The organism is Pseudomonas sp. GL-R-26 (assembly GCF_019947365.1).
GTDB lineage: Bacteria > Pseudomonadota > Gammaproteobacteria > Pseudomonadales > Pseudomonadaceae > Aquipseudomonas.
Map to the genome: position 1 here is coordinate 1 of NZ_JAGYGI010000010.1, position 56044 is coordinate 56044.

Genomic DNA, 56044 nt, shown 5'->3' on the forward strand with positions numbered 1-56044 from the left:
GCCACCGCCACCGCCACCGCCGTCTTTCGCGTAGGCGGAACCCATGATCGACAGGCCACTAGGCAGCAAAGGGGCGGCTGCAAGCATCATGGCGCATGACATTACAGCAACGAGACTCTTGTTTTTAAAAAGCATGATTGCTTCCGTAGGAGGTTGATATCGCGTGACGTATGACGCGATATCCCTCCAACAGTTCAAGTACCACGACAGACGGCTGGAGCACCTTGAATCAGCGGGAAGACTACCTTCCACACGTCAATCAAACGCACCGTCGAGAATTTCATAGACAAGCCCGGTGGCCAGCGCAACCAGGATCAGGTCCGTGCCGACTTGCTGCCATTCGTAGCCATCATAGTGGGGCAGCCTGCCGACCAGTCGGCCATCCAGTTTTTTGGCGATGCCGGGTGGAAGCGGCTTGCCTCGGGCAAGGTTCTTTTGAATACCCGGTGGCAAGTCAGGCCCGGGGCTCCAGTAGCCGGTATTCACGCCAATGATCTCGAGCACGCTGCCCCGGTTGATGCTCGGGCCATTGCTCCAGTCCCCGCCACCGCCGGAATTCTTGTTCTTGTTGCCATGACCACCCTGGTTGCCATGGTTGGCCTTCCCGTTGCCCTGGCCGTTACCGGGATCGGCCAGCGCCGTCACCGAGCCACAGACCAGAGTCAAACAGGTAACAGCTGCAATCAATGATCGAGTCCTGAACATGATTCATTCCTTCGTGGTGGGGAATAGTCCCTGAAATTTAGACGTTATAGACGAAGTTGGTTCCATGAAGTCACCCACCGCCAAACCGTCTACGCTCATCCGATCGAAGCCTTGCCGGCGTTTGCCGATGGATGGGGCTTGTCGATTATATGCAACTCACCGCGCCTCCTCATCACACATCCCTGACATCCGAAAAACATGTAGGAATTTACCCCCCGTGGCGAGGGAGCTTGCTCCCGCTGGGCTGCGAAGCAGCCCTCATCCATTGCAACTCATTTCCTCAGACACACCGCAGTGCCCGGTTTTACGGCGGCAGAGCCGCCGAACGGGAGCAAGCTCCCTCGCCACAGGGGGCTTTTGGCGTCCTACAGGCCGGTTGCAGCCGTCGAAATGGATGCCTAATGTGCGCCGGTCGCTGACTTGAGTTGGCGGTTGGGTTTCGCAGCCCAAACAACACACACCCTTACACCGTCAAACAACAATTCTGGCAAACTTCGCCAGCATTACGTTTTATGGCGGTTGTACGTGGGAGATCTTCGGATCTGCCGGGTTTTGGGTTGTGGCTCGGTCTGCGAACCTGCGTATAACTGCCACCTAATTGTTTCGCAGCAAAAAGGTGGCGCTTCATTAATTTTTTGAGTGAGCTTAAAAATGATGAACACCCCACACCGCCGCTTCACCCCAATGAAACAAATCGCCACCAGCTACCCCGTCCTCCTCATCGACAGCGACGCCCCGCTGCGCGAACTCCACAACTGCGCCGCCGAACGCCTCAACGCCGTCCTGCAATACCTCAACCTCATGGCCTGCACCAGCCTCCCCGACTACGCCGAAAACGACATCAACACCGTCACCAACATTTCGCGGATTCTGCTTCAGGATGTGCGGGATGTGTTTGGCGTGATCGAGCAGCGGGGGTTTGAGGGGCCGAAGAAGCAGTGACATTTTTCAAGCACAAAAAACCCGCATTTCTGCGGATTTTCAATGACCACCGTTCAGTTGGCTACAGAAGCCATCAGCAGACTGACGCACCGGAACTGTTTTTGAATACCGTCTAAAAAATTCATCTCCTCCGCCGATGGGTAATTGCACTGACTTGACCAGTTGTTTGCATAGGACCTGACCAGCTGTTTGCATGGGACTTGACCATCACGCTGCGTGGCCATGACCGGCAGAGAACGACCCGTAGCGGTCTTTGGCGGATCTCGAGAGTTAATCTCTGACCATCCGCTTTTTGGCTGCAGATCACGATTGGCTGTTCTCGAAGCCAAATGGTCCGTAACGGCGGCGCGTAAATACTCCGGAACTGAATCTGAGCTGCTCAGCTGCGCAAGGGGATGCTGGCTTATTGTGATCTACACTCCCTGAGCGCGTGAGTAGGCGCTTCGCCACAAGAAGTATTCAAATTATTTCACCGTAGCCATGAAGGCCCACGGGCCAGCTTGCTCAAACTAACGAGGTAGAAATGAACAGGAAGTTTAACCGGGGCTGGACAATGGCTGCGGCAGTCGTCGTAGTGGGTTCAACGCTTTTCGCGGGGTGTGCGGGTAAGAACGATCCGATCACGCAGGCAGATAAGGCGGATGAGGCCAAGGGCGTGCCCGCGCCGAGTCTGGAGCAAACCAAGGCGATCGCCGAGGAAGGCTTTATCTACGGCTTGCCGCTGGTTATGAATTACGCCGTGATGAACGAATTCGCGGTGGACTCCAAGTCTAGCCAGTTCAAGGCCCCCTTCAACCAACTGCACAACGATCATCGGGTCGCGACACCGGCTGACACCGCCATCATTACACCCAACAGCGACACGCCGTACTCGATACTCTGGGCCGACCTGCGTGCAGAGCCGCTCGTGATTACCGTGCCGGCCGTCTCCAAAAAGCGCTACTACTCGGTGCAACTGATCGACGGCAACACCTACAACTACGGCTACATCGGGAGCCGGGCAACTGCCAGCGCGCCCGGGAGCTACATGATTGCAGGCCCCGACTGGAAGGGAGCGACACCTCCAGGCATCGAGAAGGTGTTCAGCTCCACGACTCCCTTCGCACTGACCCTGATCCGGACCCAGCTGTTCAATCCGGCGGACATGCCAAATGTCGAGAAGTTGCAGGCGGGCTATAAGATCCAGTCGCTGTCCGCCTTCCTCCATCAACCTGCGCCGCTCGCTGCGTCGAAGATTGATTTCGTGCCGGCCACCACGGATGGCATCAAGGCCAACTTCTTCGAGTACCTGTCGGCCGCGCTGCAGTATGTGCCAGCATCGGATGACGACAAGGAGATCCGGGCCAGGCTGGCCAGTATCGGCGTAGGTCCTGGACGGAACTTCGAATTCAAGGACCTCTCGCTCGAGCACAAGGCCGTGGTCCTGCTCGGGATGAAGGCCGGCGACGAGAAGGTCGACAAATTCCTCTCGAGCGGAATGAAGAATATCAACGGCTGGAGTGTTGGCGCGTTCTTCGGCGACCAGGCGTTCTACAAAGGCGACTGGCAGATGCGGTCTGGCGCCGCGAAGGCTGGTCTGTACGGTAATGACGCCGCCGAGGCGATGTACCCCATTACTCGTACCGATGGCAATGGCCAGACGTTGAATACCGGCAAGCACAGCTACACGCTCACCTTCCCCGCCGGCAAATTGCCGCCAGTCAATGCCTTCTGGTCAGTGACCATGTACGACGGCAAAAGCCAACTGCTGATCAAGAATCCGATCAACCGCTACCTGATCAATTCGCCGATGCTGTCGGCCATGAAAAAGAACGCGGATGGTTCACTGACGCTGTACATCCAGAAGGATTCGCCGGGCAAGACCAAGGAGTCCAATTGGTTGCCCGCGCCTGACGACACGGCCTATCTGGTGATGCGCCTCTATTGGCCGAAAGCCACGCCACCTTCGATTCTTCCCGCGGGTGAGGGCAGTTGGCAGCCACCGGCGCTGGTGGTATCGAAATAGTGCGACTCTTGCGATCTGCTGGCACTCGCCGTAGGTCGGTGTAGGCCAGTGCTACCTTTTGGCCAATAGCAGCCGATCATGAAGGGCTGCTATTGGCCGTTCTCTGCCGATCATGGTTACAAAGCGTGCTGGTCAAATCCGATGCAATCGGTGGTCAGGTCGAACGCAAGCGGGTGGTCAAGTAGAGTGCAATTTCGCAGCTGATTCATTTAGACTCGACTGTTGGCTCATGGGGCCAGGCCAAGCCCTGTAACGGATATCCAAGACAGCTTTTCATGAAAAAAATAATCAGTTATTTGCGAAATAGTTACTGGAAAAGATGGATTCGCAAACACAAATGCAAAGTGGCGGGCGGTTTATTGTCACTGCACAAAAGAACGACACTGACCATAGAAGAAGGCGTGACGCTTGGGAATGTGGTCATAGAGTCGAAAAAGCTGGAAATCGGTGCCCATACCTATATCCGCAGTGACTGCTTCCTTTCGGCGGTCTCCTCCATTGGCAGGTTTTGTTCCATCAGTAGCAGCTGTTTTATCGGCCAGCAAAAGAGCTCGCATCCGTTGGACTGGCTCAGTTCACATCCCTTCCAATATACCGACACGGCGCTGGTTTACGACCCGGAGGTTGTGGACATCACGATTGGGCATGACGTCTGGATCGGCCATAGCGCGATGATCCTGGAAGGCGTGACCATAGGCACTGGCGCTGTCATTGCAACTCGCGCCCTGGTTGCCCATGACGTGCCACCGTACGCCATTGTTGCCGGCACCCCGGCAAAAGTCGTCAAGTATCGGCACACACCCGAGTTGATTGAGGCGCTGATCGACAGCAAGTGGTGGGATGTTGATGTCGAGGTGCTCAAGACATTACCGCTCAATGATCCGCAAGCCACTTTGGCTCTGTTGGCCACCCTGCAGAAAGAAAACCGCGCCGACTATCAACAGATCGAAGTAACCCGCAAAGGGTGCAGTATTTCGTCTTGAGCAGCGGGAATGACCAGCGCTGCACTTCAAGATGCCTGGCAGGCACCCGATTCGAATGATAAAAAAACCCGCATCAGATGCGGGTTTTTGACGGCTGGTTGTTGATGAACCCTGCCCGAAAAGCGCTTATCAGAAGTTCGCCGGTGTGTTGGCGCTGATGATTTCCGCCTCATCCGCCCCGATATTGCGAAACCGGTGCGGCAAGGTCGTCGGGAAGTAATAGCCATCCCCGGCGTTGAGCACGCTCACCTGGCCATCCACGGTCAATTCCACGGTACCCCGGGTCACCAGCCCACACTCCTCGCCTTCGGAATGCACGATCGGCTCTTCACCGGAGCTGGCGCCCGGTGCGTATTGCTCGCGCAGCAAACGCATCTGCCGGCTTGGCACGGACGCGCCGATCAGCAGCAGGCGCAGGCCATGGCGGCCGAGGTCGGGCTGTTCGTTGGCGCGAAAGACGTACTGGTGCTCGCGGGGTGGCTGATCAAAGGTGAAGAAGTCGGCCAGGGACATGGGGATGCCCTCCAGCAACTTCTTCAGGGAGCTGACGGAAGGACTGACCCGATTCTGTTCGATCAGGGAGATGGTTGCATTGGTGACGCCGCTACGCCGGGCCAGCTCGCGCTGGGACATTTTGTAGCTTTCGCGTACTAATTTGAGTCGTGAGCCCGTGTCCATGACAGCCTTATGTGCGTGCTACTTAAGGGTAATGGGGGTGGAGTGCAGGCGCGGATCACGCCGTTTTCCGGTCCCGGAAACGTGAAAGGCGGCTATTAAATCACGTTTGTTCGTAATGCTCAGCAGGTTCGATAAACGGCAGAAGAAAAGAACCGGTTGATGAAAATTCTCAGCCAAGACACAAGACCTGTGGGAGCGAGCTTGCTCCGGGCGGCGCTCCGACGATGGCGGCGGGTCAGTCAACATCAATGTCGAATGTCAGACCGCTATCGCGAGCAAGCTCGCTCCCACAAAGGGCGGCGGTGTTTCTGGTGTTAAAAAGCCGGCAGCACCCTTTGGGGAGATGCCGCCGGCGAGGTAAAGCTTAGATGCCGAAACGGTCGCGCAGCGAGTAGTACACGGCGCCGAGGGCGGTCAACGGGGCCGAGAAGGTACGCCCGCCGATCATCGGCATGTGCGGCAGCGAGGCAAACGCGTCGAAGCGCTCGGCGTCGCCACGGATCATTTCCGAAATCAGTTTGCCGGCCAAGTGCGAACAGGTGACGCCGTGGCCGCTGTAGCCCTGCATGTAGTAGGCGTTTTTCTCGATACGGCCGAATTGCGGCATGCGTGACATGGTCAGCAGGAAGTTGCCGGTCCAGCGGTAGTCGATCTTCACGTCCTTCAATTGCGGGAAGGTCTTGAGGATTTTCGGGCGGATCAGTTGTTCGATGTCGTCCGGCTCGCGTGCGCCGTAGACCACGCCACCGCCGTACAGCAGGCGGTTGTCGGCGGTCAGGCGGTAGTAGTCGAGCAGGTAGTTGCAGTCTTCGACGCAGTAGTTGTTCTTGATCAGGCTACGCGCTTGCTGCTCCGACAACGGCTCGGTGACGACGATCTGCGAACCGCACGGCATGCTCTTGCTGGTCACGCGGTTGTCCAGGCCCTGCGGCAGGTAGGCGTTACCGGCGATCAGCAGGTACTTGGCCTTGACCACGCCTTTGGCGGTGCGCACGGTGATGGGCTCGCCGTAGGTGATTTCCACCGCCGCCGATTGCTCGTAGATCTTGCCGCCCAGGCCGATGATGGCCGAAGCTTCACCGAGTGCCAGGTTCAGCGGGTGAATGTGGCCGCCCTGCATGTCCAGCAGGCCGCCGACGTAGGCATCGGAACCCACTTCGCGCTTGATGTCAGCCGCGTCGAGCATTTTCAGGTTCTTGTTGCCGTAGCGTTCCCAGCTCTTCTTCTGCTCGGCCAGGCCGTTGAGTTGCTTCTTGTTCATCGCCGCGAAGATACCGCCGGGACGGTAGTCGCACTGGATGTCGTAGTGCTGTATGCGCTGACGGATGATGTCGGCGCCTTCAAAAATCATGCTGCCGAGGATTTCGGCAGTCTTGTCGCCGTAGCGCTCTTCAATGACATCGACGTCGCGGCTATAGGAGTTGACCAGTTGGCCGCCGTTGCGACCGCTGGCGCCGAAGCCGACCTTGGCTGCTTCGAGCACGGTCACGCTGTAGCCCGCTTCGGCGAGGAACAGGGCCGAGGACAGACCGGTGTAGCCGGCGCCGATCACGCAGACGTCGCAGTCCACCGCCCCTTCCAGCACCGGAAAATCGCCGGTGAAGTTGCGGGTGGCGGCGTAGTAGCTGTTTACATGCTGTTGGTTAAAAGAGTCTTGTTTCATACATTTCTCCGAGGGTCGCCGACAGCGTGTCGGCGGCCGTCGCTGTAAAGGTGTTAGAGCTTGATCCAGGTCGCCTTGAGTTCGGTGTACTTGTCGAACGCGTGCAGCGATTTGTCCCGACCGTTACCCGACTGCTTGAACCCGCCGAACGGCGCGGTCATGTCGCCGCCGTCGTACTGGTTGACCCAGACGCTGCCGGCACGCAGGCCACGGGCGAAGGTGTGGGCCTTGCTCAAGTTGCTGGTCCACACGCCGGCGGCCAGGCCGAAGATGCTGTCGTTGGCAATCGCCAGGGCTTCATCGAAGGTGTCGAAGGTGATGACCGACAGCACCGGGCCGAAGATTTCTTCCTGGGCAATGGTCATGGCGTTGGTCACACCGTCGAAAATCGTCGGTTCCACGTACTGGCCACCGGTGTCTTCGAGGGTGCGGCTGCCGCCGGCGATCAGTTGGGCGCCCTGCTCTTTGCCGATGCCGATGTAGCGCAGCACGTTGTCCAGTTGACGCTGGTCGACGACCGCACCGACGGTGGTTGCAGGATCCAGCGCATGACCTGGTTTCCAGGCTTGCAGGGCTTCCACCAGCAATGGAATGAACTGCTCGCGAATCGAACGCTCCACCAACAAACGCGAACCGGCGGTGCAGACTTCGCCCTGGTTGAAGGCGATGCCGCTGGCCGCAGCCTGTGCTGCCGCGCGCAGATCCGGCGCGTCGGCAAACACCACGTTCGGGCTCTTGCCCCCGGCTTCGGCCCAGACGCGTTTCATGTTGCTCTGCCCGGCGTAGATCATCAGCTGCTTGGCAATCGCCGTGGAGCCGGTGAAGGCCAGCACGTCGACGTCCATGTGCAACGCCAGCGCCTTGCCGACGGTATGGCCGTAGCCCGGCAGGACGTTGAACACGCCTTTCGGGATGCCCGCGTCCAGCGCCAATTGCGCGATGCGGATCGCCGTCAGCGGGGACTTTTCCGAAGGCTTGAGGATGAACGAGTTGCCCATCGCCAGGGCCGGGGCGAATTTCCAGCTGGCCATGATCAGCGGGAAGTTCCACGGCACGATGGCCGCGACCACGCCGACCGCTTCGCGCGTCACTAGACCAAGCTGATCGCGGGGCGTGGCGGCGACTTCGTCGTAGATCTTGTCGATGGCTTCGGCGGTCCAGCGGATCGCATTGGCGGTCGCTGGAATATCGATGCTCATGGAGTCGCTGATCGGCTTGCCCATGTCGAGGGTTTCGAGCAGGGCCAGTTCTTCCTGGTTGGCCAGGATCAGGTCGGCGAAACGGATCAGGATGCGCTTGCGCTCGGCCGGGGCCAGGTTGGCCCAGACGCCGGATTCGAAGGTGCGGCGCGCTACGGCGACTGCAGCGTTGGCGTCCGCTTCGTCGGTGCTGGCGACGTTCGCCAGGAAACGACCGTCCACGGGGCTGATGCATTCGAACGTCGCGCCGCTGGCGGCTGCGCAGTACTGGCCGTCAATGAATGCGCGACCTTCGATGGTTAGGGACTGGAAGCGCTGCTCCCAATCGCTGCGAGTGTTTGTCATGGTTGTGACTCGACGCAGGGGAATAGATGAAGGACGAGCGAACGCCCATCCATCAAAACTTGGTAATCCGACCCCTGTAGGAGTGAGCCTGCTCGCGATAGCGGTGGATCAATCAGCATCACTATTGAATGTGATGACGCTATCGCGAGCAGGCTCACTCCTACAGGGATTTGAGTGGTTCTTTAGACCGTGTGCAAGTACCAGTTGTACTCAAGGTCCGAGATGGAGTTCTCGAACTCGGCCAGCTCGCTTTCCTTGCACGCCACAAACACGTCGATGTACAGCGGGTCGATGTACTTGGCCATGACTTCGCTGTCGTCCAGCTCGCGCAGTGCGTCGCGCAGGTTGTTCGGCAAGCTCTGCTCGTTCTGCTCGTAGCTGTTGCCTTCCACCGGGGCGCCCGGTTCGATCTGATTGGTCAGGCCGTGGTGCACGCCGGCCAACACCGAAGCCATCAACAGGTACGGGTTGGCGTCGGCACCGGCCACGCGGTGTTCGATGCGCACGGAGTCCGGCGAACCGGTCGGCACACGTACCGCTACGGTACGGTTGTCGATGCCCCAGCTCGGCGAGTTCGGCACGTAGAACTGCGCGCCGAAACGACGGTACGAGTTGACGTTCGGGCAAAGGAACGCCATCTGCGCCGGCAGGGTCTCGAGCACACCGCCGATCGCGTGTCGCAGCGCGGCGTTCTGCTCGGGATCCTCGCTGGCAAAGATGTTGTTGCCTTCTTTGTCGAGAATCGAGATGTGCACGTGCAGACCGTTGCCCGCCTGGCCCGGATACGGCTTGGCCATGAAGGTGGTGTCCATCTCGTGGTCGTAGGCGATGTTCTTCACCAGACGCTTGAGCAGGACCGCGTAGTCGCACGCCTTGATCGGGTCAGCCACGTGATGCAGGTTGACTTCGAATTGCGCCGGGGCGCTTTCCTTGACGATAGCGTCAGCCGGGATGCCCTGCTCTTTCGCGCCTTCGAGGATGTCCTGCAGGCAATCGACGTATTCGTCGAGGTCGTCGATCAGGTACACCTGGGTCGACATCGGACGCTTGCCGGATACCGGCGAACGTGGCGATTGCGGACGACCGTTCACGTTGTCCTGGTCGATCAGGTAGAACTCCAGCTCGAACGCCGCGCAGATGGTCAGGCCCATGTCGTCGAACTTGCGCACGACATTGGCCAGCACTTCACGCGGGTCGGCGAAGAATGGCTGGCCTTCGAGTTCGTGCATGGTCATCAACAGTTGCGCGGTTGGGCGCTTCTGCCAGGGTTCGATGCTCAGGGTGCCGGGGATCGGGTAGCAGATCCGGTCGGAGTCGCCGATGTCCAGACCCAGGCCGGTGCTTTCCACCGTGGAACCATTGATGTCCAGAGCAAACAGGGACGCCGGCAGGTTAATGCCTTTCTCGTAAACCTTATGAAGACTGGTGCGCTCGATGCGCTTGCCGCGCACCACACCGTTCATATCCGCAATCAGAAGGTCGACGTACAAAACCTCAGGATATTTCTTAAGGAATGCGTTTGCTTCGTTGAGTTGAACGGTACGCAGAGGGACCGACATGTTGCACCTATTTAGCTGTTAATTATTATGTTCACTGCCCTTTCACGAGCCCAGTCAATCCGAAAGGCAAAGTGAAGTCAATAGCGAACACCTGGCCGTTCAGCGTTTATTTTCGGGCCTTTCAGAAGGACGGGAGTGCCAGGTACGCCCTCAAACACGCGTAAACCCTGAAGATCGGACGTTCGGCGTTTAGAATTTTTTACATGAGAGTTGTTAATTAAAATCAACAAGGCTAAGCTCCAGAAAAGCTCGTTCAAGTGTGAAACTTCGAGGTGATAAAAATGGCATTCAAGCCATTGATCGGCGTTACTGCATGCGTCAAACAGATTGGCCTGCACCCCTACCACATCAGCGGTGACAAGTACTTGCGTGCTGTCAGCGTTGCCGCGCTAGGGCTGCCTGTCGTTGTTCCTTCCTTAGGCGACCTGACCGAAATCGATGACCTGCTGCCGCAGCTCGACGGTCTGTTGCTGACCGGCTCGCCGTCGAACGTGGAACCCTTCCACTATCAAGGCCCCGACAGCGCCCCCGGCACGGATCATGATCCGGCACGGGATGCCACCACCCTTCCCCTGATCCGCGCCGCTATTGCAGCGGGCGTTCCAGTGCTCGGCATCTGCCGTGGCTTCCAGGAAATGAACGTGGCGTTCGGTGGCAGCCTGCATCAGAAGGTCCATGAACTGCCGGGCTTCCTCGACCATCGCGAGGCCGACCATCCGGACCTGGCCGTGCAATACGCTCCCGCCCACGGGGTGAACGTGCAGCCTGGTGGTGTGTTCGAAGCGCTGGACCTGCCTGCGGTGTTCCAGGTGAACTCGATTCACAGCCAGGGCATCGAGCGCCTCGCGCCCGGTCTGCGCGCCGAAGCCGTCGCGCCCGATGGCTTGATCGAGGCGATCTCGGTCGAGCACAGCAAGGCCTTCGCCCTCGGCGTGCAATGGCACCCGGAATGGCAAGTGCTGAACAACCCTCCTTATCTGAGTATTTTCCAGGCGTTCGGCGAAGCCTGCCGGCAACGGGCGGCACTGCGTCACTCGAGCTGACGAACTGATACCCACATTCAACGATTAACTGCCCAACGCGAGCGGGCAGGCGCTTTTGCGTGCCCCGCTCGCGAAAACAACACACTGCAATAACAACAAGTACGACCAGGCAGCCAGGATGGCGGCGCCGAATAAACCCGAGCGGTATGGGTGAGTTCGATCAGCAAACGCAAATCCCTGTGTTCTGACCGAAGTCCCCGATACGGGTTTGCAATCCACTATTAAGCCGGGCCGTGTTGGCCGGGCGACTGAAACCTGTTGGGAGTTTCACATGGCAAACGCCTCCAGCATCTACAGGAAGGCTCTTGAGGGTCACCAGGCACCGAAAAAGGTGTTGGTGAAAATCGATCGCGTCACCAAGAAATTCGACGAAACCACCGCTGTGGACGATGTATCCCTGGAAATCCACCAGGGTGAAATCTTCGCCCTGCTCGGTGGTTCCGGTTCCGGCAAATCGACCCTGCTGCGCATGCTCGCCGGTTTCGAGCGCCCGACCGAAGGCCGGATTCTGCTCGACGGCGTCGACATCACCGACATGCCGCCGTACGAACGACCGATCAACATGATGTTCCAGTCTTACGCGCTGTTCCCGCACATGACGGTGGCGCAGAACATCGCCTTCGGCCTCAAGCAGGACCGTTTGCCAGCGGCCGAAATCGACGCCCGGGTGCAGGAGATGCTGCGTCTGGTGCACATGACCCAGTACGCCAAGCGCAAGCCGCACCAACTGTCCGGTGGCCAGCGTCAGCGCGTGGCCCTGGCTCGCTCCCTGGCCAAGCGTCCGAAGCTGCTGTTGCTCGACGAACCGATGGGCGCACTGGATAAAAAGCTGCGCTCGCAGATGCAACTGGAGCTGGTGGAGATCATCGAGCGCGTCGGCGTGACCTGCGTGATGGTGACCCACGACCAGGAAGAGGCCATGACCATGGCCCAGCGCATCGCGATCATGCACCTGGGCTGGATCGCCCAGATCGGCAGCCCGGTGGACATTTATGAAGCACCGGTCAGCCGCATGGTCTGCGAATTCATCGGCAACGTGAACGCCTTCGACGGCACCGTGGTCGAGGACCTGGAAGGTCACGCGATCATCCACAGCCCGGACCTGGAGCAGAAGATCTACGTCGGTCACGGCGTCAGCACGTCGGTGCAGGACAAGTCGATCACCTACGCGATCCGCCCGGAAAAACTGCTGGTCAGCACCGTCAAGCCGGAGAACCGCTACAACTGGTCCGCCGGCAAGGTGCATGACATTGCCTACCTGGGTGGCCACTCGGTGTTCTACGTCGAGCTGCCTGGGGGCAAGATCGTCCAGTCGTTCATGGCCAACGCCGAACGCCGTGGTGCGCGTCCGACCTGGGACGATCAGGTCTACGTGTGGTGGGAAGACGACAGCGGCGTGGTACTGCGCGCATGAAAACCTTCAATCAGCAATTCCTGAGGTGGGTCCCCAGCGGGCGCAAGTTCGTCATCGGGATTCCGTTCATCTGGCTGTTCCTGTTCTTCATGCTGCCGTTCTTTTTGGTGATGAAGATCAGCTTCTCGGAAGCGGCCCTGGCCATTCCGCCCTACTCGGAGATCTACACCTTCGCCGAGCAGAAATTCCAGCTGATGCTCAACATCGGCAACTACTCCCTGTTGGGCCAGGATGAGCTGTACCTGTCCGCCTACCTGGGTTCGTTGAAGGTGGCGTTTTTCAGCACTGTGATGTGCCTGGTGATCGGTTTCCCGATGGCCTACGCCATCACCAAGGCCAGCAAGGAAGCGCAGAACGTCCTGATGCTGCTGATCATGATGCCGACCTGGACCGCGATCCTGATCCGCGTTTATGCGTGGATGGGCATCCTCAGCAACAACGGCCTGCTCAATGCGTTCCTGATGTGGACCGGGCTGACGTCGCACCCGATCGAGATCCTCAACACCAACATCGCCGTCTACATCGGCGTGGTGTATGCGTATCTGCCGTTCATGGTGCTGCCGCTGTACGCCAACCTGGTCAAGCACGACCAGAGCCTGCTGGAGGCCGCATCGGACCTGGGTTCGAGCACCTTCAACAGCTTCTGGAAAATCACCGTGCCTTTGGCCAAGAACGGCATCATCGCCGGTTGCATGCTGGTGTTCATTCCGGTGGTCGGTGAGTTCGTGATTCCGGAACTGCTGGGCGGCCCGGAAACTCTGATGATCGGCCGTGTGTTGTGGCAAGAGTTCTTCAACAACCGCGACTGGCCGGTGGCGTCTGCCCTGGCGGTGGTGATGCTGTTGATCCTGATTGTGCCGATTCTGCTGTTCAACCGCAGCCAGGCCAAAGAGATGGAGGCACGGGGATGAAACGCTTCGAATTTTCAAAGTTCATGCTGATTTTCGGCCTGTCGTTTATCTACCTGCCGATGCTGATCCTGGTGATCTACTCGTTCAACGCCTCCAAGCTGGTGACGGTGTGGGGTGGCTGGTCGATCAAGTGGTACGCCGGTTTGCTCGACAACAGTCAGTTGATGGGTTCGGTTCTGCGCTCGCTGGAAATCGCCTGCTACACCGCCATCGCGGCAGTGGCACTGGGTACCCTGGCGGCGTTCGTGCTGACTCGCGTTACGCGCTTCAAGGGCCGCACGCTGTTCGGTGGCCTGGTCACCGCGCCGCTGGTGATGCCTGAAGTGATCACCGGCCTGTCGCTGTTGCTGCTGTTCGTGGCCATGGCGCAGTTGATCGGCTGGCCGGTGGAGCGTGGCATCGTCACCATCTGGATCGCCCACACCACGTTTTGTGCCGCTTATGTTGCGGTGGTAGTCTCCGCCCGCCTTCGCGAGCTGGACCTGTCCATCGAAGAAGCGGCCATGGACCTGGGTGCGAAGCCGTTCAAGGTGTTTTTCCTGATCACCATTCCGATGATCGCGCCGTCACTGGCGGCCGGCGGCATGATGTCGTTCGCCCTGTCGCTCGATGACCTGGTGCTGGCAAGCTTCGTGTCCGGCCCGGGTTCCACGACCTTGCCGATGGAAGTGTTCTCGGCGGTGCGCCTGGGCGTGAAGCCCGAGATCAACGCCGTGGCCAGCCTGATCCTGTTGGCAGTGTCGATCGTGACCTTCATGGTCTGGTACTTCAGCCGCCGTGCCGAAGCCACCCGCAAGCGCGCGATCCAGGAAGCCATGGACCAGACCGCCAGCGAATCCTGGCAGCAGCCTGAAAAGAAAATGCTGGAAGCCACCGCCTAAGGCACTGTGGCTTGCTCTTTGTGGCGAGGGAGCTTGCTCCCGCTGGGTCGCATAGCGACCCCAATAGATGGGACTGCTGCGCAGTCCAGCGGGAGCAAGCTCCCTCGCCACAGTTTCACTGTGATTTTGCATTGTGTTTTTGAATAAAAAGAAATGGAGTTGTACCGATGAAAATGTTTGGCAGGACTCTGCTGACACTGTCCTTATTGGGCGCAATCGCCACTGGCGCCCAGGCCAATGACAAGGTTCTGCGCGTCTACAACTGGTCGGATTACATTGGCCCGGATACCGTCAAGAAGTTCGAGGACGAGACTGGCATCCAGGTGACCTACGATGTCTTCGACAGCAACGAAACCCTTGAGGCACGCCTGCTGGCAGGCAAATCCGGCTACGACATCGTCGTGCCGTCCAACAGCTTCCTGGCCAAGCAGATCAAGGCCGGCGTCTATCAGGAACTGGACAAGTCGAAGCTGTCGAACTGGAAAAACCTCAACCCGGTGCTGCTGAAAAACGCCTCCGCGAGCGATCCCGATAACGCCCACGCCATCCCGTACATGTGGGGCTCGATCGGCATCGGCTTCAACCCGCAAAAGGTCAAGGAAGTGCTCGGCGCCAACGCCCCGACCAACTCCTGGGACCTGCTGTTCAAACCGGAAAACGCCGAGAAGCTCAAAGCCTGCGGCATCAGTTTCCTCGACTCGCCGACTGAAATGATCCCGACCGCCCTGCACTACCTGGGCTACCCGGTGAACGATCAGAACAAACAGCACATCGCCGAAGCCGAGGCGCTGTTCATGAAGATTCGCCCGAACGTGGCGTACTTCCATTCGTCGAAATACATCTCGGACCTGGCCAACGGCAACATCTGCGTGGCCGTCGGTTACTCCGGCGACGTGCTGCAGGCCAAGGCCCGCGCCCAGGAAGCCGGGGACAAGGTGAAGATCGACTACAGCATCCCGAAAGAAGGCGCCGCCAGTTTCTACGACATGCTCGCCATCCCCCGCGATGCCGCCAACGTCGAGAACGCGTACCTGTTCATGAACTTCCTGATGCGCCCCGATGTGATTGCCGACATCACCAACAGCATCGGCTACAGCAACGCCAACGCTGCGGCCACGCCACTGGTCGATGAAGCGATCCGCAACGATCCGGGCTCCTACCCGCCGGAAGCGGTGATGGCCACGCTCTATGCCGTGCCGGACCAGCCGATCGCCGTCCAGCGGGTCATGACCCGTGGCTGGACCAAGGTGAAACTCGGCCAATAATCCAGAACCCCACACTTAATCGGTGGGGGTTCAACACTTTCCGTTCACGCAGCGCCTTACCACCGCTGCCTCTCCTGCAAGTAGAACGGTCTCACCTGGCTCCCTCGGCTCAGGTGAATTTTGGCGCCCTCGGGCGCTTTTTTTATGGGCGGTCAGAATCAAGCAGCGGCCATTCCGCCAGTGCCCGATAACGTCCCTTGTGGGATTCGAACAAGGTGAACCGGTCGGCACGCAGGAAGAATTCCGGCGCCGTTGCGGACTCCGGCACCGGCGCCCGATAGTCCCGCGCCAGGGTCAGGTGCGGACGGTATTCCCTTGGGGCTTGCTCCAGGCCGAACGGCAACATCGCCTGTTCCAGGGCATACACCAGGCGCAGCAATGCCGGGGGCGCCTGCTTCGGCGCGAGTACCAGCGCCCCTGCCCTGCGCCACACGTCCAGCCGGTCCAGCACCACCGTCAAGCGCTCGCCCGGTGTGCGGATCGACGCCGCAGCGGTGCAGATCTCGGCAATCTGCGCCACGCCCACCGCCCCCAAAAACTTCAGCGTCAGGTGAAAATTTTCCGCCGGCACCGGCCGTCCATTACGCAGTTGCAGCGCACTGCGCCACTGCGCTATCTCCCGACGCTGGGCCGGGGAGCAGTTCAGCGCAAAGAACAGCCGCTTGAACGGCTCGCGGGATTCGTCGTTCATGCAGGGCACCTCGTGGGAAGACTGCCTGAGTGTACTCAACACCCGTGTTCCGGCCAGCGCATTTCTGGCGCCGTGGGGCAGGCGCGTTATAGTTCCAGGGGGTGTTCTCAATTAGTTTTCCCGTCGTGAAAACTAATTGAGAACGCCCCCTAGCATCCCGAAAAACCGGAGGGGGCCATGCGACAGATCATCAGCAAGGAACCATGGTGGGCCAGACCGCCCGAGCCCGGCCAGGATGAACTCAAGCTGGAATGGGGCTGGCTGGTGCATTACAGCGAAGGTGAGCCGCGCTTCGAGTTCATCCGCGAGCGGCCGACGGACGACGAGATCCGCCAGCGCAAGAGTTGCAGGATCACCCCGACGCCGGAGTGACCCTGCGTGTGGCGTCAGGCCTGGAGGAGTACTTCGAACCCGCCGTAGACCATGCGCTGGCCGTCGAAGGGCATTGGATTGACGTCCGGCTTCATGCGCGGGTCCTGCATCATCCTGTCCATCCCGGCATTGCGGGTGGCCTTGTCCGGCCAGATGATCCAGCCAAAGGCCACGGTTTCGCCGTCCTTGAGCTTCACCGACATTGGAAACGAGGTGACCTTGCCTTCCGGGACATCCTCGCCCCAGCATTCGACCACGCTCAAGGCACCGTTTTCCTTGAAGACCGAGGCGGCGATTTTGGCGTGTTTGATGTATTGCTCACGGTTGGCGGTGGGTACGGCAGCGATAAAACCATCGACGTAAGACATGAGTGCTCTCCTTGGGTCATGGGGTGTGCTGCTGGATAGTCGGTTGCGCTGGCGTCCGATCGACAGTGCCGGTGCTCAAACCGACCGGCGGTGCAGTACGGTCCGCCAGGCTGCCTTCGATCTGCGCCGCCATGTAAAGCGTGCAGGCCATGACGCCGCTGGTCGGGCTCTGCACCAGTTTGGTCCAGGCCTTGTCGAAGGTATTGCCCAGGCTACGGCGAATCAGCGCCTCGCTATCGGGCCGGTCAAAGGCCTGGATGAATGCGCGAATGCCAGCCACCCCTAGCGTGATCAAGCCACCGGCCAGTTTCCCGGTCGCTGCGGCCACGGCGCTGGCGGCCCCGCGCGGGGCCATCTCGGCTTCCATCCGCCGGCTGGCGCGCCTGGCCACCGGCGCCATCGCGGTGTCGGTCGAGCCCACCCCCTTGTCGCCACCGGCCTTATGGACTTTGTCTATCAGCGCGGCGAAGGCCGGCAAGGAGTTCAGCGGTTCGGTGTGCACGACCTGGTACAACGAAGCATCCCTCGTCGGCGGAGGCCCGAGGGCGATGGCCGGGACTTTCTGGATGCGCCCGTTGAGTTGGGCCATCGGCACGCCGTGGCGGTTGGAGATTTTCTGCAGCTCTTCCTTGAGGATGTCGACATAGAACGCCGCTGCCAGGCCGAGAATCGCATCGGGATCGACTTCCACGGCCACCGGCGCCAGGACCTTCTCCTGATAGGCTTCGAGCAGGTACGCCGCCAGGCGTTTTTCCACGGAGTCCTGCTCACCCTTGGCGCTGACGGTGTACCAGCTGACCTTCATCGAAAGCCATTCCTGGGTCCAGTAACTGCTGAACCACGGAATGAAATTCTGTTCGGTCAATTCATAGACCCGTGTGCGCCAGTATTCCATGGCGCCGCGGGCGTAGATTTTGGTCTCCTCGGTGGCCGCCTGCGACGCTGCGACGATCTCCCGGTCCACTTGTTGCCAGGTGCTGGCAGGAACGATGACCGGTGCCACTTCCACCGGCGCGCGCACAGGCGTGGCACACCCCGCCAACACCACCAGCACGGCAATGATCAGCGAACGCAGGTTCAAGATAGCGGCTTCCAGCTGTTGGCACCGGGCGAAATGCCCGACACGCGAAACTTTCGGTTTAAGTATAGGTGGCAGTCTCCCGGAGCCCGCGAAAGGGCCCGCATCAACAGCGAAAAAACCACCATCACTTGCGTCGATAATCACCATCGCCGCGATTGCCTTCCGCTTGATGGCCGTCAGCGTAGGATCGATCCCAAGCCAACACGAAACCCCGAATCGGAGGGGAACTTCATGCTGATCCATCTGCTGACCTGCCTGGCCCTGACGGCGTTCACATTGGGTGTGTTTGCCTGGTACGTCCTGAGCGAGGAGCAAACATCATGATTCACATTGTCACCCTCGCCGTGCGTTTCCCGGTGTTCGGCAACAATTTCTACGCGCAGGAATTCGAGTCACGTAAAGAGTTGACTCTGATGTTCGACAAAAATTTCGAGGCGTTGCTGATCCCGGCAGCCGATCATCACTTCAGCAACGAAGTGGTCGGGCTCAATGATCAGTTCCGGTTTTTGAATGACGTGCTGGTCGGGCATCTGCTGGATGTCGAACTGGCAAAAGGCTCGGCCCGTTCGTTCGGGTTCTGACAGCGACCGCCGGTCGCCCGGGCACGGACGGCACCGCTCACAACGTTCGCTGACTGTTGCCGATCCCCTTGGCAATATCGATCCCCCAATCCATCGCCGCTTCCATGTCCAGCATGTGCGGCCGTGGATCGTGGTTTTCATCGATGGTCGAGCCGTCCGGCCGATAGACACCGATGAACATGCCCAACGAACCATCCTTCAATATCTCGGCCTTGACCTTGATGTTGCATCCGTTCGATAGCGTTTCCTTGTGCTCCATATGGCGCTCGGTCATGACTGCATTGCTCCCCTGACTGAATTCAAACCCTACTGGCCATGCTAGCTCAGCCCCCGGAACTGCGCCGACCCGCTGGACCGGAGGGCCTGCCCTGACAGCGGCGCAATGCCACCTATACTGAAGACCACCTCCCCCCAGGGGATCTGCACGTCCAACAATAAAATGCAGAGGTGGAACATGGTCTGGCAGCAAGTCTACGATCCGTTCGGTAACCCGGTGCTTTCAACGCTCATGGCGGCTGTGCCGGTGGTGGTGATGCTGGCGTCCCTCGCGTTTTTCCATGTCAAGGCGCACCTGGCGGCGTTGCTCGCCCTGGCCTCGGCCTTGCTGATCGCGATATTCGCCTTCGGCATGCCGGCGAACATGGCAGGTTCGGCGGCGCTGTTCGGTGCGGCCAACGGTCTGCTGCCGATTGGCTGGATCGTGTTGAACATCATCTTCCTGCATCGCCTGACCACCGAGAACGGCTCGTTCAAGGTGTTGCAAGACTCCCTGGCGCGCATCACCGATGACCGGCGCCTGCAATTGCTGCTGATCGCCTTCTGCTTCGGTGCGTTTTTCGAAGGCGCGGCCGGTTTCGGTACGCCGGTGGCGGTGACCGGGGCGATTCTGATCGGGCTGGGCTTCTCGCCGCTCGCCGCTTCAGGGCTGGCGCTGATCGCCAACACCGCCCCCGTGGCGTTCGGCGCCCTCGGCACGCCGATCATCACCTTGGCCAAGGTCACCGGGCTGGATGAAATGGAGCTGTCGATGATGGTCGGCCGGCAGTTGCCCTTCTTCTCGGTGCTGGTGCCGTTCTGGTTGATCTGGGCCTTTGCCGGCTGGCGCAAGATGCTGGAAATCTGGCCGGCGATCCTGGTGGCCGGGGTCAGTTTTGCCGTGCCGCAATTCCTGGTGTCCAACTTTCACGGGCCGATGCTGGTGGACGTGATCGCCGCACTGATTTCCATGGCCTGCCTGACCGGTTTCCTCAAGGTGTGGAAGCCGGCCACTGTGCACACTTCCGCCGCCCTGTCCGGGCGGGTCGACGACTCGAAGATCGACGTCGAGCACGACGAAAAACCTGTCCCCACTGCAACCTTTGCCAATGAGGCAAAACCGGCAGTGATGCGGGCGTGGATGCCGTGGATCATCCTCACGGTCTTCGTGTTCATCTGGGGCACCCAGGGCTTCAAGAACACCTTCGACACCCGCCCGGCGATTGACCCGCAAACCAGCTCAGCCAAACTCGATCCGCAGGGCAAGCCGATGCGCGAGGCGAACCCGCTATTTGCGCCGGTCGTGACCTTCACCACCCTGCATTTGCAGGTTGAGAAAGTCCCGCCCGTGGTGGCCGCGCCGAAAACCGAAGAGGCGGTGTACAAGTTCACCTGGTTCACCGCCACCGGCAGCGGCATTCTGCTGTCGGCGATCATCGGCGGCTTGCTGATGGGTTACTCGATCCCGCAACTGATTCACCAGTACCTGCGCACCCTGTGGGTGGTGCGTTACTCGCTGATCACCATTGCGGCGATGCTCGCGCTGGGCTTCCTCACGCGTTACTCGGGGCTGGATGCGACCATGGGCCTGGCCTTCGCCGCGACGGGCATTTTCTACCCGATGTTCGGCACCCTGCTCGGCTGGCTCGGCGTGGCGTTGACCGGCTCGGACACCGCGTCCAACGTTCTGTTCGGCGGCTTGCAACGGGTGACGTCCGAGCAGTTGGGCATCAGCCCGGTGTTGATGGCCGCCGCCAACAGTTCCGGCGGGGTCATGGGCAAGATGGTCGACGCCCAGTCGATCGTGGTCGCCTCCACGGCCACCCGCTGGTACGGCCATGAAGGGGAAATCCTGCGCTACGTGTTCTTCCACTCGATTGTGCTGGCGATCCTGGTCGGCGGCCTGGTGTCGTTGCAGGCCTACGTCGCGCCGTTCAGCCATATGGTGGTGGGCGGGCATTGAGTCTGCGCACCCTGCTCCCAACGCTTGCAACGCCCGGGTTCCTTCACCCGGGCGTTGGCATTTTCTGCGCAAACTCATTGAATGAATGCCCGCTTCAGGCTGACAAACATCCCATGGACAGTCGGCCGTTGCGGGCCAATGATGTACATCAGTGGCCTCCAGCGGGAGTCATGAACCGATGAACATTCTCTACGATGAACGCGTTGACGGCGCCCTGCCCGACGTCGACAAACAGGCGCTGTTGCAGGCCCTGCAAACCCGCTTGCCGAACCTGGAAGTCCTGCATCAGCGCGAGGAACTCAAGCCCTACGAATGCGACGGATTGTCGGCCTATCGCACCATGCCGATGCTCGTGGTGCTGCCCCGATACATCGACGAAGTCCAGGGGGTGCTTCAGGTCTGCCATGAGCTGCACGTCCCCGTCGTGGCCCGTGGCGCCGGCACCGGCTTGTCCGGCGGTGCACTGCCCCTGGAGAAAGGCGTACTGCTGGTGATGGCGCGCTTCAACAACATCCTGCACATCGATCCCGCCGCCCGCACTGCGCGGGTTCAGCCCGGCGTACGCAATCTGGCGATCTCCCAGGCGGCGGCACCCTTCGGCCTGTATTACGCGCCGGATCCGTCCTCGCAAATCGCCTGTTCAATCGGCGGCAACGTCGCGGAAAACGCCGGTGGCGTGCACTGCCTGAAGTACGGCCTGACCGTGCACAACGTGCTCAAGGTCGACATCCTCACCGTCGATGGCGAGCACCTGAGCCTGGGCTCCAACGCCCTCGACTCCCCCGGTTTCGACCTGCTGGCGCTGTTCACCGGGTCCGAAGGCCTGCTCGGAGTGATCACCGAGGTCACGGTCAAGCTGCTGCCCAAACCCCAGACCGCCAAAGTGCTGCTGGCGGCGTTCGATTCCGTGGAAAAAGCCGGGCGCGCGGTCGGCGACATCATTGCCGCCGGCATCATCCCCGGCGGCCTGGAAATGATGGACAACCTGGTCATCCGCGCCGCCGAGGACTTCATCCACGCCGGTTATCCGGTGGATGCCCAGGCCATTCTGCTGTGCGAACTCGATGGCGTTGAAGCCGATGTCTCAGATGACTGCGAGCGGGTGCGCCAGGTGCTGCAACAGGCCGGCGCCATCGAATTGCGCCAGGCCAGGGACGAAGCCGAGCGCGTGCGTTTCTGGGCCGGGCGCAAAAATGCCTTCCCGGCGGTGGGCCGCCTCTCGCCGGATTACTACTGCATGGACGGCACCATCCCCCGTCGCGAACTGCCCGGCGTGCTGCACGCCATCGCCGAGCTCTCGAACGAATACGGCCTGCGGGTGGCCAACGTGTTCCATGCCGGCGACGGCAACATGCATCCGCTGATCCTGTTCGACGCCAATCAACCGGGTGAACTTGATCGCGCCGAAGCCCTGGGCGGCAAGATTCTGGAGTTGTGCGTGAAAGTCGGCGGCAGCATCACCGGTGAACACGGCGTGGGCCGCGAGAAGATCAACCAGATGTGCGCGCAGTTCAACAGCGATGAGCTGACCCTGTTCCATGCCATCAAGGCCGCTTTCGACCCGAGCGGCCTGCTCAACCCCGGCAAGAACATTCCGACCCTGCACCGCTGCGCCGAATTCGGTGCCATGCACATACACGGCGGTCAATTGCCCTTCCCCGAGCTGGAGCGTTTCTGATGCGCAGCCCTGAAGATTTCGATGACAGCCAGTGCCTCCTGGAGCAGGTCAATCAGGCGCTGGAAAACGCCACGCCGTTGCGCATCCAGGGTTCCAACAGCAAAGCCTTTCTCGGCCGCACCACCGCCGGGGAAATTCTCGACACCCGCTCGCACCGGGGCATCGTCAGCTACGACCCGACTGAACTGGTGATCACCGCCCGTTGCGGCACACCGTTGTCGCAGCTGGCGCAGGTGCTGGACGCCGCGCAACAGATGCTGCCCTGCGAGCCACCCTCCTTCGGCGACGGCGCCACCGTCGGCGGCATGATCGCCTGCGGGCTATCCGGACCTCGGCGCCCGTGGGTCGGTTCGGTGCGGGATTTCATTCTTGGCACGCGGGTCATCACCGGCCAGGGCAAGCTGTTGCGCTTCGGTGGCGAGGTCATGAAAAACGTCGCCGGCTACGACCTGTCGCGCCTGATGGCCGGCAGTTACGGCAGCCTCGGGCTGATCACCGAAGTTTCCCTCAAAGTGCTGCCAAAACCCCGGCAAGCCTTAAGCATCAGCCTGGAAATGGACGCCGAGCGGGCCTTGTTGCGCCTGGCGGAATGGGGCCAGCAGCCGTTGCCGATCAGCGCCGCCTGTCACGACGGTTCACGCCTGCACCTGCGACTGGAGGGCGGTGAAGGCTCGGTGGCGGCGGCCCATGAGCGCCTCGGGGGCGAACGGCTGGAAGCTTGCTGGTGGGACGATCTCAACGAGCAGCGCTTGAGTTTCTTCGATGAAGACCAACCCCTTTGGCGCCTGTCACTGCCACACAACACGCCGCTCCTGTCGCTGCCGGGGCGCCAGTTGATCGACTGGGGGGGCGCCCAGCGCTGGCTGAAATCCGATGCCGAAGCGGCGTACATCCGCCAGGTCGTCGACGAAGTCGGCGGCCATGTCACCTGCTTCAGCCACGGTCTGACCGACAGCCCCTTCCATCCGCTGCCCCCGGCGCTGATGCGTTATCACCGCAACCTGAAACAACAACTCGATCCACGGGGCATCTTCAACCCCGGACGCCTGTACGCGGAGCTTTGAACCATGCAGACGACCTTGAGTGAACGCGCCAGCCATCTGCCCCGCGCCGCAGAAGCCGAAAGCATCCTGCGCACCTGCGTGCACTGCGGGTTCTGCAATGCCACGTGCCCGACCTATCAATTGCTCGGCGATGAACTGGACGGTCCACGGGGCCGTATCTACCTGATCAAGCAAGTGCTGGAAGGCAACGACGTCACGCAAAAGACCCAGCAGCACCTGGATCGCTGTCTGTCGTGCCGCAACTGCGAAACCACCTGCCCGTCGGGGGTCGATTACCACAACCTGCTGGACATCGGGCGGGCGGTGGTCGATGCGGCGGTGCCGCGCCCCCTTGGTCAGCGCCTGTTGCGCGAGGGGTTGCGGCAGACCGTGCCCCATCCAGAGCTGTTCAAGAGCCTGGTCAATAGCGGTCAGGTGTTCCGCGCGCTGCTGCCCGGCACCCTGCAAAGCAAGTTGCCGCGCAATGTCTACCCAGCCAAGCCGCGGCCCACGACCCGCCGTGAGCGTCAGGTGCTGATGCTCGAAGGTTGCGTGCAGCCCAGTCTGTCTCCCAACACCAATGCCGCGGCGGCGCGGGTGCTGGACCGGTTGGGGATCAGCGTCATCGCGAGCCGCGAAGCCGGTTGCTGCGGCGCCGTGGACTACCACCTGGACGCCCAGGCCGCCGGCCTCGACCGCGCCCGGCGCAACATCGACGCCTGGTGGCCTGGCATCGAAAAAGGCGCCGAGGCGATTGTGCAGACGGCCAGCGGTTGCGGCGCCTTCATCAAGGATTACGGCCACCTGCTCGCCAGCGACCCGGCCTATGCCGACAAGGCGAAAAAGGTCAGCGCGCTGGCCCGGGACCTGGTGGAAGTGCTGCGCGACGAACCGCTGGAAAAGCTCGGCATCCACGCCTCGCAACGCCTGGCCTTCCATTGCCCCTGCACCTTGCAGCACGGGCAGAAACTCGGCGGTGAGGTGGAAGCGCTGCTGACCGGACTCGGTTTCAACCTGACGTCCGTCCCCGACGGGCACCTGTGCTGCGGTTCGGCGGGCACCTATTCGCTGACCCAGCCCGAACTGTCGCGGCAACTGCGCGACAACAAGCTCAACGCCCTGGAAAGCGGCCATCCCGAAGTCATTGTCACGGCCAACATCGGCTGCCAGTCGCACCTCGACGGCGCGGGCCGAACCCCGGTGCGGCACTGGATCGAACTGGTCGAAGCCGCCCTGCCTTAACCGAACCCTGGAGATGCCCATGAACAGCAAAGCCGTCCTGAGCCAGACCGAAGTCGGCCAGATCCTCGCTGCTGCCCGCGCCGAAGCACAGGCCAATCAATGGGCCGTGACCATAGTGGTGGTCGATGACGGCGGCCACCCGCTGGCCCTCGAACGCCTCGACGGCTGTGCGCCGGGCAGTGCCTACATCGCCACCGAAAAGGCGCGCACCTCGGCCCTAGGTCGGCGCGAATCGAAAAGCTATGAGGACATGGTCAACGCCGGGCGCTACGCTTTCCTGTCAGCCCCCTTGCTGACTTCGCTTGAGGGTGGCGTACCGATTGTTTTCGAAGGGCAGGTGATTGGTGCTGTCGGGGTGTCGGGTGTCAAGCCCGGGCAGGATGCGCAAGTCGCGAAGGCCGGGGCGCAGTGCCTGAAATGAACAGAATGCATACCAAACATCCACCATAGATCCCACAGGGTCCGTGTTAAACCAGCCGAGAGGAGTTGAAACAATGACCCGTCTGACTGCCAAAGACTTCGCCCCTGAACTGCTGGAACTCTACGACTACTACGCCCACGGCAAGATCAACCGCCGGGAGTTTCTCGACCGCGCCGCGCTGTTTACCTTCGGCGGTCTGACCGCGGGTGCCCCGAATCAAGGCCCCGGTGATGCTGCACTACGGCGGCGTGGGAGCGGACGTTGGGGTGGTTTAAAAGTATCTGGTTTGAATAAAAGTCCTAGGCCAGCAAGACTGGCCCCATCGCGGGCAAGCCCGCTTCCACAGGGTCCGGGTCGAAACACCTGTCTGTGAACGACTCAGGAACCTGTAGGAGCGAGCCTGCTCGCGATGGCGGTATCACTGCAGGTGACTACTTCGGCTGAGCCACCGTCCGCAGATACGGCTTCAGGGTCTTGAAGCCATCCGGGTATTTCTTCTTCGCGTCTTCATCAGACACCGAGGTCGGGATGATCACGTCTTCACCCGGCCGCCAGTTAACCGGAGTGGCAACGGTGTGCTTGGCATTCAATTGCAGGGAATCGAGCAGGCGCAGCACTTCATCGAAGTTGCGCCCGGCGCTCATCGGGTAGATCAGCATGGCCTTGACCTTCTTGTCCGGGCCGACGATGAACACCGAACGCACCGTGGCGTTGTCCACCGCCGTGCGCGCGCCGCCGCTGGCATTGGGGTGGATCATGTCGTAGAGCTTGGCCACCACCAGGTTTTCATCGCCGATCAGCGGATAGTTGACCGCCGCGCCCTGGGTCTCGGCGATGTCGCCGACCCAACGGTTGTGGTCGCTGACCGGGTCGACGCTGAGGCCCAGGACCTTGGTGTTGCGCTTGTCGAATTCCGGCTTGAGTTTGGCCAGGTAACCCAGTTCGGTGGTGCATACCGGGGTGAAATCCTTGGGATGGGAAAACAGGATGGCCCAACCATCGCCGATCCATTGGTGAAAATTGAGGGTGCCTTCGGTGGTTTCGGCGGTGAAATCCGGTGCTTCGTCGCCAATGCGGATAGCCATGTTCGATCTCCTTGCAGTGATGGACAGGGACGCCGTCAGGGCAACGATTGCGCTTTAAACGGCATGGACGCGAGACAGTATAGGAGAGGTTCGACGACTCGCCGCAACGCTTGGAGCTAGTCGTTAGCCCACCAGCGCAATCAGTTGCTGACGCTGGGCATCGGTCAGCATCGGGCCGAAACCGGCCCGGGCATTTTCCGCCATGTAGCGCGGGTTGCCGGTGCCCGGAATCACGCAGGTCACCGCCGAATGCGACAGCAGGAACTTCAGCGCCAGTTGCGGCCAGCTCTTGACCCCGACTTGCGCCGCCCAGCCTGGCAGCGGCTTATCCTTGAGTTTGGCCAGCAAGCCGCCACCGCCAAACGGTCGGTTGCAGATCACCGCCACCCCCCGCTCGCGGCACAACGGCAGCAGGCGTTTCTCGACGCCGCGATCATCCAGGGCATAGTTGATCTGCAAGAAATCCAGGGGCTCAGCCTTGAGTACCGCTTCCACTTCTTCATAGGCCGACGCCGTGTAATGGGTGATGCCGATGTAGCGGATACGCCCTGCTTCCTTCCAGTGGCGCAGGGTCGGCAGGTGCGTCTGCCAGTCCAGCAGGTTGTGGATCTGCATCAGGTCGATCCGGTCGGTTTGCAACAGGGCGAAGGATTGTTCCATCTGCGCGATGCCTTCTTCGCGGCCCCGGGTCCACACCTTGGTGGCCAGGAAGGCCGGCGAGCGCGGCTCATGGATCGACAGCAGCTCGCCGATGGTCTGTTCGGCGCGACCGTACATCGGCGAGCTGTCGATCAGCTTGCCACCCTTGTCGAACAAGGCATCCAGCACCGCGGGCAAGTCCTTGTAGGCCGGTTGCGAAGGCTCGACATCGAATCCGCGGTAAGTGCCCAACCCTACGATCGGCAAGGACTCGTTGCTGGAGGGAATGGCGCGGGTCTGCATGGTCTTGCCTCCTGTTCCCGTCGACGGCTCGGGTTGTGCACCCACCGGACCGAACGTGAAGACCGCCGAAGCACCGGCAGCCAGCGTGAGTACTTCTCTACGGGTGTAACCCTCAGGATGGCTCATAAAACGCTTCTCACCAGTCGCTCGGGTCCGGCCTGTTGCGCCGACACCCCGGATAACCCGCGCCAAGGGTCGATTGACTACACTCAGGAAGCCTTGCGCTAGCCACTTTCAAACCCCGAGCAGTCATGCCGCCCACTAACGTTAGTCGAATGTCACGCACCCTGGTGTTACTCGTTGTCATCGTCGCCGCGCTGTACCTGGCGCTGTGCGTCGCGCTGTTCGTGTTTCAACGGGCGCTGATCTATTACCCGCAACCGCGCGCCGTCGGGACAGCCGCAACGCTGCTCACCCTGCCGGTCGCCGACGCACAGGTGCTGGTCTCCGTCCGACCGCACGAGGGCCCCAACGCGCTGATCTATTTTGGTGGCAATGCCGAAGACGTTTCGCGCAACCTGCCCGAGTTCACCCAAGCGTTCCCTGACTACGCGCTGTACCTGCTGCATTACCGGGGTTATGGCGGGAGTTCCGGCTCGCCTTCCGAAGAGGCCATTGCCCGCGACGCCATCACCTTGTTCGACCAGGTGTATGCCAGCCATCCGCATGTGGCAGTGGTCGGACGCAGCCTGGGTTCCGGGGTTGCCGTGCGCCTTGCCAGCGAACGCCCGGCCGCGCGACTGGTGCTGATCACGCCCTACAACAGCCTCGAAGGGCTGGCCGCCCGTCAGTTCCGCTGGTTTCCGGTGCGCTGGTTATTGAAGGACAAATACCCGTCATGGCGCTACGCCGCCCGCATCACCGTGCCGACATTGTTGATCGCGGCCGAGCATGACGAAGTGATTCCGCGCCCGAGCACAGAACGTTTGTATACACACTTCGCCAAAGGTGTGGCGTCGCTGCAGGTGATACCGGGGACGGGGCATAACTCGATTGGCGAAAGCCCTGAATACCTCAAGGCGCTGGGGGATGGGTTGTAGCCAGCAAGGTAGAACATACCTGTGACGACCATTGGTCCGAGATTATGTCTTCGCCCAATAAAAACATATTTTTATGCCTATATTGATATTGTCGAACATTCCCACTCTCAGAGGGTGCCGTCATGAATATCAAAACCCTGGCTTTGCTCCTGCTGGCTTTCTGTGCGCAACCGGTCTGGAGCCAGACGCCTGCCGCCTCACCCGCCGCTGCCGACAGCCCCGCGCTGACCACGCGCCTGGCCGAGCGTGACCTTTGGGTCGAACACATTTTCTGGATCAGAAACTACGCGCTGGCCAATCAATCCGCCGACAAAAAGCAAGCCAAAGTCGCGGCGGACCAGGTGGTCGACAACGCCACCAAAATCGCCAACAGCATCGCCCCGCTCTACGGCCAACCAGCGGCGGATCAACTCCTCAAGCTGCTTGCCGGTCACTGGGGCGCGGTGAAACACTACAGCGATGCCACCGTCGTCAAAGACGCCAAGGGCAAACAGGCCGCCGTCACCGAGTTGACCAGCAATGCCAAGGCGATTGCGGTGTTTCTGGCCACCGCCAACCCCAATCTGCCTGAAGCCACACTGGTCAACATGTTGTCGGCCCATGGCGGTCACCACGTAGCCCAGATCGATGAGTTTGCCGCGCACGATTACGCCGGCGAAGCCCGCACCTGGGCGATGATGCGCACGCACATCCTGGCCCTGGCCGACGCGTTGACCGGCGCGCTGGTCAAGCAATTCCCGGACAAGTTCTGATATCGCGCGAGGGCACATCATGCTGGAAGGACTGGGCCGAACACAGCAGGACTTGCTCAATGCACTGCTGCACCATGGGGGCGGCATGAGCATTGACGAGCTGGCTGAACACCTGGCCGTCACGCGCACGGCGATCCGCCAACACCTGGCGGCGCTGGAGCGTGACGGTCTGGTGTTGCGCGGCGACACCCGGCCGACGGGGCGTCGTCCGGAGCAGCTGTATCGGCTCACCGACCACGCGCGGGAGCAGTTCCCTCGCCACTATCAGCTACTGGCCAGCGTTTTGATTGATGAAGTGGCTGGCATCATCGGTCCAGAAGCCCTGACTTCACTGATGCGCAGCATGGGCCGCAAGCTGGCTTCTGATCGTGAACAGCAGGTCGTGGATGAAGCCAGGATCGTCCAGCACATGAACCAGGCGGGCTACGAAGCCGAAGTGTTTTTTCGCTCGGGCGACACCCCGGAAATCGTCGCGCATAACTGCGTGTTCCATCGCCTCGCCGCCGAGCACCCGGTGGTCTGCGAACTGGACCTGGCCTTGATCGGCGCATTGGGCGGCGGCGAAGTCGAGCACAGCGAGTGCATGGTACGCGGCGGGCATGTCTGTCGCTTCAGGTTGCGGCCGAGCGAAACCCCGGACGTCGCGACAGAGGCTGCTCCAGCCAAAACCGATCAGCCAGCCTAACGCTTGCGTGTCAGCCTTTGCTGCCAGTTTCCGGCGTTATCCCGCTGGCAGGCTTCTTCAGAGTCGAACAGCACATGGGCCGCCACCGGACTGAGCTGAACCTGCGCCTCACCCAGGGCCATGGCGGTGAATTCGACCATGCGTTCGCCCTGCCCCTTGGCCAGCGCCTGCTCCCGGTTGGCCTGGGTATCGAAGACCCAAACCACCTTGAGGCTGGCCGGAAACCGGGCGTAGTCGACGATATGGGTCAACCACTGGAACCCGACGATTTCCGCTTTGGCCGTCTCGCACGCCTCGGTCAGGGTGGCGACCAGGCGCCGTTCGATATGCGCCTGATCGCGTTTGCTCAAACCCATGGGTTGATCCTTGTCTGGGGCGAAAAAGTCCCATCATACAGACCTGCCGACACCCTTCGTCGGACTCATGGCTTCGCCCGAAAATAGACAGCTGCCCGCCGTGAACCTTGTTTCAAGGCACCAGTCATAGCCCAGCGCTTTTCCCCACTTTCTTCGTTGTCATCTCATCAGAGTTGTCCATCCATGCGCCAAACTGTCGTTGCCTTGCGCTTTTCTTCGCTGTGCCTGTTTTCCCTGCTCCCCGTTTTTGCAAGCCCCGCCCACGCCGATGGGCAACGGCAACTGGTAGACGCCATCAACGACTATCGTGCCCATCCGCAACGCTGCGACCGGCGACCCACACAACGCTTATCACCCCTGACGCTCAAGTCGAACCTGGCCCTGCCCGTTGGCTATGGCGGTGGGTTGCGGGACCGGTTAAAGGCTTCCGGCTATCAGGCCACCATGGTGAGGTCGATCCGTGTGGTGGGTGCACGGGATGCCGAAGAAGCCTTCGATATGTTCCAGGACGAGCACTGCGCCGCACTGCTCGACAACCAATACGCCGACATCGGCGTCAGCCGCGCCGGGAGTGAATGGCAAGTGGTGCTCGCCAAGCCGGTACTCGACGGGCAAACCGGCGATCCACGGAGCGCCGCACAGGCGTTGCTGGCGCAGGTCAACGCAGCCCGGGCCAAACCTCGCTTGTGCGGTCGCCAGCGTTTCGCCGCCGCACGGCCGCTGTCCTGGAGTGCAGCCTTGGGCTCCGCAGCACAAAGCCACAGCAAGGATATGGCCTACGGCAACTATTTCGCCCACCAGGACCCCGACGGTGACATGCCCTATGACCGTGCCAAGGCCGCCGGTTACCGTGGCCGGCAAATCGGTGAAAACATCGCCGCCGGGCAAGGTTCCCCCAGCAAGGCCATGGCCGGCTGGCTCGCCAGCCCCGGGCACTGCGCCAACCTGATGAACCCGATGTTCACCCAGGTCGGTGCCGCGTACGCCGCCAACGCGCGCAGCGACAACGGCGTTTATTGGACGATGCTGTTTGGCGCGCCCTGAGCCGCTGACCGGACCCACCTTGCGGGCATTAAAAAGCCCGCACTGAGCGGGCTTCGTGGGTGAATGTAACAAGTAGGTGGCCGGCGCTGGTCTCCGGCTTACAAGGTTTATCAGGCCTCCCACAAAAGAGTCGTGAAACTGTAATGGAACTCTTCTGCTTCACACGGCATAAGGGCTGGATCCCAGCGCGGGGATCTTTCTAACCGTGTACCCTTCGGAACGCGCCCCACGTCTCCTCGCTATCCTTTTGCGCATCAGTCTGCGTCTTCACCTACAGGTTTGAGGATAGCAAAACAGGAGCGATTTCCAACCGGGCTTTTAGACCGATTTCGACCAGCAGAAAACATGGCAGGACGGAAAAAACCTAAGACCGCAGCGCGGTTCGAAAAGGCTGCACATCCAACATCGATGCCTCATGCAGGCCGGCGCACCACCCTCACCTTGCCGCTATCGCCGCCACCGCAGAACAACCGCTCGCCACCATCGGACTCCAGCCCCGACACGCCCACGCCTTCGGGCATTGTCAGGCTCTGCAGCACTTCGCCCGATTGCGGATCGATCCGGCGCAGCTCGCTTTCATCGCCTTCCCACGTACCGTGCCACAGCGCACCGTCCACCCAGGTCACGCCGGTGACGAAACGGTTGGATTCGATGGTGCGCAGGATCTTGCCGGTCTCGGGGTCGATCTGGTGGATCTTGCGTTCGCGGTACTGGCCCACCCACAACGTCCCTTCGGCCCAGGTCAGACCCGAATCGGTGCCTGCGCCGGGAGCAGGAATCGTCGAGAGGATACGGCCGGTGCGGGGGTCGATCTTGTGGATTCGGTCTTCGGCGATCTGGAACAGGTGTTCTCCATCAAACGCGGTGCCGGCATGGGCAGCGACATCGATCGAGCTCAGTACCTTGCCGCTTTCCGGGTCCAGGGCGTTGATTTTGCTGTTGCTTGCGAACCAGACCTTTTCGCCGTCCCAGGTGACACCGCACACGTGGTCGACATCGGCAAACGGGCCGTATTCACGAATGATTTCAGCAGTTGCGTGTTTCATCTGACATTCCTCGATGGGGGTTGGTGGCGTTCATCCTAGCCACCGGGCAGCGGCGCCGGGAGTAACAAGGTCGTCGCGAATCCCGGCACGGGCGGCGTCATCCAGCGCCGTGCGCGACCACGGCCAAACCACTGCACCTTGCCCTGCTCCGCCAGTGTATCGAGCGCCCGTTGCACCGTGCGCTGGCTGGTACCCAGCGCCAGTGCCAGGGCGGAACTCGACCACGATTCGCCATCGGCGAGGCAGGCCAATACCCCGGCAAATTTTTCCTCGATCGGTTGCGCCAGCGCCACCACCTCCGTGCACACCGACGATTGCAGGGCATAACCGCGGGTCGTCGCGATGACGTCGGCCAACGGCTTGAGCGCCTTGCGCAGCCTGCCGATTTCCACACGAAGCCGGGCGCGATGGGACTCATCCGAGAGCTTCAGACGGAATGCCCGGGCGATCAACACTTCCCGCGTAACGTCGGCTGGCCATGCTTCGGCCAACGCACGGGCGAGCACGAACAGGATCGGCCGCGTCGCCAGCGGCACCGACATGCCACAGCCGTGCACAACGTACCGGCAGGCATCCACCACCAGTGACGTTGAACAGAACAACGCTTCAACGTCATCGAGCAACAGCGGTCGTGTTTCACCCTTGGCAATCAGGCGTGCCGCTGGGGCATCCAGCAGATACGCAGCGTGTTGGACCTCAGCGATCAGCGCGGCAATCCCTGTTTGACTAGCCGCCTGCCCGGCCCTGTTCAACGCTTCCCGCGCCGCGTGCGATTGCACGCGCCGAATGGCGATCCCCGCCAGCACCAGTTCATGGGTTGCGCGCAAGGCTGGCGGCAATGGGTCGGGGTCGAGTTCGGCCAATAACTGCTGTGCCTCATCGAGCTGACCGATCAACAGCAAACGGCGGATTTGCAGATAGCGCGCATGGGCAGCATTGACCCGGTCACCGTAATGTTCAAGGGTGACCCGCGCCGTTTCGAGCGCCTTGACCGGCCAGCCGAGCTCCCGCGAAGCCAGGGCAATTTCCGCCTCGGCCACCACACAGCGCGCTCGGGCCAGCACTTCCCTTGGCGCAAAGGCCCGTTGCGCACGCTTGACCAGCGCCCTGGCCCGCACCAGATCGCCCAGTTGCGCCATGGCGATACCACGCAGGGCCAGCGCCGGCGCATCGTCGCGCAAGGCCACACGGTCCAGTGCGCCCAGCGGATTGCCCGCCGCCAGCGCCTGTGCGGCTGCCGCGATCATCGAGTCCATGGAAATCCCGCCACGCTTGTCACTCCCATCATTTGACACCCGGGTTTAGTCTAAATCACGACCTTTCACCAGGAGCGTAGAACGATGAACACCCACAAAACCGCGTCCCGGGACCAATGGCTGGCGGCACGCCTGCAACTGCTCGAAGCGGAAAAGGCCCTGACCCGACGCAGCGATGAAGTGGCCAGGCAACGCCAGGCATTGCCTTGGGTTCGCCTCGACAAGACGTACCGCTTCGATACCGACAACGGCAGCGCCACCCTGGCCGAACTCTTTCAAGGGCGCTCACAACTGCTGGTCTACCACTTCATGTTCGGCCCCGACTACACCGCCGGCTGCCCGTCCTGCTCTGCCATCGCCGATGGCTTCGACCCCGTCGTCGTCCACCTGGCGAACCACGACGTAACCCTGATGGCCATATCCCGCGCGCCGTTGGCGAAACTGCAGGCCTACAAGCGCCGAATGGGCTGGACCTTCCCTTGGGCCTCGGCCGCCGACAGCGACTTCACCGCCGACTTCAATGTCTACTTCACCGAAGCGCAGCAGCGCGAAGGCTTGGTCGAGTACAACTATCAGCGCGGCGGCCATGCCATGGACGCCAGTGAAATACCGGAACCGGTGAAACAGTTCGCCGCCACCTGTGGCACCGATGCGCCGACCTATACCCGCGACCGGCCAGGGTTGAGCACGTTCGTGTTGGAGGACGGCGAGATCTATCACACCTACTCCACCTACGCACGGGGCCTGGACGGATTGTGGGGCATGTACCAATGGCTCGACCGCGCGCCCAAGGGACGCAATGAAACGGGGCCCTGGTGGCGCCGGCATGATGAGTACCGGTGAGCGCCAGCGGTATCACTGACTGCCGATGAAGAGGTCCGCCCGCTTGTCCATCAGCGCCGGTTGGGTCTGGGAGACTATGTTTTGCAAGATCACGCAAGGTTTGCAGGAAGGCGCACCTTATCTATCGTGCAAATGCTTTTTCAAGAATGACCGGGTTCGCTCGTGGACGGGGTTTTGCAGGATCTCTTGCGGCGCCCCTTCCTCTACTACAACCCCCCCGTCCATAAAGACAATCCGGTCTGCCACTTCGCCTGCAAAGCGCATTTCATGGGTGACGATCAACATTGTCATGTGCTCCGCAGCGAGTTGTTTCATGACCTGGTTGACCTCTTCGACAAGCTCAGGGTCCAGTGCCGATGTAGCCTCATCGAACAGCATGACTTTTGGCTGCATCGCCAGGGCCCTGGCTATGGCCACGCGCTGTTTCTGCCCACCCGACAGGCGAGAAGGATACTCATCGAACTTGCTGGCCAGGCCAACTTTTGACAAGTATTCCATTGCCAATTCACGAGACGCTTTTTTGCTGAGCCCCTTGAGCTTTACCGGGCCAAGGGCAATGTTTTCATACACGGTCAGGTGCGGAAAAAGATTGAAGTGCTGGAATACCATGCCCATCTGCTGACGCACGGCATTGATATGCTGTTCGAACGCACGACCTTTCAATGGCCGGTTGACTTGCTCGCCCTCTAGCCAGATCTCGCCATCGTCGAGCACTTCCAGGTGATTGATTGAGCGCAGGAGCGTGCTTTTGCCAGAACCACTCGGGCCGATGATGGCGATGATTTGTCCGCGAGAGATGGAAAGATCGATGCCCTTGAGTACTTCAAGTGCTCCGTAAGCCTTGCGAGCGCCTTTCACCTCAACCATGAATTGCTTGCTGATCATCGTGACATCTCTACCTTGTTTTCGAGGAGATGCAGGCCGCCTTCCAGAACAAGATTGGCTGCATAGTAAATAACCGCAACAGTCAGATAAAACTCAAACGGGCTATAGGTCTCGCTCACGGCAAGTTGCGCGCTGTACACCAACTCGGCAATACCGATTATGGAAACCAGAGAGGTGTCCTTCAACAGGACAATCAGGTTGTTTCCCAGCGGCGCAATAGTCCTGCGCAGCGCCTGCGGTACGATGATGTAACGCTGGGTCTGTCCACGGCTGAGGCCAATGGAACGGGCACCTTCAATCTGCCCCGGGTCTACCGACACCACGCCGGCACGAATAACGTCGGCGTTGTAGACGGCAAAGTGCAAACTCAGGCCTATGATGCCAGCCACCAGTGCAGGAATATCGATTCCCACTTGCACAAGACCATAATAAATCACGTACAACTGCAGAAGCAGTGGAGTGCCCATCAGCAACCAGGTAATAAAACGCACGGGCAGCGCCAACACCTTGGGCGCATAAAGAACGATGAGTGCAATGGCTATCCCGGCCATCAAACTCAGTACGCTGGAACTTACAAACATCACGACCGTCCACCAAAGACCGGTCGCAAGCAGCTCGGAATAAGGTGTAACTATACTAAGATCCAGGCTTTGCATATGAATGCTCTCACCTTGCCGCGAAGCGATTATCGAGATAGTCAACAATAAATCTGACCGAGTAGACCATCACGATGTAAAGCAGTGCAGACACCATGAAAATCTCAAAAGGTTTATATGTTGAACTGATAAAGCGTTGCGCTGTATATGAAAGTTCAACTACAGAGATCGTCGACACCAATGCAGAACCTTTGATAAGAGCAACAGCGTTCACTCCCAGCGGTCTTATCATCAGTTTTGCAGCTTGTGGCAGCGTGATGAACCATAAGGTTTGACCCCGCCCGAAACCAATTGAACGTGCTGCTTCTTCCTGGCCAGGGTCAACGTTGATGATAGCGCCACGAATGGACTCGGCCATGTAGGCGGCGATGTTCAGGCCCAAGCCGATTACGCCTGCCGCAAACGGCTCCAGCTCAAGACCGATCTGCGGCCCGCCAAAGTAAATGATGAACAGCTGGACCAGGCAGGGAGTGCCGCGAAAAACGCTTATGTAGAGTCTTGCAAGGCATCGAAAGGTAAGAACAGTGGACAACCGGGCAGCCACCAGCACGATTGCGACCAGAAAACCAAGCAGAAGAGCAAGTACAGAGATCTGCACCGTAATCCAGGCCGCCTCCAGGAAAAACGGGAATGTGCGTTGTATGAGAGTCAGATCCATGAGCACGCTCGGAAAAGTCTGATTGGCTGGCTCGACGGTAAGTCGAGCCACGCTAAATACGAATTAGCGGATATCGTTGCCAATCCACTTCATCGAGATCTTTTCGTAGGTGCCATCAGCGAGCATGTCTTCAAGTGCCTTCTGCATCGTCGCCTTGAGTTCAGGGTTATTCTTGCGCAACGCAATACCCATTCCCTCAAGAGCACCATCGCTATCCGGTGGAGTAATGATGCGCACTTTCTGCCCTGTTTCCTTGACTGCGACCAACACCGGAACACTGTCCATCACTATCGCGTCGATACGTCCGGCCTCAAGATCGACCAGCATTTCGGGAAGACCCTTGTAGGTTCTGACCTTCAGGTTGCCGCGGGCCCTGGCCCATTTATCGTGGGCATCGCCGAGGGTCACGCCGACAATCACCTCCTTAAGATCATCAAGGCTTTTGATCGAAGAATCGTCCTTCACTACGATCGTGCGGCCGGCATGGTAATAGGGCCCCACGAAATCCACTGCCTTCTGCCGTTCCGGGGTAATGGTCATGGAAGCGATAATGGCGTCATACTTTTTCGCGAGTAGACCTGCAATTATCCCGTCGAATGGCGTGGTAATGATCTTCACTTTTACCCCCATCCGCTCAGCTAATGCCTCGCTGATGGAAGCGTCGAATCCAACAATCTGGTTCTGCTCGTTGGCAAAGCTGAAGGGAGAGTATTGACCGCTCATAGCGATGCGGATTTCTTGGGAATCCTGAATCGACTTCAAATCATCAGCGTGAACAGCCGAGGTGGAAAGTAGCGCCGCTGCCGCCACGGTAGTAGCGACAATCAAACCCTTGAGCTTTTTGGTTAGCATTGGATGGCACCTTGGAAGAATTGTTTTTTATTTTCTTGGGGTTATTCAGCCGGCCTTCATGAAAAGTCTTGCATAGGCACTTCTGGAAAGCACCCGGCAAGGTGTCAGCCTGCCTGACACATTGCCGGAGTTGGCCGACACTATGTCGGGCAGTCACATCGTCCAACCTGGTTACCGGAGTGCTGCCTTGAAACTTTCGTCCAGGACCTCAAGCAGAAAGTCAGCGTTTGCCTGACTGAATATCATCGATGGGCGCATTTTCAGGACATTGTCATGTGGCCCTTCAGTACCGATCAAAACACCTCGTTCCCTGGCACCATCGGCTACTTTCCTGGCCAACTGCGTGGCTGGAACTTTCGTTTTGCGATCCGTGACAAGTTCTATCCCGAGAAACAGACCCTGCCCGCGCACATCGCCGATTGCATCGTAGCGCTGCTGCAACTTGCGAAAGCCGTCGAGCAAATAGTTGCCAATGGTCAGTGCGTTGAGTTTCAAGTTATCGCGCTCGATCACATCGAGTACCGAGAGCCCTACAGCACATGAAACCGGACTACCGGCGAAGGTATTGAAGTACTCCATGCCATTGTTGAAGCTGTCTGCAATTTCTCGCGTGGTCACCACTGCCGACATGGGATGGCCATTGCCAATAGGTTTGCCCATGGACACTGCATCGGGAACCACACCCTGGGTTTCAAAAGCCCACCAGTGGCTGCCTACACGACCAAAGCCGACCTGGACTTCGTCAGCCAGGCAAAGACCGCCCTCGGCACGGACCATCGCATAGACTTCTTTCAAGTAGTTTTCCGGGAAGAACAGTTGCCCGGCGACACTTGGAATGGACTCCGCCAGGAAGAACGCCGGCGCCCTGCCCTGCTTGCGCATGAGCTCGATCTGATCCGCCACACTCTCGGCGTAACGCTTGCCAAGTTCCTCGAACGACCAGTGATCAATACCGCGATAGGCATCCGGGACGGCCGCCTCAAACACATGGTCTGCGCGCCCTTTACCGGCTTTTCGCTTGTATTTGTAGGGGCTGAGGTCGATCAGTTCCTGTGTAGTGCCGTGGTAAGCCCAATCCAGCACGATCGCATCGTTACGCCCTGTGTGATTGCGCGCCATACGCAGCATGAGGCTGTTTGCTTCACTTCCCGAACACCCGAAGGAAGCCACCGCCAGACCTTCAGGCAAAGTGGAGGTGAGCCGCTCTGCATACTCCACAATATTATCGTGCAGGTAACGCGTGTTGGTGTTCAGGCGTGAGGCCTGTCGGGAAAGTGCTTGCACCACATCCGGATGAGAGTGGCCGAGATGGCACACGTTATTGAAGCAGTCCAGATACGCCCTGCCAAAGTTGTCGATCAACCAGACCCCGTCACCGCGAACGAACTTGATCGGATCCGAATAGGAGATCGACAGGTTTGGAAGCAACAGCTCCTTGCGCTTGGCCACAAGTTCTGCCTTGGTGCGTCCGTCCTGGCTGTAGGTTTCCGCAGGAATCCCCGCGAGCGTCGATGCATCGGGGAAAATGTCGGCCCATACCTCAAGATAAGCCCGTTCACCTACGCCAATGAATTCGCCCGCTTTCAACCCGGTGTCAGTGGACATCTGAAAATGCACATGGGGGATCCACCCACCATTTTCCGTATCCGCTCCCATGTACCCTACAAGCGCACCAGCCTCAAGGTGGTCACCGGGTTTCAGGCGAGCCAGCGCTTCATGAGCCATGTGTCCCCACAGCGTCAGGAATGAAGGACAACCTTCAGGCGAGTGTTTGAGCATGATCAAACCACCATAGCCAAGCGGCTCGTGCTCGACTTCGACGCTCTGCACTACACCGGCAACAGGCGTATAGAGAGGCGTTCCAGCGGGCATGATCAAGTCGACACCGACATGAAGGATCCGGCGCTGCCCTTCAATGAAGCGTGATTCAAACGCCGTGTCGGTGTAGATGGTTCTTTCTTCGCCCCATGGCCCGATGCCGAGCGGTACCTTGTGCTCGGCAGAAAAATCACTCCACCACTTCGTCGCCTGCGCTGGACGCTGCTCGGCTGAAGCGATGGTCATCACATGCGAAGCGTCGCCGAACGGGGCAATGGCCTTGTTCATGGTTGCAGCCGATGGACGCACGATATCGGCGAAGGACTTGCTGTTATCAGCCACCCAGCGGCGCACCGCACCAGCGCCTTCGATCGCGTCAAAACCACAGGCTTTGCGCAGGATCGCCGTCGCCAGTCGGGGGTTCATGCGATCCATCCTTTCCAGCAGTCGCCAGGCCGGCGCTTCGCTGATGCCAAGGTAGGGATTATCTTGCGTCCGGTCGCATCGCGAGGCCGACAAGGTAACGCTGGTGACCAGGCGCATCGCAATGAGATTGAAGAGGACGTCAAGCTCCTCCGGCTGCAGAGGGTACTTGTCATGGAAACCGGCAGTGAGGGCGGCGGCGGCGCCGATCGGGTCTTCCATGTCGAGAATGGAATAGGCGCAGGTAATGGCTACTTCGGCAATCAGGATCGTATGGACCGCATCGCCAAAATCGATGACGCCCGAGACGTTCTGATGATTGCGGGAATCGACGAGGATGTTCCAGTCATTGCCGTCATTGTGAATGACTTGCGCACGCAGACGCGAAAGCTTCGGTTGGACGCTTTGTTCGAAGTTTTCAATGAAGCGTTCCAGGATGGCCCTTCTGCCAGGATCTGTGACGAAGTGCAGGCGTGAGCGCGAACGTGCGGCGTGACGCAAATCCCAGTCAAGATCACGCACCGCGCCCGGATGAATGAAGCCTTGCAGTGCACGATCTATCTGACCGAACGATTGGCCAAGGCTGCGCATCAATTCGAACGTACGCTCGACCTCGGCAAGCGGCGTACCGTGCAACCAGCTCACCAGACGGACCGCATGGGTTTCACCCGAGGGCGCTACCGCAGTGGCGAGGTATTCACCGGCAAGGCTTTTCTTGAGAAAAGGCACGGTAAGCTCGGGGTTGTGAGTGGCGAGATGACTGAGAATGGCCGTCTGAAACTCGCTTTCAACGCGCGGCTCGGTCGAATTGACGACCTTCAGAATCCATCCCGCATCGGTTCCGGTATTCAACCGGTAGTTGCGGTCGCGCTCGCCATCCAGAGGCGTGGCTGTACCAATAACGTTGAAAAGCTGCTCACTCAGTTTTTCGGCATCCCCGGTCGAGAACTGGGGGGCAGGATGGGAAAGATTTATCATGGTAATTGTTTTCCAAGCCATTTTTTTCAGATAGCTTGGCACGCAACGCCCGGGACGGCAGTAGGTATACGGTCGGCTTGCGCCTGCATATTGCCGGAATCGACCGGCACAATTTCGGCAGCAAAATTAGGGAGTTCTGATGCGCGACCTGGACACGAAAGATCGCGAAATACTCGAAATTCTTTCCAAAGAGGCTCGAATTGCCCTGAAGGCCCTGGCAGCGAGAATCGGGCTTTCAAGAAGTGCTACCAGCGAGCGAGTCATCAACCTTGAACGCAATGGTGTGATCAGAGGCTACCGAGCTGATATCGGCGAAATCGATGCCAACGTGATTCGCGCAATCCTTCTTGTATGCCTGAAACGCACACCAGCCATCAGCTTGCTGGACCTGCTTGCCCAAAACTCACAGGTACGACGAGTCTCCTCGGTCAGTGGCCAGCTCGATCTGGTCATTGAGGTCGAATCGCGAACCATTGATGACCTGAATCGAGTCAGAGATGCAGTAGCCAGTCACGAATCCGTTGAAGACATCACCACCGCTGTCGTTCTGCGCCGCGATATTGATCGGCAGAGTTCCTGATTTGGCTGGGGGGGAGAAGACTTGAGAGCAACTCCCCACAAAAGCCCCCTCCCCCTCGATTCATGAGCAATCCGGCAACAGTGTTTATCCCGCCGACCGATATTTTCGCCCCTGCCAAACGCCTACCATCGGTTCTACCCAAGTGAGTAAAGCCAAACAGGCGCTATCCACTCACGCGGGAGAAATCGTTCAAGGGATAACGCTCTGACCACGAGGTGAAGATCATGAAACTGCTGAAAATCGCACTCTTGCTTGCGCTTGGCACCACCGGCACCCAGGCCTTTGCAGACGACAGTCACTCGACTGCCGCCACCAGCCAACCACAGGTTGAAACCTACACATACGGCACCAGGCTGGATATCAAACGCGTCATCGATGTATCAGAAATCGCCAACGAATGCGGCCCCGTCCCGGCGCACATGACCTACGAAGACTCCCAGGGTCAACGCCGCACCATCGAGTATCAAGTCATGGGCAGCGGGTGCTCGAACGGTTGAACACTGTATGGACGATGGAGGGTCGACACTCCATGCGTACAGCGCCAGCCACATCGCTACACAGTTGTACCGACAATTTTTTCATCAGCGACGAGCAACCCCGGAATGGAATGCTTCAGAAATTCCACCCAGGTTTTTATTTTTGCATCCACGAACTTGCGTGACGGGTAGATCGCAAACAGGTTCAGCTCCTCCAGCCGATACCCCGGCAACACCCGCACCAAGGTCCCCGCCCTCAGGCCCTCGACGGCCGAAGCAATCGGTTGAATGCCAATCCCCATCCCGTTCTTGATCGCGAATGTCATGGCGTCGGCCGTGTTGACGTGGAAGGGCGACGCCGGCGTGCTGAACGTTTCTATCCCTTGGGGACCTTCGAATACCCAGTTCTCGGCCGGCATGACCGTGTTGACGATTCGCAGGCAATCATGGCCGCCAAGCTCACTCGGCGACTCGGGAGTCCCGCGTTTGCTCAGGTAGGCTGGCGAGGCGCAGAGAATGCTGTAGGTGATACCCAGCCGCTGGGCGACGAATCCGGAATCGGGCAGGTCCCGCGCCAGCACAATCGACATGTCATAGCCTTCCTCGAGCAAATCCGGCAGCCGATTGGTCACGGTCAGGTCAAACAGAACCGATGGATAGGTTTCTCTGTAGCGGGCGATGGCGCCGATCACGTAATGGTTGCCGATGGCCGACATCGCGTGGATTTTCAGCCGGCCTGCGGGCATGACCTGAGCGGTGCCCGCCTCTTCGTCGGCCTCGCGCATGTCCTGCAGGATCCGCTCGCAGCGCTGCAAATAGCGCACACCGGCTTCGGTCAGTGCCAGGCGCCGGGTGGTGCGGTTGATGAGCCGCGTTTGCAGCCGGGCCTCCAGGCTGGAAACGGCTTTTGAAACGTTGGTCGTGGTGGTGTCCAACATCGCGGCCGCCGCGGTGAAGCTGCCGCTTTGGGCCACCGCCGCGAAACAGCGCAGGGTCTGGAAAACATCCATCGTTTCACCTCAAGGGATAGGCAAGCAGGACGGCCCCGTGACGGACCGCCCTGGCGTCGGCAACTACTGCTTGCGCGGGATGAATCCGGGGACGCCGGTTTCAACCACCGAGTTGAAGCGTATACGGGTTGTGATGTCTTGTTGAATCTCCACCATGGCCCTGTGCGGCAAGGTCGAGATATCGATGTTTTCCCGGATATGGCTGGGCGTAGCCGAGGTGGTCAGGAACGCCACCCCGCGTTGTACCGACCAGGCCAGTGCCACCTGGGCCGGGGTTTTCTGCACGCGCCGGGCGATGCCGGCAAGCACCGGGTCTGCCAGCACGTTCGGTTCCATGCCATGCCCCAGTGGCGCAAACGCCAGCACGATGATCCCGTGCTCCTTGCAGAACTCAAGCAACTCCCACTCCGGCAAATAAGGGTGGGCCTCGACCTGCACCACAGCGGGTTTTATCCGGGCGACGGCGACCAGCGCCTTCAGCGCCTGCAGTGTGATATCGGACACACCGATGGACCTCGCCCGTCCCTCATCCACCAGCCGCTCAAGCGCCCGCCACGTCTCGATCAGCGTCACGCCGTCGTCGTAGATGACATTACCCTGCTCGTCCCGCGGGTCCTGGTTGTCGCCGGATTGAAAGGCAAACGGCGTGTGGATCAGGTAGCAGTCGATGTAGTCCACTTGCAGGCGTTGGCAACTGGCTTCGAATGCAGGCTCGACGCGCTCGGGGCGGTGGTTGGTGTTCCACAGTTTGGTGGTGATGAACAGCTCCTCGCGGCGGACTTTGCCGGCTGCCAGCACGTCCATCAGCGCAACACCCACCTGTTCTTCGTTGCGATAACGCTCGGCACAATCGAAATGGCGGAAACCGGCGGCCAGCGCTTCCTTCACTGCTTGGGTCGTGGTGGCGAGATCGCGGAACAAGGTACCGAACCCAACCGCCGGCATCTCGACCGCCCCATGGTTGAGCAGGAATCCGGTATCGCGCAGTCCGTCGTGAAAGGCTTCATAAGTCATGTCATTACTCCAGGCCGCAGCCGTTATTGATACGAAGGTTTCTGCCCGTCGCCAGACGCCACGCGTTGCTCGAAGGCACCGACGGCGTTGCCGCCCAACGCAATGAACAGCTGCACGGTGTCGAGGTACTGCGCGGTATTCACGCGGATCTGTCCCAGCAGCGCCTGCTCGTAGGCACGCTCCGCTTCCAGGACCTGGAGGATGCTGTTCTCGCCTTGCGCAAAGGCTTGCTGGTTCAACTGCAAACTGGATTCGGCCGCGCGCAAGGCATCGGTTTGGGCCTGGTGTTCCTCGGCGTCATGGTTGATCGCCTGCAAGGTGTCGGCGACCTGCCCGAACGAGGTGATGACCGTTTGCTGATAACCGGCGAGCGTCGCCTTGTAACCGTCGACGGCAGCCTGTTGTTCAGCCTTGAGCGTGCCCCCATCGAAGATCGGCCCGGCCAACCCCGCAGCGAAACCCCAGAGTGCCGCGCCGCCATTGCCGGAAGCCGCCTGCGCCAGGGACGCCGACAGCGTGACGTGGGGATAGAGGTTCGCCGTCGCCACGCCCACCGCCGCGCTGGCCATGTGCAGTTGCGCCTCGGCTTGCAGCACATCCGGCCGGTCGTGGGCCATCTCCGAAGGCAGGGTCACCGGCATGTTCGACGGCAGTGCAAACTCGCTCAAGTCGAAGTCGGGAGCGACCCAGTCCGCCGGCCCCTTCCCCGTCAGGATCGACAGTGCGTGGCGTGCCGCATCGCGCTGTTGAGCGAGGGGTGGCAACAAGGTGCGGTCCTGGGCGAGACGGGTCTCGGCCAGTGATACATCGATCTGCGTGGTGGAGCCGTTGAGATGGGCCATGCGCACCAGTTCAAGGTTTTTCGCGTCATCGGCCAGCAGCTTTTCCACGGCCTGTATCTGCGCGTTGGCGGAGGCCACCAGCAAGGCCTGGCTGGCGACGTTGCCGGTCAGGGTCAGGTACGCCGCTTCGTAGCGGTGCCTTTGCAGGTCGGTAAACGCCTGCTGTTGTTCAACCAGCCGCTTGTTGCCGCCGAACACATCAAGGTCGAACCCCACCCGCGGTCCTATCGCGTAGAAATTGGCGATGGCGGGTTCCCTGGCGTTGTGCAGCCGTTGACGACCGGCCACCGCAGCGAAATCGACCTGCGGATACAGGACACCCTGCGCCGCCGCAACAGAAGAAGCGGCTTGCCGGATCGTCGCATCAGCGGCCACCAGATCCAGGTTGCCGTCGATGGCACGCCGCACCACGCGGTCGAGTTTCGGCGAACCAAAGGCCGACCACCAATCGCCATTGACCTTGTTGCCGAGGTCGATGCGGGGGTTGCCACCCTGGGCCAGACGCTGCTCGGCCTGTGGGTCATAGTGCTGCGACGCACTCGCCGCCGGTGCTTGATAGTCGGGGCCAACGGTGCAGGCAGTCAGGAAGGCAAGCAGCGACAACCCCGCGAACTTCGTTTGCAGCAGACAGCGGTTGAGGACCAGCGCATAAGCATTCATTAGGCAAACTCCACGAAAACTAATTGGCCGCAACGGGCTTGCGAAGAAACAACACCAGCGGGCTCACCACCAGCATCACCACCATCAGGATCTTGAACTGGTCGACCACGGCGATGAACGCGGCCTGGCCGGTGATCATTTCGTTGAGCCCGTCGAGCACCTGCAACGGCGCCGAGGTCAGCGAATGCGCAGCCGCGCGGTATGGCGTCAGGTTGCTGGCCAGCGCCATGTGCATGGCCTGGGTGTTGTTGAAGAAGAACAACTGCACGATCGCCACGCCCAGCGTGCTGCCGTAGACCCGGGCCAGGTTGAACAGGCCAGTGCCTTCGGGGCGCAGCGTGGGGTCGAGCGTACTGAACGCGACCTTGGTCACCGCCGGCATCAGGATGCCCAGGCCCGCGCCCTGGATCGCACCGGCGACGGCCACGGGCCACTCGTCCATCAGCGGCGAATAGCCGAGCATCAGCCAGTTGGCATAAACTACCACCGCCACGCCTGCCGCCACGAAGGGACGACGGTCGAAACGCTCGGGCAGCCGCCCCATCAACAGAAAAGCGCCAACCAGGCCCATGCCACGGGGAATCGTCAAGGCGCCGGTGGTGTCAGGCGGGTAGCCGAGAATCTCGTCCAGCATCGGCGACGTCAGGGCCATGGTCGACAACAGCACGAAACCGAGGGCGAAAAAGATCACCGTCGACAACACGAAGTTGCGGTCCTTGAACAGGCGTTTGTTGAGGAAATGCACCTTCGAGGTCAGCACATGCACCACGAACAGGTAGATCCCCAGCGCAGACGCCACGGTTTCCAGGCAGATCTCGGGCGAGGCGAACCAGTCCAGGCGCTCCCCTCGGTCGAGCAGCATTTGCAGGCTGATCATGCCGAGGGTGAAGGTGCCGAAACCGAAGAAATCGAACGCCGGCGGTTTCTCGGCCTTCTTCTCGGTCAGCAACAGCGCCGCCACCAGGAAGATAAACGCCGACAGTGGCACGCTGAGGTAAAACATCGGCCGCCAGCCAAAATGCTCGGCGATCCAGCCACCGATACTCGGGCCGCTGACGATGCCGAACAGCACGATGGCGGTCCAGCTCGCGCCGAACTTCGCACGCTTGTCCAGCGGCAAGGTTTCCATGGCAATCGCCATCGACAACGGTGCCAGCACGCCACTGGCGATGCCTTGAACAATGCGCGCGCCGACGAATTCCAGCGGCGTCGTCGCCGCCGTGGCGAGCAGCAAGCCAAGGACAAACAACGCCAGCGCCGCCTGATACACCCACTTCAAGCCAAAGCGCCCGGCCAGCCAATTCGCGAGCGGCATGCTGATCGCACTCGCGGCCAGGTACGAGGTGAAAATCCAGCCCGCCTGGTCGTCGCTCATCGACAGGCTGCCCTGAATCAACCTGAGCGCCGCGTTCGGCAACGGCAGGTTCGCCGACTGCATGTAGGTCGCCAGCAAGGCGGCGAACCTGAGCGAACGCGCGCCCTCCTCACCGGGGCTTACCATCGTTTGGCTATTCATCAGGAGTTACCTGCGCTCAGCAACGCCTTGAGCGGGTGCCACCAGGGGCTTTGAAAACGGGTGTCGATCCGTACCGTGGCGCTGGTCCCGGAGAACAGCGGCAGCGTCGGGTCCACTTCGTCGAGCTCAAGCCGTACCGGCACCCGTTGCGTCACCTTGACCCAGTTACCGGTGGCATTCTCCGGTGGCAACAGCGCGAAATCCGACCCGGCCCCCGGGCTCATGCTGGTGACGTGGGCCTTGAACACGCGATCCGGGTAGGTATCGATGCGAATGGTGGCTTCCTGGCCCGGGCGCATGTGGGTCACATCGGTCTCGCGGAAGTTGGCCTCGACCCAGATCTCGTGACCGGACAACAAGGCAAAGGCCGGCGCGCCGCTGTTCACATGGTTGCCCACCTGCAGATCGTCGACCTTGGCCACGATGCCATCTTGCGGCGCATACACCGTGGTGTACGAGAGGTACAACTGCGCCTCGTCGAGCTGCGCCCTGGCCTCGCGCACCGTCGGGTGACTGTCGGCATCGATGTCCGGATTACCGTTCAACGCAACTACGGTGCTGGCGATCTGTTGCTCGATGGAGGCGATCCGCTGCCGCGCCACTTTCACATCGGTATCGGCGCGTTCGTAGATGGACTTCGACACGAACGCCGAGGCGATCAGGGCCTTCTTGCGGGCAAAATCCTTTTGGTCGAAGTCAGCCGACTCTTTTGCCGATTGCAGTTCCGCCTGTTGCTGGCGATAGCTGGCCTTGAGCCCGTCGATACGCAGCCGCGCCACGCTCAGTTGTGCCTGCGCGCGGTCGACGGCGATCTGGAAGGGTTTCGGGTCGATCCGGAACAGCACCTGGCCCTTGCGGACCTGCTGATTGTCCTCGACGGCGATCTCTGCCACTTGCCCGGAGATCCGCGCATTGATCGATGCCTTCGCCACCCGGGCGTAAGCGTTATCGGTCGAAACATAAGCCTGCCCCGACACATGGTGGGCATAGCCCAGTGCCGCGAAGAGGATGGGAACACCCACCATCAGCCAGGGACGCAACCTCTGTTTCAATGGTTTGTTGATACGCGAGTCAGCCGGGTTTGGGCCAGGGTGCTCGAAGGTCTGTGAAGCCGGGATATCGAACGGTTTGGTCATGATCGAGTTCACCTTTAGCCGGGTAATCGGGCCGACGTCGGCAAGCATCGCCAGCGGCCCGCAGGTCAATAAATGCTGTAAGGAAGCAAGCCCGTGCGCGGCCGGGAGGATCGCTCCCGGCGCGTCGGTTTCGTCGCCGCAACACTCAGTTCGCGCTCGGCTACAACAAACCCTGGAACAAGGAATTTCTGATTCCTTAATTTTGTGCGATAGTGTAAGAATATCCCTCGACCCACCCTCCCACAAGGATTTTGTACGACATGGCACAAAATAAATCGACAGAGGGCAAAGGCCGTGGCCGCCCTCGGGCCTACGACCCGCAGACAGCGTTGCAGCAGGCACTCGGTGTGTTCTGGAACACCGGCTATTCCGGCTCGTCCCTGGACAGCATCGCCACCGCCGCCGGCATGAATCGCCCCAGCCTCTATGCGGCATTCGGTGACAAGCACGCGCTCTACATCAAAGCGCTGGAGCAATATTGGGAGTTTGCTGCGACGTCCATGGGCGAGGCGCTGACGGACCTTGACCTGCCGTTGACCGAGGCCTTGCAGCGTTTCTACGAGGGGCAGTTATCGATTTACTTCTCGGGCGACGGCCAGCCCCGCGGTTGCTTCGCCATCGGCACGGCCACCACCGAGGCGGTCGAGGACCCGGAAATTCGCGAGGTGCTGAGCGACCGGTTGAGTCGGCTGGATGCCGATCTGGAAATCCGATTGCAAGCGGCGAAAGAGGCTGGCGAGTTGAAAGACAATGCAGACCCGGCTGCCCTGGCCGTGCTCGCCTCGTCTCTGCTGCACAGCATTTCGATACGTGCCCGGGCCGGTAAATCCCGAACCGAGCTGACGGAACTGGCACGCAATGCGATCAGAGTGATCTGCGGTGAGTGAAAAGCTCGAAGATATCCTCGCCGGGCAATTGGCCGTGATCTTCTGCGGCATCAACCCCGGCATGACGGCCGCCGCCCAGGGGCACCATTTTGCCGGGCGCGGCAATCGTTTCTGGCGCACGCTGCATCTCGCCGGGTTTACCCCGCAGCTTGTGCAACCGGAAAACGATCGGACGATCTTGCAGTACCACTGCGGGTTAACGGCGGTGGTGGAACGGCCGACGGCCAGTGCGGATCAGCTGTCCTTGCACGAGTTCACCGCCGCCGCTGCCGACTTCGAACAGAAAATCGCACGCCATGCGCCGCGTTTCGTGGCGTTTCTGGGCAAGGCGGCGTATGCCGCGCTGTCCAGTCAGCGGGACATTGCCTGGGGCCTGCAAACCAAAACCTTCGGCCATGCCACGGTCTGGGTCCTGCCCAACCCCAGCGGGAGAAATCGTGGGTTCAGCCTCGAACAACTGGTCACGGCGTACCGTGAACTGCGCCTGGCCGTCGACGAACAGCGGCGGGTGTAATCACGTCGGCGGAATCGTCGCCAGCACACCGATCAGGATGGTCAACAGCAGAAAACCGCCGAGAAAAATCGTCATCTTGGCCATGGGGCCTCCCACACTATGAATTGGCGGTACAGGGGCAGCCTGCGCTGCCCGAACGGCGTACCGAAGACTTATTGTGGGCTGGCGGCTGTATCCGTTACAGAGGCAGATTGCGCTGAAAAATACGGATCAGATCCGCTTTCAGGCCGTGCTTTCGAGGGTTTTACAGGCAAGAATTTGCGGGCGATGTCTACAAAAGGCGTGACGATCAACCCTTGCAGCGTCAGGTAACGCTCGTGATCCTGCTCACCGGTGCCGAAATGGATGACCTCGGGTGTGGACCGGGTGACGTAGAGCGTGCCGAACATCCAGTCCCACAGCGACAGATTGATGCCGAAGTTCTTGTTGAAGTGCCGCCGCGCATCGCTGTGATGAATCTGGTGTTGCGCCGGACTGCTCAGCACCCGCTCCAGCACCGGCCCGAAGGACAACCAGACGTGGCTGTGACGCAGGTTGGCCGCCAGGGCATTGAAGATGAACACGATGTAGGTCACGCCAAACAAGGTATAGCGGCTGATCTCCCCGCCACAGACGTACCAGAAGACACCGGCAAACGCGCCGACGCAGATGATGTCCGTGAGCTTTTCGACCACTTCTTCCAGAAAGTGCACGCGGCTGGCCGTTGCCGGCACCAGCACGGGCGCCGAATGATGGACCTTGTGGAAGGCCCACAGGTACCGCGAATGGAAAGCGCGATGGCCCCAGTAATGGCTGAAGTCCTTGACCAGAAATACACCCAGCCCATAAAGCAGGGTCAGCCCCAGGTGCTCCTCCACTTGCGTACGCGCGCCCCACAGGTTGGTGAAGAACGCGATGTAGTCCGCTGAACGCAAGACGTACGGATCCACCAGGCCGACGATGGGCAGCACCAGGGCAACCTTGAGGATGGCGAGTACGAAGTAGTAGCGGTAGTCGAGCAACGCCGAGCGATGCAGGTACACCCGACGGCCGCCGATGAACTGCCCGAACGAACGCGCGTCGGTCAGGCCCCGGGATTTTCGGTAGCGGAACAGGCAGTAGGCGACGCCGTAAGACATGCAGAGAAAGGCTAGACCGAGTCTGCCGTTGAAGTCGAAAATGCCCAGGAACTGCCGGGTGACCGGCTCGATCACCCACTGGGATAAATAAAGATGGATTGCGGCAAGAACATCCATACCGGGCTGCCCAACGTAAATGGAAGGGCAATTGTAAATGAGAATGAGTCTTTAGTGTGTTGAATTATGCCCGGCTGTCAGCCGCCCAGCGCAATGATCGCAAGGATCAATACGGCTCCCGTGGCTGCCAGGATCACCCCACCCTGCCATTGCGTGGCGCCAGCGTATCTGGCGAGCAGCCAGCCTGCGATGAACAGCACCACGAGCCCGATCAGGTTGGACAGTCGAATGGCGAGCGCCGTCTGATCGAGCAGTATGAACGGCACCACCAGCGGAAATGTCGAGCACACGACCAACAGGAAAACACCGAGAGCACCCTTGAAGTCGTTCCAACCAAGGCCGGCACTGATCGGCAAGGGGGGCTGCTCAAGCAGCCGACGGCGCAACAACTCCAGCCCCTCGCTGCCGGCCGCCGTCGCGAACTGCAATGGCAACACTTGCGCAACGAGTGCCTGACCGGCCGCGGCGTCCGTTCCATTGCGCAAGGCCAGGTACAGCTTGATCCTGCGCGTGCGCTCGACCAGTGCGCGCAACAGGTACATGACCGCATCGGCCAGTCCCCAGGCGAGATTGCAGCCGAGCGCGGCAATCATCATCGTGCGTTCGGCTGCCTGGTCTGCCGTGGCCACGCTGATGGTGCCGGTGAATGTCATGGCCATCAGCAGGCCGAAGATCACCTCGGTAATGCGCTCGACAGGGTCAAGTACAGGCGCCCTCTCGAATTGACCATTGGCTGGCATGAATTCACCTCGTCGGAGTGTGCTTGCACGATATCGGTCGACGCTTCGGCCAGGCACCGGTTGTCCCTGCTGGATATCCGCATCCCCGTCAAGTGTAGTTTGAACGACTACACTCATGCGCACACGTTATCTGCTTCAAGAGGAGTGGTTCATGCTTGATTACTTCGCCCTGGGCCTGCTGATCTTTGTCGGGCTCATCTTGTTCTACGGGGTCATTCTGCTCCACGACATCCCCTATGAAATTGCCGTCCACCGCAACCACCCTCACCAGGATGCGATCCACGCCACCGGCTGGGTCAGCCTCTTCACCCTGCATGCGCTCTGGCCGTTCCTGTGGATCTGGGCGATGGCCTATCGAGAGGACCGGGGCTGGGGTTTCAGTGACGGACACTCACCCAAAAGTCATGTGGTTCACCTCGAACAACAGGTCGCCGAGCTGCAAGGCCGGATCGAGCGCCTGGAGGCAGCGACGGGCACGGCACAGAACCGGGTGCCAACGGACAATCTCGGCGAGGGCATTTGAGCCATGGATCTCTTACTCATTCTGACGTATGCCGCTCTGTGCGTAGCCATCTTCAAGATCTTCCGCATCCCCCTGAACAAATGGACGGTGCCCACGGCGGTGCTGGGCGGGATCGTGATCATCGGCGCGCTGATTTTCACGATGAACTACAACCACCCCTACTCCGAGGTGGCACGTTCCTATTTCGTATCGGTCCCGGTGATTCCCGTGGTCAGCGGCCAGGTGATCGATGTACCGGTAAAAACCAACCAGCCCCTGGAAAAAGGCGATGTGCTGTTTCGCATCGACCCCGCGCCGTTCGAATACCGGCTCAAATCCCTCAAGGCACAGCTGATTGCCGCCCAGGCCGATCGCGCCCGGATCACCGAGCTGATCAAGCGTAATTTCAGTACCCAACGGGAACTGGACATGGTGGTCGCGCGCAGTGATGACCTGAAGGCGCAACTGGACAACGCGCAGTACGAACTCGACAACACCACGGTCCGTGCGCCGAGCAAAGGCTTCGTCACCCATGTTTCGCTACGTCCGGGCATGATGGCGACCAAGTTGCCGCTGCGCCCTTCGATGGTCTTCATTCCCGCGGAAGGGCATTACTTCTCCGCTTGGATGCGCCAGAACAGCCTGTTGCGCCTGACCGAGGGCGACGAGGCCGAGGTCGCTTTCGATGGCATTCCAGGCAAGGTGTTCGAAGGCAGGGTCAAGACTGTCGTTTCGGTCATCGCCGAAGGCCAGATCCAACCGTCAGGCACCCTGATCGGCTTCACCGGCTCTCCACCGGCCGGCCGGGTCCCGGTGATCATTGAGATCACCGACCCCGACTATGCCCAGTATGCCGGCCAGATGCCGGGCGGCGCCTACGGCCAGGCGGCGTTGTACAGCCAGCATTTCCATCACATCGCGATGATGCGCAAAATCCTTCTGCGCATGGCCGCCTGGATGAACTACATCTTTCCGTTCCACTAACCGGGCAGCATCGGCAACTGGCTCAATCATTGGATTGGGTCGGTTGCCGGTTCGGCGAACCGGACTGATTTCGCAGACTGAGGGTCGGAGGAAAAAGGCCAGACAGCGGGTCGCACCATTGTGGTGCTGGAAGAATCGACAGGAAGGAGCGAGGCAGCGAGGGTCGGCGCTAAATAATCCAGTACAGCAGCAGGCAAGAAGCAATCCAGTGAGATGCCTGGATCACCCCCCATGCCAGCAGGACACACATCAACAAGTAGCCCGCAAGGAACCTGAACATCGCGTCCCTTTCCATGCAACCCTCCCGACTTTGCAGCCATACAGGGCGCTCAATGCCAACGCGTAACCATTACGACGTCCATCTCGCCCATATAGGCTTCGATTGCCAGAATGGTTTGCAGTTCCACAGGCGTACAATTCGGGAAAAATGACCTGCCCCTGTCCGCAGGCAGACCGCTCTGGCGCTCACGTCACTTCAGATACCACCCCCAGGGTTCGCCGTTGTAGCGGGTGATCTGCTTGGTTTCCAGGTAGCTGTTGTAACCCCACTCACCCAGTTCGCGACCAATGCCGCTCTGCTTGTAGCCGCCCCAGGGTGCCTCGACGAAAGTCGGTTGCGAGCAGTTGACCCACACGATGCCCGCGCGAAAGCCGCGAGCGACCCGTTCGCAGCGCGGGATATCCCGGGACATGACGGCCGCCGCCAACCCGAACGGCGAGTCATTGGCCAGGCGGATCGCTTCGGCTTCCGTGTCGAAGGCGCGCAAGCACACCACCGGGCCGAAAATCTCCTCGCGCCACACGGTGCTGTCCTCGGGGACATCGGCGAAAATCGCCGGCGTCAGGTAATAACCCTTTTCCAGATGACCCGGCCGCACACCACCCGAAACCAGCCGCGCCCCCTCTTGCTGACCGGCTGCAATCGCCGCCAGCACCTTGTCCAGTTGCCCCTGACTGACCAGCGGCCCGAGCTTCACCCCTTCCTCGAAGCCCTGGCCAATCTGAATCTGCTCGGTAGCGGCAATCAGGCGCTCCAGCAGCGCCGGGTACAACCCGCGTTCCACCAGCACCCGCGAAGTGGCTGAACAGACCTGGCCCTGGTTCCAGAAGATCCCGAACAGAATCCACTCCACCGCCGCCTCAATATCACTGTCGGCGAAGATCACGAAAGGCGATTTGCCACCCAGTTCCAGGCTGATGTTTTTGATCTCGCTGGCAGCGGCCTGCATGATCTTGCGTCCGGTCGGCACGCTGCCGGTGAAGGCGATCTTGTCGACCTGCGAGTGTTCGGCCAACGGCGCGCCCGCCTCGCGTCCCCAGCCTGTGACCACATTCAGCACCCCGGCCGGCAACCCGGCCTGGTCGGCGATGCCGGCCAGTTCGAGGGCGGTCAGCGGTGTCAGTTCGGAAGGCTTGAGCACCAGGGTGCAACCCGCCGCGAGTGCCGGGGCGACTTTCCACGCAGCCATCAGCATCGGGAAATTCCACGGGATGATCGCCGCGACCACACCCACCGGTTCCTTGATCACCGACGAGGTGAAGCGCGCATCCGGCAACTCGATCGACTGCTCATTGTGCTGGTCCGACTGCTCGGCAAGCCCCGCATAGAAGTCGAAGCACCCGGCGGTGTCGGCGATGTCCCACAACGCTTCCGGTAGCGGTTTACCGTTATCGCGCACTTCGATGGCCGCCAGTTCGTCCTGGCGAGCGCGGATGCCCTCGGCGATGTTCCTCAGCACTTGCGCCCGTCGTGCGCCGGACCAGCGCGGCCAGTCTCCCTCGTCAAACGCCCTGCGCGCCGCCGCCACGGCCAGATCGATGTCCTCGGCGGTCGCCGAGGCAACCTGCGCCAGAACCGACCCGTCACTCGGATCGAGCGTGTCGAAAACACCGCGTTGAACCGGGGTGACCCACTCACCGCCGATGTACAACCGTTGATAGTCACCCATGGGACACTCCTTGATCCTGCGGTGCCGACGCTGCTGGTACAGCTGTTCGGCGACCTGCAATTGCTCGCGGTCATTGACCCCGAGCACGTCGATTTCATCCACCTCCACGGCCGTCACCGTCAGCCCCGCCTCGTTGGCCACCGCCACCGCGTCGGTGAGGTAGTACTCGCCCTGGGCGTTCCGGTTGCCGATACGTTCCAGCAACCACAGGCAGGTGTCGGCGCGCAGGCCCATGACGCCGCCGTTGCAGAAGTTGATGTCCAGCTCCTGCGGGCTGGCATCCCTGGCTTCGCGGATGGCCAGCAAACGCCCTTGCTCCACCAGCAGCCGCCCGTAAGGCCCGGGCTGCTGGGTATGGAAACCCGCCACCGCCACCGCAGCGCCGTCTATCAATGCCCTGCGCAAACGGTTCAATGTTTGCGGGGTGATCAAGGGTGAGTCGCCAAACAGCACCAGCACACAGCCCTGTTGCTGTTCGTGCGCCTGCAAGGCCGCTCGGGCCGCAAGCACTGCATGGGCCGTGCCCAGTTGTTCGTGCTGGGTAAACACCTGCGCCGTCGGTGCCGCCTGTCGCAGGTACTCGGTCACCTGCCCGCCGCTGGCGCCCACCACCACCGCCCGTTGCTCGATGCCCGCCGCCGCCACCGCCGCCAGCACATGGCCGAGCAGCGGCTGGTTGCCCACCGGGTGCAAGACCTTGGGCAGCGGCGAACGCATGCGCGTGCCCTGCCCGGCCGCGAGAATCACCGCCAGGGTCGGCCAGCCAATGTTGTCGCTCATCGCGATCCTCCTGTGTGCATCCCGGCTTCAGGCAGGATCGCGATAGAACACGTCGTCGGCGTAGGGATACCACCAGTCCTGGATTTTCGGCTGGTGGTCGATGATGACCATTTTCGATCGGCGGAACGCTTCCAGCCCCTGACGCCCGAGCTCGCGCCCAAGACCCGACATTTTCCAGCCGCCGAACGGAAGCGCATCGTTGTCGATCAGCGGATTGTTGACCCAGACCATCCCCGCTTCCAGACGCTCGGCGGCTTCCATGGCTTCGGCCAGATCCGTGGAAAACAGCGAGGCGCCAAGGCCGAACGGCGAGTCGTTGGCCAAGCGCACCGCCTCATCGAAATCGCCGACCCGGCAGATCGCCGCCACCGGGCCGAAGCACTCTTCCTGCAGAATCGCCATGTCGCCGGTCACCCCGGTGAGGATGGTCGGCTCATAGAACCAGCCGACGGTTTGCTCGGGTGGAATCCGCCCGCCACACACCACTTTCGCGCCTTTGGCTACGGCGTCATCGACCAGTCGCATGACTTTGTTTCGCGCTGCCTCGCTGACCATCGGCCCGATCTCCGAGCGCTCCAGGCCATGGCCAATGCGCAAGGCGCGGGTGCGTTC

At 60.5% G+C, this 56044-nt stretch carries 54 protein-coding genes and 2 pseudogenes (1 of these 56 cut by a window edge); 27 read left to right on the top strand and 29 right to left on the bottom strand.

The features are described 5' to 3' along the window. Positions 1-255: 255 nt before the first annotated feature. Entirely contained in the window at positions 256-705 is a 450-nt protein-coding gene (locus tag KGA96_RS12200; protein WP_046042401.1) for an anti-virulence regulator CigR family protein, read from the bottom strand. A 654-nt stretch (positions 706-1359) separates the two neighbouring features. Here KGA96_RS12200 and KGA96_RS12205 point away from each other — a divergent pair. From KGA96_RS12205 to KGA96_RS12215, 3 genes are all read left to right on the top strand, one after another. Then, the gene (locus KGA96_RS12205; RefSeq protein ID WP_185754827.1) at positions 1360-1647 is read left to right on the top strand and encodes a fructose-bisphosphate aldolase; all 288 of its coding nucleotides are present in this window, start codon (positions 1360-1362) and stop codon (positions 1645-1647) included. A 553-nt stretch (positions 1648-2200) separates the two neighbouring features. Beyond that, positions 2201-3652, top strand: a complete 1452-nt coding sequence (locus KGA96_RS12210) for a DUF1254 domain-containing protein (RefSeq protein WP_223513106.1) — start codon at positions 2201-2203, stop codon at positions 3650-3652. A 275-nt stretch (positions 3653-3927) separates the two neighbouring features. Next, entirely contained in the window at positions 3928-4635 is a 708-nt protein-coding gene (locus KGA96_RS12215; RefSeq protein ID WP_080925358.1) for a CatB-related O-acetyltransferase, read from the top strand. A 129-nt stretch (positions 4636-4764) separates the two neighbouring features. On the opposite strand, the gene KGA96_RS12220 is transcribed toward KGA96_RS12215, so the two are convergent. From KGA96_RS12220 to KGA96_RS12235, 4 genes are all read right to left on the bottom strand, one after another. Next, positions 4765-5313 carry a cupin domain-containing protein gene (locus KGA96_RS12220; RefSeq protein WP_046042404.1) on the bottom strand — a complete coding sequence of 183 codons (549 nt, stop codon included), beginning with the start codon at positions 5311-5313 and terminating at the stop codon, positions 4765-4767. Positions 5314-5677: 364 nt separating this feature from the next. Further along, a complete protein-coding gene (locus KGA96_RS12225) occupies positions 5678-6976 on the bottom strand; it encodes an NAD(P)/FAD-dependent oxidoreductase (RefSeq protein ID WP_046042405.1) in 1299 nt (432 codons plus the stop codon). A gap of 53 nt (positions 6977-7029) precedes the next feature. Further along, positions 7030-8520, bottom strand: a complete 1491-nt coding sequence (locus KGA96_RS12230; RefSeq protein WP_223512969.1) for an aldehyde dehydrogenase — start codon at positions 8518-8520, stop codon at positions 7030-7032. Positions 8521-8702: 182 nt separating this feature from the next. Then, positions 8703-10079, bottom strand: a complete 1377-nt coding sequence (locus KGA96_RS12235; RefSeq protein WP_046042407.1) for a glutamine synthetase family protein — start codon at positions 10077-10079, stop codon at positions 8703-8705. Between the two features lie 281 nt (positions 10080-10360). Here KGA96_RS12235 and KGA96_RS12240 point away from each other — a divergent pair, with 281 nt between their 5' ends. The 5 genes from KGA96_RS12240 to KGA96_RS12260 all read left to right on the top strand — a co-directional run bounded on the left by KGA96_RS12240 (position 10361) and on the right by KGA96_RS12260 (position 15593). Further along, the gene (locus KGA96_RS12240) at positions 10361-11122 is read left to right on the top strand and encodes a gamma-glutamyl-gamma-aminobutyrate hydrolase family protein (RefSeq protein ID WP_223512970.1); all 762 of its coding nucleotides are present in this window, start codon (positions 10361-10363) and stop codon (positions 11120-11122) included. Positions 11123-11393: 271 nt separating this feature from the next. Then, entirely contained in the window at positions 11394-12536 is a 1143-nt protein-coding gene (gene potA, locus KGA96_RS12245; protein ID WP_046042409.1) for a polyamine ABC transporter ATP-binding protein, read from the top strand. Further along, a complete protein-coding gene (locus KGA96_RS12250; protein WP_223512971.1) occupies positions 12533-13447 on the top strand; it encodes an ABC transporter permease subunit in 915 nt (304 codons plus the stop codon). The genes potA and KGA96_RS12250 overlap by 4 nt, the downstream gene beginning before the upstream one ends. Next, a complete protein-coding gene (locus KGA96_RS12255) occupies positions 13444-14328 on the top strand; it encodes an ABC transporter permease subunit (protein ID WP_046042411.1) in 885 nt (294 codons plus the stop codon). Before KGA96_RS12250 ends, KGA96_RS12255 begins: the two co-directional genes overlap by 4 nt. A gap of 167 nt (positions 14329-14495) precedes the next feature. After that, positions 14496-15593: a polyamine ABC transporter substrate-binding protein gene (locus tag KGA96_RS12260; protein WP_046042412.1), complete on the top strand. Its 1098-nt coding sequence runs from the start codon at positions 14496-14498 to the stop codon at positions 15591-15593. A 142-nt stretch (positions 15594-15735) separates the two neighbouring features. On the opposite strand, the gene thpR is transcribed toward KGA96_RS12260, so the two are convergent. Further along, the gene (thpR, locus tag KGA96_RS12265) at positions 15736-16284 is read right to left on the bottom strand and encodes an RNA 2',3'-cyclic phosphodiesterase (RefSeq protein ID WP_223512974.1); all 549 of its coding nucleotides are present in this window, start codon (positions 16282-16284) and stop codon (positions 15736-15738) included. Between the two features lie 177 nt (positions 16285-16461). Here thpR and KGA96_RS12270 point away from each other — a divergent pair, with 177 nt between their 5' ends. Then, entirely contained in the window at positions 16462-16656 is a 195-nt protein-coding gene (locus KGA96_RS12270) for a hypothetical protein (protein WP_056727280.1), read from the top strand. 14 nt (positions 16657-16670) lie between these two features. On the opposite strand, the gene KGA96_RS12275 is transcribed toward KGA96_RS12270, so the two are convergent. Together KGA96_RS12275 and KGA96_RS12280 are read right to left on the bottom strand one after the other, a co-directional pair. Then, positions 16671-17024 carry a DUF1428 domain-containing protein gene (locus KGA96_RS12275; protein ID WP_046042415.1) on the bottom strand — a complete coding sequence of 118 codons (354 nt, stop codon included), beginning with the start codon at positions 17022-17024 and terminating at the stop codon, positions 16671-16673. Positions 17025-17040: 16 nt separating this feature from the next. Further along, positions 17041-18105 carry a lipoprotein gene (locus tag KGA96_RS12280; protein ID WP_046042416.1) on the bottom strand — a complete coding sequence of 355 codons (1065 nt, stop codon included), beginning with the start codon at positions 18103-18105 and terminating at the stop codon, positions 17041-17043. Positions 18106-18425: 320 nt separating this feature from the next. Here KGA96_RS12280 and KGA96_RS12285 point away from each other — a divergent pair, with 320 nt between their 5' ends. Continuing rightward, positions 18426-18686 (top strand): hypothetical protein, encoded by a 261-nt coding sequence (locus tag KGA96_RS12285; RefSeq protein WP_223464578.1) that lies wholly within the window; start codon positions 18426-18428, stop codon positions 18684-18686. A 37-nt stretch (positions 18687-18723) separates the two neighbouring features. Here the strand turns inward: KGA96_RS12285 and KGA96_RS12290 are convergent, their stop codons facing one another. Continuing rightward, complete coding sequence (locus KGA96_RS12290; protein WP_046042418.1) at positions 18724-18960, bottom strand: hypothetical protein; 237 nt, start codon at positions 18958-18960, stop codon at positions 18724-18726. A 180-nt stretch (positions 18961-19140) separates the two neighbouring features. Between KGA96_RS12290 and KGA96_RS12295 the strand changes: the two genes are divergently transcribed. The 6 genes and pseudogenes from KGA96_RS12295 to KGA96_RS12320 all read left to right on the top strand — a co-directional run. Beyond that, positions 19141-20904, top strand: coding sequence for an L-lactate permease (locus KGA96_RS12295; protein ID WP_223512977.1), 1764 nt, complete (start codon positions 19141-19143; stop codon positions 20902-20904). 178 nt (positions 20905-21082) lie between these two features. After that, positions 21083-22582, top strand: coding sequence for a glycolate oxidase subunit GlcD (gene glcD, locus KGA96_RS12300; protein ID WP_046042420.1), 1500 nt, complete (start codon positions 21083-21085; stop codon positions 22580-22582). Then, a complete protein-coding gene (gene glcE / locus KGA96_RS12305; RefSeq protein ID WP_223512980.1) occupies positions 22582-23646 on the top strand; it encodes a glycolate oxidase subunit GlcE in 1065 nt (354 codons plus the stop codon). The genes glcD and glcE overlap by 1 nt, the downstream gene beginning before the upstream one ends. 3 nt (positions 23647-23649) lie before the next feature. After that, positions 23650-24867 carry a glycolate oxidase subunit GlcF gene (gene glcF, locus KGA96_RS12310; RefSeq protein ID WP_223512982.1) on the top strand — a complete coding sequence of 406 codons (1218 nt, stop codon included), beginning with the start codon at positions 23650-23652 and terminating at the stop codon, positions 24865-24867. A gap of 19 nt (positions 24868-24886) precedes the next feature. Further along, positions 24887-25288: a heme-binding protein gene (locus KGA96_RS12315; protein ID WP_223464581.1), complete on the top strand. Its 402-nt coding sequence runs from the start codon at positions 24887-24889 to the stop codon at positions 25286-25288. A 73-nt stretch (positions 25289-25361) separates the two neighbouring features. Beyond that, positions 25362-25499: pseudogene (locus KGA96_RS12320) on the top strand (dienelactone hydrolase family protein); the annotation flags it as partial. A gap of 220 nt (positions 25500-25719) precedes the next feature. Here KGA96_RS12320 and KGA96_RS12325 read toward each other — a convergent pair. Both KGA96_RS12325 and KGA96_RS12330 read right to left on the bottom strand, forming a co-directional pair. After that, entirely contained in the window at positions 25720-26373 is a 654-nt protein-coding gene (locus KGA96_RS12325) for a peroxiredoxin (RefSeq protein WP_046042424.1), read from the bottom strand. 123 nt (positions 26374-26496) lie between these two features. Beyond that, positions 26497-27441 carry an aldo/keto reductase gene (locus tag KGA96_RS12330; protein ID WP_185754824.1) on the bottom strand — a complete coding sequence of 315 codons (945 nt, stop codon included), beginning with the start codon at positions 27439-27441 and terminating at the stop codon, positions 26497-26499. Between the two features lie 125 nt (positions 27442-27566). Here KGA96_RS12330 and KGA96_RS12335 point away from each other — a divergent pair, with 125 nt between their 5' ends. The 3 genes from KGA96_RS12335 to KGA96_RS12345 all read left to right on the top strand — a co-directional run bounded on the left by KGA96_RS12335 (position 27567) and on the right by KGA96_RS12345 (position 29792). After that, entirely contained in the window at positions 27567-28355 is a 789-nt protein-coding gene (locus tag KGA96_RS12335) for an alpha/beta hydrolase (protein ID WP_046042426.1), read from the top strand. Between the two features lie 122 nt (positions 28356-28477). Next, entirely contained in the window at positions 28478-29107 is a 630-nt protein-coding gene (locus KGA96_RS12340; protein WP_046042427.1) for a hypothetical protein, read from the top strand. Between the two features lie 19 nt (positions 29108-29126). Next, positions 29127-29792 carry a helix-turn-helix transcriptional regulator gene (locus KGA96_RS12345; protein ID WP_046042428.1) on the top strand — a complete coding sequence of 222 codons (666 nt, stop codon included), beginning with the start codon at positions 29127-29129 and terminating at the stop codon, positions 29790-29792. Here KGA96_RS12345 and KGA96_RS12350 read toward each other — a convergent pair. Further along, entirely contained in the window at positions 29789-30148 is a 360-nt protein-coding gene (locus KGA96_RS12350; protein ID WP_046042429.1) for a hypothetical protein, read from the bottom strand. The genes KGA96_RS12345 and KGA96_RS12350 overlap by 4 nt on opposite strands. Before the next feature lie 183 nt (positions 30149-30331). Here KGA96_RS12350 and KGA96_RS12355 point away from each other — a divergent pair, with 183 nt between their 5' ends. Continuing rightward, positions 30332-31192: a CAP domain-containing protein gene (locus tag KGA96_RS12355; protein WP_046042430.1), complete on the top strand. Its 861-nt coding sequence runs from the start codon at positions 30332-30334 to the stop codon at positions 31190-31192. Positions 31193-31605: 413 nt separating this feature from the next. On the opposite strand, the gene KGA96_RS12360 is transcribed toward KGA96_RS12355, so the two are convergent. Continuing rightward, a complete protein-coding gene (locus KGA96_RS12360) occupies positions 31606-32238 on the bottom strand; it encodes a DUF5074 domain-containing protein (RefSeq protein WP_223512985.1) in 633 nt (210 codons plus the stop codon). 35 nt (positions 32239-32273) lie between these two features. Then, positions 32274-33494 carry a helix-turn-helix domain-containing protein gene (locus KGA96_RS12365; RefSeq protein WP_223464584.1) on the bottom strand — a complete coding sequence of 407 codons (1221 nt, stop codon included), beginning with the start codon at positions 33492-33494 and terminating at the stop codon, positions 32274-32276. A gap of 84 nt (positions 33495-33578) precedes the next feature. On the opposite strand from KGA96_RS12365, the gene KGA96_RS12370 reads away from it, so the two are divergent. Then, on the top strand, positions 33579-34337 hold the full coding sequence (locus KGA96_RS12370; protein ID WP_046042434.1) for a DUF899 domain-containing protein: 759 nt from the start codon (positions 33579-33581) through the stop codon (positions 34335-34337). A 117-nt stretch (positions 34338-34454) separates the two neighbouring features. On the opposite strand, the gene KGA96_RS12375 is transcribed toward KGA96_RS12370, so the two are convergent. The 5 genes from KGA96_RS12375 to KGA96_RS12395 all read right to left on the bottom strand — a co-directional run bounded on the left by KGA96_RS12375 (position 34455) and on the right by KGA96_RS12395 (position 40607). Beyond that, positions 34455-35222 carry an amino acid ABC transporter ATP-binding protein gene (locus KGA96_RS12375; protein ID WP_046042435.1) on the bottom strand — a complete coding sequence of 256 codons (768 nt, stop codon included), beginning with the start codon at positions 35220-35222 and terminating at the stop codon, positions 34455-34457. Continuing rightward, positions 35219-35878 (bottom strand): amino acid ABC transporter permease, encoded by a 660-nt coding sequence (locus tag KGA96_RS12380; protein ID WP_046042436.1) that lies wholly within the window; start codon positions 35876-35878, stop codon positions 35219-35221. The genes KGA96_RS12375 and KGA96_RS12380 overlap by 4 nt, the downstream gene beginning before the upstream one ends. A 10-nt stretch (positions 35879-35888) precedes the next feature. Beyond that, a complete protein-coding gene (locus KGA96_RS12385; RefSeq protein ID WP_046042437.1) occupies positions 35889-36536 on the bottom strand; it encodes an amino acid ABC transporter permease in 648 nt (215 codons plus the stop codon). A 63-nt stretch (positions 36537-36599) separates the two neighbouring features. After that, positions 36600-37388 (bottom strand): ABC transporter substrate-binding protein, encoded by a 789-nt coding sequence (locus tag KGA96_RS12390; protein WP_223464585.1) that lies wholly within the window; start codon positions 37386-37388, stop codon positions 36600-36602. A 171-nt stretch (positions 37389-37559) separates the two neighbouring features. Then, a complete protein-coding gene (locus KGA96_RS12395; RefSeq protein ID WP_223512986.1) occupies positions 37560-40607 on the bottom strand; it encodes an aminotransferase class III-fold pyridoxal phosphate-dependent enzyme in 3048 nt (1015 codons plus the stop codon). 139 nt (positions 40608-40746) lie between these two features. Here KGA96_RS12395 and KGA96_RS12400 point away from each other — a divergent pair, with 139 nt between their 5' ends. Both KGA96_RS12400 and KGA96_RS12405 read left to right on the top strand, forming a co-directional pair. Further along, positions 40747-41187 (top strand): Lrp/AsnC family transcriptional regulator, encoded by a 441-nt coding sequence (locus KGA96_RS12400; RefSeq protein WP_046042440.1) that lies wholly within the window; start codon positions 40747-40749, stop codon positions 41185-41187. 224 nt (positions 41188-41411) lie between these two features. Then, a complete protein-coding gene (locus tag KGA96_RS12405; protein WP_080925361.1) occupies positions 41412-41684 on the top strand; it encodes a DUF2790 domain-containing protein in 273 nt (90 codons plus the stop codon). 56 nt (positions 41685-41740) lie between these two features. Here KGA96_RS12405 and KGA96_RS12410 read toward each other — a convergent pair whose 3' ends face one another. The 5 genes from KGA96_RS12410 to KGA96_RS12430 all read right to left on the bottom strand — a co-directional run bounded on the left by KGA96_RS12410 (position 41741) and on the right by KGA96_RS12430 (position 47841). Continuing rightward, complete coding sequence (locus KGA96_RS12410) at positions 41741-42673, bottom strand: LysR family transcriptional regulator (RefSeq protein WP_223512987.1); 933 nt, start codon at positions 42671-42673, stop codon at positions 41741-41743. Between the two features lie 63 nt (positions 42674-42736). After that, positions 42737-43687, bottom strand: coding sequence for an aldo/keto reductase (locus tag KGA96_RS12415; RefSeq protein ID WP_223512988.1), 951 nt, complete (start codon positions 43685-43687; stop codon positions 42737-42739). A gap of 23 nt (positions 43688-43710) precedes the next feature. Beyond that, positions 43711-45189: an efflux transporter outer membrane subunit gene (locus KGA96_RS12420; protein WP_046042447.1), complete on the bottom strand. Its 1479-nt coding sequence runs from the start codon at positions 45187-45189 to the stop codon at positions 43711-43713. Positions 45190-45208: 19 nt separating this feature from the next. After that, the gene (locus KGA96_RS12425) at positions 45209-46705 is read right to left on the bottom strand and encodes a DHA2 family efflux MFS transporter permease subunit (protein ID WP_223512989.1); all 1497 of its coding nucleotides are present in this window, start codon (positions 46703-46705) and stop codon (positions 45209-45211) included. Further along, entirely contained in the window at positions 46705-47841 is a 1137-nt protein-coding gene (locus tag KGA96_RS12430; RefSeq protein WP_046042449.1) for an HlyD family secretion protein, read from the bottom strand. Before KGA96_RS12430 ends, KGA96_RS12425 begins: the two co-directional genes overlap by 1 nt. Positions 47842-48101: 260 nt before the next feature. Between KGA96_RS12430 and KGA96_RS12435 the strand changes: the two genes are divergently transcribed. After that, a complete protein-coding gene (locus KGA96_RS12435; protein WP_223512990.1) occupies positions 48102-48728 on the top strand; it encodes a TetR/AcrR family transcriptional regulator in 627 nt (208 codons plus the stop codon). Next, positions 48721-49242: a G/U mismatch-specific DNA glycosylase gene (gene mug / locus KGA96_RS12440; RefSeq protein ID WP_223512991.1), complete on the top strand. Its 522-nt coding sequence runs from the start codon at positions 48721-48723 to the stop codon at positions 49240-49242. Before KGA96_RS12435 ends, mug begins: the two co-directional genes overlap by 8 nt. A gap of 152 nt (positions 49243-49394) precedes the next feature. Here mug and KGA96_RS12445 read toward each other — a convergent pair whose 3' ends face one another. Next, on the bottom strand, positions 49395-50477 hold the full coding sequence (locus KGA96_RS12445) for a sterol desaturase family protein (protein ID WP_223512992.1): 1083 nt from the start codon (positions 50475-50477) through the stop codon (positions 49395-49397). A 77-nt stretch (positions 50478-50554) separates the two neighbouring features. Next, a complete protein-coding gene (locus KGA96_RS12450; protein ID WP_046042453.1) occupies positions 50555-51217 on the bottom strand; it encodes a hypothetical protein in 663 nt (220 codons plus the stop codon). Positions 51218-51368: 151 nt separating this feature from the next. Between KGA96_RS12450 and KGA96_RS12455 the strand changes: the two genes are divergently transcribed. Further along, positions 51369-51740, top strand: coding sequence for a DUF3302 domain-containing protein (locus KGA96_RS12455; RefSeq protein ID WP_046042454.1), 372 nt, complete (start codon positions 51369-51371; stop codon positions 51738-51740). Positions 51741-51743: 3 nt separating this feature from the next. Then, positions 51744-52703, top strand: coding sequence for an HlyD family secretion protein (locus tag KGA96_RS12460; protein ID WP_046042455.1), 960 nt, complete (start codon positions 51744-51746; stop codon positions 52701-52703). A gap of 470 nt (positions 52704-53173) precedes the next feature. Here KGA96_RS12460 and KGA96_RS12465 read toward each other — a convergent pair whose 3' ends face one another. The 3 genes and pseudogenes from KGA96_RS12465 to KGA96_RS12475 form a co-directional block, all read right to left on the bottom strand. After that, on the bottom strand, positions 53174-54652 hold the full coding sequence (locus KGA96_RS12465; protein ID WP_223513108.1) for an aldehyde dehydrogenase family protein: 1479 nt from the start codon (positions 54650-54652) through the stop codon (positions 53174-53176). Between the two features lie 327 nt (positions 54653-54979). Further along, positions 54980-55432 (bottom strand): annotated as a pseudogene (locus tag KGA96_RS12470) (NTP transferase domain-containing protein); the annotation flags it as partial. A gap of 27 nt (positions 55433-55459) precedes the next feature. After that, positions 55460-56044 carry the 3' portion of an aldehyde dehydrogenase family protein gene (locus KGA96_RS12475; protein ID WP_223512995.1) on the bottom strand. Its footprint extends 924 nt past the window's final position, so 585 of the gene's 1509 nt are visible here — the last part of the coding sequence; its start codon lies beyond the right edge, outside the window; the stop codon is at positions 55460-55462.

Coding starts and splice junctions, on each gene's coding strand:
- KGA96_RS12255 (WP_046042411.1), top strand. CDS start 13,444: ATGAAACGCTTCGAATTTTCAAAGTTCATGCTGATTTTCGGCCTGTCG.
- KGA96_RS12465 (WP_223513108.1), bottom strand. CDS start 54,652: ATGGGTGACTATCAACGGTTGTACATCGGCGGTGAGTGGGTCACCCCG.
- glcD (WP_046042420.1), top strand. CDS start 21,083: ATGAACATTCTCTACGATGAACGCGTTGACGGCGCCCTGCCCGACGTC.
- KGA96_RS12260 (WP_046042412.1), top strand. CDS start 14,496: ATGAAAATGTTTGGCAGGACTCTGCTGACACTGTCCTTATTGGGCGCA.
- KGA96_RS12205 (WP_185754827.1), top strand. CDS start 1,360: ATGAACACCCCACACCGCCGCTTCACCCCAATGAAACAAATCGCCACC.
- KGA96_RS12455 (WP_046042454.1), top strand. CDS start 51,369: ATGCTTGATTACTTCGCCCTGGGCCTGCTGATCTTTGTCGGGCTCATC.
- KGA96_RS12295 (WP_223512977.1), top strand. CDS start 19,141: ATGGTCTGGCAGCAAGTCTACGATCCGTTCGGTAACCCGGTGCTTTCA.
- KGA96_RS12270 (WP_056727280.1), top strand. CDS start 16,462: ATGCGACAGATCATCAGCAAGGAACCATGGTGGGCCAGACCGCCCGAG.
- KGA96_RS12420 (WP_046042447.1), bottom strand. CDS start 45,189: ATGAATGCTTATGCGCTGGTCCTCAACCGCTGTCTGCTGCAAACGAAG.
- KGA96_RS12215 (WP_080925358.1), top strand. CDS start 3,928: ATGAAAAAAATAATCAGTTATTTGCGAAATAGTTACTGGAAAAGATGG.
- KGA96_RS12250 (WP_223512971.1), top strand. CDS start 12,533: ATGAAAACCTTCAATCAGCAATTCCTGAGGTGGGTCCCCAGCGGGCGC.
- KGA96_RS12405 (WP_080925361.1), top strand. CDS start 41,412: ATGAAACTGCTGAAAATCGCACTCTTGCTTGCGCTTGGCACCACCGGC.
- KGA96_RS12230 (WP_223512969.1), bottom strand. CDS start 8,520: ATGACAAACACTCGCAGCGATTGGGAGCAGCGCTTCCAGTCCCTAACC.
- KGA96_RS12315 (WP_223464581.1), top strand. CDS start 24,887: ATGAACAGCAAAGCCGTCCTGAGCCAGACCGAAGTCGGCCAGATCCTC.
- KGA96_RS12390 (WP_223464585.1), bottom strand. CDS start 37,388: ATGCTAACCAAAAAGCTCAAGGGTTTGATTGTCGCTACTACCGTGGCG.
- KGA96_RS12210 (WP_223513106.1), top strand. CDS start 2,201: ATGGCTGCGGCAGTCGTCGTAGTGGGTTCAACGCTTTTCGCGGGGTGT.
- KGA96_RS12340 (WP_046042427.1), top strand. CDS start 28,478: ATGAATATCAAAACCCTGGCTTTGCTCCTGCTGGCTTTCTGTGCGCAA.
- KGA96_RS12345 (WP_046042428.1), top strand. CDS start 29,127: ATGCTGGAAGGACTGGGCCGAACACAGCAGGACTTGCTCAATGCACTG.
- thpR (WP_223512974.1), bottom strand. CDS start 16,284: ATGAACGACGAATCCCGCGAGCCGTTCAAGCGGCTGTTCTTTGCGCTG.
- KGA96_RS12220 (WP_046042404.1), bottom strand. CDS start 5,313: ATGGACACGGGCTCACGACTCAAATTAGTACGCGAAAGCTACAAAATG.
- KGA96_RS12200 (WP_046042401.1), bottom strand. CDS start 705: ATGTTCAGGACTCGATCATTGATTGCAGCTGTTACCTGTTTGACTCTG.
- KGA96_RS12290 (WP_046042418.1), bottom strand. CDS start 18,960: ATGACCGAGCGCCATATGGAGCACAAGGAAACGCTATCGAACGGATGC.
- KGA96_RS12275 (WP_046042415.1), bottom strand. CDS start 17,024: ATGTCTTACGTCGATGGTTTTATCGCTGCCGTACCCACCGCCAACCGT.
- KGA96_RS12375 (WP_046042435.1), bottom strand. CDS start 35,222: ATGATCAGCAAGCAATTCATGGTTGAGGTGAAAGGCGCTCGCAAGGCT.
- KGA96_RS12355 (WP_046042430.1), top strand. CDS start 30,332: ATGCGCCAAACTGTCGTTGCCTTGCGCTTTTCTTCGCTGTGCCTGTTT.
- KGA96_RS12415 (WP_223512988.1), bottom strand. CDS start 43,687: ATGACTTATGAAGCCTTTCACGACGGACTGCGCGATACCGGATTCCTG.
- KGA96_RS12430 (WP_046042449.1), bottom strand. CDS start 47,841: ATGACCAAACCGTTCGATATCCCGGCTTCACAGACCTTCGAGCACCCT.
- KGA96_RS12425 (WP_223512989.1), bottom strand. CDS start 46,705: ATGAATAGCCAAACGATGGTAAGCCCCGGTGAGGAGGGCGCGCGTTCG.
- glcF (WP_223512982.1), top strand. CDS start 23,650: ATGCAGACGACCTTGAGTGAACGCGCCAGCCATCTGCCCCGCGCCGCA.
- KGA96_RS12330 (WP_185754824.1), bottom strand. CDS start 27,441: ATGAGCCATCCTGAGGGTTACACCCGTAGAGAAGTACTCACGCTGGCT.
- KGA96_RS12365 (WP_223464584.1), bottom strand. CDS start 33,494: ATGGACTCGATGATCGCGGCAGCCGCACAGGCGCTGGCGGCGGGCAAT.
- glcE (WP_223512980.1), top strand. CDS start 22,582: ATGCGCAGCCCTGAAGATTTCGATGACAGCCAGTGCCTCCTGGAGCAG.
- KGA96_RS12360 (WP_223512985.1), bottom strand. CDS start 32,238: ATGAAACACGCAACTGCTGAAATCATTCGTGAATACGGCCCGTTTGCC.
- KGA96_RS12385 (WP_046042437.1), bottom strand. CDS start 36,536: ATGGATCTGACTCTCATACAACGCACATTCCCGTTTTTCCTGGAGGCG.
- KGA96_RS12325 (WP_046042424.1), bottom strand. CDS start 26,373: ATGGCTATCCGCATTGGCGACGAAGCACCGGATTTCACCGCCGAAACC.
- KGA96_RS12400 (WP_046042440.1), top strand. CDS start 40,747: ATGCGCGACCTGGACACGAAAGATCGCGAAATACTCGAAATTCTTTCC.
- KGA96_RS12460 (WP_046042455.1), top strand. CDS start 51,744: ATGGATCTCTTACTCATTCTGACGTATGCCGCTCTGTGCGTAGCCATC.
- KGA96_RS12350 (WP_046042429.1), bottom strand. CDS start 30,148: ATGGGTTTGAGCAAACGCGATCAGGCGCATATCGAACGGCGCCTGGTC.
- KGA96_RS12410 (WP_223512987.1), bottom strand. CDS start 42,673: ATGGATGTTTTCCAGACCCTGCGCTGTTTCGCGGCGGTGGCCCAAAGC.
- KGA96_RS12235 (WP_046042407.1), bottom strand. CDS start 10,079: ATGTCGGTCCCTCTGCGTACCGTTCAACTCAACGAAGCAAACGCATTC.
- KGA96_RS12395 (WP_223512986.1), bottom strand. CDS start 40,607: ATGATAAATCTTTCCCATCCTGCCCCCCAGTTCTCGACCGGGGATGCC.
- KGA96_RS12445 (WP_223512992.1), bottom strand. CDS start 50,477: ATGGATGTTCTTGCCGCAATCCATCTTTATTTATCCCAGTGGGTGATC.
- KGA96_RS12240 (WP_223512970.1), top strand. CDS start 10,361: ATGGCATTCAAGCCATTGATCGGCGTTACTGCATGCGTCAAACAGATT.
- KGA96_RS12370 (WP_046042434.1), top strand. CDS start 33,579: ATGAACACCCACAAAACCGCGTCCCGGGACCAATGGCTGGCGGCACGC.
- potA (WP_046042409.1), top strand. CDS start 11,394: ATGGCAAACGCCTCCAGCATCTACAGGAAGGCTCTTGAGGGTCACCAG.
- KGA96_RS12285 (WP_223464578.1), top strand. CDS start 18,426: ATGATTCACATTGTCACCCTCGCCGTGCGTTTCCCGGTGTTCGGCAAC.
- KGA96_RS12380 (WP_046042436.1), bottom strand. CDS start 35,878: ATGCAAAGCCTGGATCTTAGTATAGTTACACCTTATTCCGAGCTGCTT.
- KGA96_RS12435 (WP_223512990.1), top strand. CDS start 48,102: ATGGCACAAAATAAATCGACAGAGGGCAAAGGCCGTGGCCGCCCTCGG.
- KGA96_RS12335 (WP_046042426.1), top strand. CDS start 27,567: ATGCCGCCCACTAACGTTAGTCGAATGTCACGCACCCTGGTGTTACTC.
- KGA96_RS12225 (WP_046042405.1), bottom strand. CDS start 6,976: ATGAAACAAGACTCTTTTAACCAACAGCATGTAAACAGCTACTACGCC.
- KGA96_RS12450 (WP_046042453.1), bottom strand. CDS start 51,217: ATGCCAGCCAATGGTCAATTCGAGAGGGCGCCTGTACTTGACCCTGTC.